The sequence below is a fragment of the Mesorhizobium marinum genome (assembly GCF_040813675.1).
Lineage (GTDB): Bacteria > Pseudomonadota > Alphaproteobacteria > Rhizobiales > Rhizobiaceae > Mesorhizobium_K > Mesorhizobium_K marinum.
Window position 1 is genome coordinate 750829 of the sequence record NZ_JBFOCI010000002.1, and the last position, 55484, is coordinate 806312.

General features: G+C 65.6%; 57 protein-coding genes and 2 pseudogenes (2 of these 59 only partly in view). 37 read left to right on the top strand and 22 right to left on the bottom strand.

The window, feature by feature from the left end:
• The 9 genes and pseudogenes from ABUE31_RS09210 to hemE form a co-directional block, all read right to left on the bottom strand.
• On the bottom strand, nt 1–62 hold the beginning of the coding sequence (locus tag ABUE31_RS09210; protein ID WP_367723231.1) for a ParA family protein. The gene continues 736 nt to the left of window position 1, outside the view; only the first 62 of its 798 coding nucleotides appear in the window; it begins with the start codon at nt 60–62; its stop codon lies beyond the left edge, outside the window.
• A 47-nt stretch (nt 63–109) separates the two neighbouring features.
• Complete coding sequence (gene rsmG / locus ABUE31_RS09215) at nt 110–745, bottom strand: 16S rRNA (guanine(527)-N(7))-methyltransferase RsmG (RefSeq protein WP_367723232.1); 636 nt, start codon at nt 743–745, stop codon at nt 110–112.
• The gene (gene mnmG, locus ABUE31_RS09220; protein WP_367723233.1) at nt 742–2613 is read right to left on the bottom strand and encodes a tRNA uridine-5-carboxymethylaminomethyl(34) synthesis enzyme MnmG; all 1872 of its coding nucleotides are present in this window, start codon (nt 2611–2613) and stop codon (nt 742–744) included. The genes rsmG and mnmG overlap by 4 nt, the downstream gene beginning before the upstream one ends.
• 161 nt (nt 2614–2774) lie before the next feature.
• Nucleotides 2775–4106, bottom strand: coding sequence for a tRNA uridine-5-carboxymethylaminomethyl(34) synthesis GTPase MnmE (gene mnmE / locus ABUE31_RS09225; protein WP_367723234.1), 1332 nt, complete (start codon nt 4104–4106; stop codon nt 2775–2777).
• A gap of 169 nt (nt 4107–4275) precedes the next feature.
• Nucleotides 4276–4431, bottom strand: a pseudogene (locus tag ABUE31_RS22815) (transcription termination factor Rho); the annotation flags it as partial.
• A gap of 76 nt (nt 4432–4507) precedes the next feature.
• Nucleotides 4508–4861, bottom strand: coding sequence for a hypothetical protein (locus ABUE31_RS09235; protein ID WP_367723235.1), 354 nt, complete (start codon nt 4859–4861; stop codon nt 4508–4510).
• Nucleotides 4862–4868: 7 nt separating this feature from the next.
• A pseudogene (rho, locus tag ABUE31_RS09240) lies at nt 4869–6011 on the bottom strand (transcription termination factor Rho); the annotation flags it as partial.
• Between the two features lie 277 nt (nt 6012–6288).
• Entirely contained in the window at nt 6289–6834 is a 546-nt protein-coding gene (gene hemJ / locus ABUE31_RS09245) for a protoporphyrinogen oxidase HemJ (RefSeq protein WP_367723237.1), read from the bottom strand.
• A complete protein-coding gene (hemE, locus tag ABUE31_RS09250; RefSeq protein WP_367723238.1) occupies nt 6831–7880 on the bottom strand; it encodes a uroporphyrinogen decarboxylase in 1050 nt (349 codons plus the stop codon). Before hemE ends, hemJ begins: the two co-directional genes overlap by 4 nt.
• Nucleotides 7881–8509: 629 nt before the next feature.
• On the opposite strand from hemE, the gene ABUE31_RS09255 reads away from it, so the two are divergent.
• From ABUE31_RS09255 to dnaQ, 5 genes are all read left to right on the top strand, one after another.
• Nucleotides 8510–9331, top strand: a complete 822-nt coding sequence (locus ABUE31_RS09255) for a pyruvate, water dikinase regulatory protein (RefSeq protein ID WP_367723239.1) — start codon at nt 8510–8512, stop codon at nt 9329–9331.
• Between the two features lie 32 nt (nt 9332–9363).
• Nucleotides 9364–9963 carry a Maf-like protein gene (locus tag ABUE31_RS09260; RefSeq protein ID WP_367723240.1) on the top strand — a complete coding sequence of 200 codons (600 nt, stop codon included), beginning with the start codon at nt 9364–9366 and terminating at the stop codon, nt 9961–9963.
• Nucleotides 9956–10816, top strand: coding sequence for a shikimate dehydrogenase (locus tag ABUE31_RS09265; protein ID WP_367723241.1), 861 nt, complete (start codon nt 9956–9958; stop codon nt 10814–10816). The genes ABUE31_RS09260 and ABUE31_RS09265 overlap by 8 nt, the downstream gene beginning before the upstream one ends.
• Entirely contained in the window at nt 10813–11412 is a 600-nt protein-coding gene (gene coaE / locus ABUE31_RS09270; RefSeq protein ID WP_367723242.1) for a dephospho-CoA kinase, read from the top strand. Before ABUE31_RS09265 ends, coaE begins: the two co-directional genes overlap by 4 nt.
• Before the next feature lie 93 nt (nt 11413–11505).
• Nucleotides 11506–12219: a DNA polymerase III subunit epsilon gene (gene dnaQ, locus ABUE31_RS09275; protein ID WP_367723243.1), complete on the top strand. Its 714-nt coding sequence runs from the start codon at nt 11506–11508 to the stop codon at nt 12217–12219.
• Nucleotides 12220–12248: 29 nt separating this feature from the next.
• Here the strand turns inward: dnaQ and ABUE31_RS09280 are convergent, their stop codons facing one another.
• The 3 genes from ABUE31_RS09280 to ABUE31_RS09290 form a co-directional block, all read right to left on the bottom strand.
• Complete coding sequence (locus tag ABUE31_RS09280) at nt 12249–13112, bottom strand: DMT family transporter (RefSeq protein WP_367723244.1); 864 nt, start codon at nt 13110–13112, stop codon at nt 12249–12251.
• 140 nt (nt 13113–13252) lie between these two features.
• The gene (secB, locus tag ABUE31_RS09285; protein ID WP_367723245.1) at nt 13253–13753 is read right to left on the bottom strand and encodes a protein-export chaperone SecB; all 501 of its coding nucleotides are present in this window, start codon (nt 13751–13753) and stop codon (nt 13253–13255) included.
• Nucleotides 13754–13912: 159 nt separating this feature from the next.
• A complete protein-coding gene (locus ABUE31_RS09290) occupies nt 13913–14410 on the bottom strand; it encodes an FxsA family protein (protein WP_367723246.1) in 498 nt (165 codons plus the stop codon).
• A gap of 180 nt (nt 14411–14590) precedes the next feature.
• Here ABUE31_RS09290 and ABUE31_RS09295 point away from each other — a divergent pair, with 180 nt between their 5' ends.
• The 5 genes from ABUE31_RS09295 to ABUE31_RS09315 all read left to right on the top strand — a co-directional run bounded on the left by ABUE31_RS09295 (nt 14591) and on the right by ABUE31_RS09315 (nt 17810).
• Nucleotides 14591–15298: a Tim44/TimA family putative adaptor protein gene (locus ABUE31_RS09295; RefSeq protein WP_367723247.1), complete on the top strand. Its 708-nt coding sequence runs from the start codon at nt 14591–14593 to the stop codon at nt 15296–15298.
• A 30-nt stretch (nt 15299–15328) separates the two neighbouring features.
• A complete protein-coding gene (gene mltA / locus ABUE31_RS09300) occupies nt 15329–16432 on the top strand; it encodes a murein transglycosylase A (RefSeq protein ID WP_367723248.1) in 1104 nt (367 codons plus the stop codon).
• Nucleotides 16429–16974, top strand: coding sequence for a Smr/MutS family protein (locus ABUE31_RS09305; RefSeq protein ID WP_367723249.1), 546 nt, complete (start codon nt 16429–16431; stop codon nt 16972–16974). The genes mltA and ABUE31_RS09305 overlap by 4 nt, the downstream gene beginning before the upstream one ends.
• Complete coding sequence (locus ABUE31_RS09310; RefSeq protein WP_367723250.1) at nt 16971–17354, top strand: helix-turn-helix domain-containing protein; 384 nt, start codon at nt 16971–16973, stop codon at nt 17352–17354. Before ABUE31_RS09305 ends, ABUE31_RS09310 begins: the two co-directional genes overlap by 4 nt.
• A 63-nt stretch (nt 17355–17417) precedes the next feature.
• A complete protein-coding gene (locus ABUE31_RS09315) occupies nt 17418–17810 on the top strand; it encodes a DoxX family protein (protein WP_367723251.1) in 393 nt (130 codons plus the stop codon).
• A 179-nt stretch (nt 17811–17989) separates the two neighbouring features.
• Here the strand turns inward: ABUE31_RS09315 and ABUE31_RS09320 are convergent, their stop codons facing one another.
• The 5 genes from ABUE31_RS09320 to hslV form a co-directional block, all read right to left on the bottom strand.
• A complete protein-coding gene (locus tag ABUE31_RS09320; RefSeq protein WP_367723252.1) occupies nt 17990–18988 on the bottom strand; it encodes a DUF1402 family protein in 999 nt (332 codons plus the stop codon).
• Nucleotides 18989–19094: 106 nt separating this feature from the next.
• On the bottom strand, nt 19095–20405 hold the full coding sequence (gene hslU, locus ABUE31_RS09325) for an ATP-dependent protease ATPase subunit HslU (RefSeq protein ID WP_367723253.1): 1311 nt from the start codon (nt 20403–20405) through the stop codon (nt 19095–19097).
• Between the two features lie 3 nt (nt 20406–20408).
• Complete coding sequence (locus tag ABUE31_RS09330; RefSeq protein WP_367723254.1) at nt 20409–21002, bottom strand: DUF2585 domain-containing protein; 594 nt, start codon at nt 21000–21002, stop codon at nt 20409–20411.
• A gap of 5 nt (nt 21003–21007) precedes the next feature.
• Nucleotides 21008–21508 (bottom strand): GNAT family N-acetyltransferase, encoded by a 501-nt coding sequence (locus ABUE31_RS09335; protein WP_367723255.1) that lies wholly within the window; start codon nt 21506–21508, stop codon nt 21008–21010.
• Nucleotides 21498–22049, bottom strand: a complete 552-nt coding sequence (hslV, locus tag ABUE31_RS09340; protein ID WP_367723256.1) for an ATP-dependent protease subunit HslV — start codon at nt 22047–22049, stop codon at nt 21498–21500. Before hslV ends, ABUE31_RS09335 begins: the two co-directional genes overlap by 11 nt.
• A 184-nt stretch (nt 22050–22233) precedes the next feature.
• On the opposite strand from hslV, the gene hisB reads away from it, so the two are divergent.
• The 13 genes from hisB to ABUE31_RS09405 all read left to right on the top strand — a co-directional run bounded on the left by hisB (nt 22234) and on the right by ABUE31_RS09405 (nt 31823).
• Nucleotides 22234–22833 carry an imidazoleglycerol-phosphate dehydratase HisB gene (hisB, locus tag ABUE31_RS09345; protein ID WP_367723257.1) on the top strand — a complete coding sequence of 200 codons (600 nt, stop codon included), beginning with the start codon at nt 22234–22236 and terminating at the stop codon, nt 22831–22833.
• A 2-nt stretch (nt 22834–22835) separates the two neighbouring features.
• Nucleotides 22836–23312, top strand: coding sequence for a DUF2628 domain-containing protein (locus ABUE31_RS09350; RefSeq protein WP_367723258.1), 477 nt, complete (start codon nt 22836–22838; stop codon nt 23310–23312).
• On the top strand, nt 23312–23962 hold the full coding sequence (hisH, locus tag ABUE31_RS09355) for an imidazole glycerol phosphate synthase subunit HisH (RefSeq protein WP_367723259.1): 651 nt from the start codon (nt 23312–23314) through the stop codon (nt 23960–23962). Before ABUE31_RS09350 ends, hisH begins: the two co-directional genes overlap by 1 nt.
• 3 nt (nt 23963–23965) lie before the next feature.
• The gene (locus ABUE31_RS09360; protein WP_437344095.1) at nt 23966–24265 is read left to right on the top strand and encodes a DUF1330 domain-containing protein; all 300 of its coding nucleotides are present in this window, start codon (nt 23966–23968) and stop codon (nt 24263–24265) included.
• 4 nt (nt 24266–24269) lie between these two features.
• Nucleotides 24270–25016 carry a 1-(5-phosphoribosyl)-5-[(5-phosphoribosylamino)methylideneamino]imidazole-4-carboxamide isomerase gene (hisA, locus tag ABUE31_RS09365; protein ID WP_367723261.1) on the top strand — a complete coding sequence of 249 codons (747 nt, stop codon included), beginning with the start codon at nt 24270–24272 and terminating at the stop codon, nt 25014–25016.
• Nucleotides 25013–25849 carry an arginase family protein gene (locus ABUE31_RS09370; protein WP_367723262.1) on the top strand — a complete coding sequence of 279 codons (837 nt, stop codon included), beginning with the start codon at nt 25013–25015 and terminating at the stop codon, nt 25847–25849. The genes hisA and ABUE31_RS09370 overlap by 4 nt, the downstream gene beginning before the upstream one ends.
• A complete protein-coding gene (gene hisF, locus ABUE31_RS09375; RefSeq protein ID WP_367723263.1) occupies nt 25850–26641 on the top strand; it encodes an imidazole glycerol phosphate synthase subunit HisF in 792 nt (263 codons plus the stop codon).
• A 9-nt stretch (nt 26642–26650) separates the two neighbouring features.
• Nucleotides 26651–26989: a phosphoribosyl-ATP diphosphatase gene (locus ABUE31_RS09380; protein ID WP_367723264.1), complete on the top strand. Its 339-nt coding sequence runs from the start codon at nt 26651–26653 to the stop codon at nt 26987–26989.
• A gap of 11 nt (nt 26990–27000) precedes the next feature.
• Complete coding sequence (coaA, locus tag ABUE31_RS09385) at nt 27001–27960, top strand: type I pantothenate kinase (RefSeq protein ID WP_367723265.1); 960 nt, start codon at nt 27001–27003, stop codon at nt 27958–27960.
• Between the two features lie 85 nt (nt 27961–28045).
• Nucleotides 28046–28228: a hypothetical protein gene (locus ABUE31_RS09390; RefSeq protein WP_367723266.1), complete on the top strand. Its 183-nt coding sequence runs from the start codon at nt 28046–28048 to the stop codon at nt 28226–28228.
• Between the two features lie 187 nt (nt 28229–28415).
• A complete protein-coding gene (locus ABUE31_RS09395) occupies nt 28416–29465 on the top strand; it encodes a glycosyltransferase family 2 protein (RefSeq protein ID WP_367723267.1) in 1050 nt (349 codons plus the stop codon).
• A complete protein-coding gene (locus ABUE31_RS09400) occupies nt 29465–30223 on the top strand; it encodes a class I SAM-dependent methyltransferase (RefSeq protein WP_367723268.1) in 759 nt (252 codons plus the stop codon). The genes ABUE31_RS09395 and ABUE31_RS09400 overlap by 1 nt, the downstream gene beginning before the upstream one ends.
• A 4-nt stretch (nt 30224–30227) precedes the next feature.
• Nucleotides 30228–31823, top strand: a complete 1596-nt coding sequence (locus tag ABUE31_RS09405) for a hypothetical protein (protein ID WP_367723269.1) — start codon at nt 30228–30230, stop codon at nt 31821–31823.
• Here the strand turns inward: ABUE31_RS09405 and ABUE31_RS09410 are convergent.
• The 4 genes from ABUE31_RS09410 to ABUE31_RS09425 all read right to left on the bottom strand — a co-directional run bounded on the left by ABUE31_RS09410 (nt 31748) and on the right by ABUE31_RS09425 (nt 35808).
• Nucleotides 31748–32998, bottom strand: a complete 1251-nt coding sequence (locus ABUE31_RS09410; RefSeq protein ID WP_367723270.1) for a glycosyltransferase family 87 protein — start codon at nt 32996–32998, stop codon at nt 31748–31750. The two genes, ABUE31_RS09405 and ABUE31_RS09410, sit on opposite strands and share 76 nt — an antisense overlap.
• Before the next feature lie 68 nt (nt 32999–33066).
• Nucleotides 33067–33678, bottom strand: coding sequence for an alpha-ketoglutarate-dependent dioxygenase AlkB family protein (locus ABUE31_RS09415; RefSeq protein ID WP_367723271.1), 612 nt, complete (start codon nt 33676–33678; stop codon nt 33067–33069).
• Nucleotides 33678–34115 (bottom strand): alternative ribosome rescue aminoacyl-tRNA hydrolase ArfB, encoded by a 438-nt coding sequence (gene arfB, locus ABUE31_RS09420; RefSeq protein ID WP_367723609.1) that lies wholly within the window; start codon nt 34113–34115, stop codon nt 33678–33680. Before arfB ends, ABUE31_RS09415 begins: the two co-directional genes overlap by 1 nt.
• 79 nt (nt 34116–34194) lie before the next feature.
• Nucleotides 34195–35808, bottom strand: a complete 1614-nt coding sequence (locus ABUE31_RS09425) for a phosphoenolpyruvate carboxykinase (protein ID WP_367723272.1) — start codon at nt 35806–35808, stop codon at nt 34195–34197.
• A gap of 361 nt (nt 35809–36169) precedes the next feature.
• Between ABUE31_RS09425 and ABUE31_RS09430 the strand changes: the two genes are divergently transcribed.
• The 14 genes from ABUE31_RS09430 (at nt 36170) to ABUE31_RS09495 (ending at nt 54759) form a co-directional block, all read left to right on the top strand.
• Nucleotides 36170–36871: a response regulator transcription factor gene (locus ABUE31_RS09430; RefSeq protein WP_367723273.1), complete on the top strand. Its 702-nt coding sequence runs from the start codon at nt 36170–36172 to the stop codon at nt 36869–36871.
• A 114-nt stretch (nt 36872–36985) separates the two neighbouring features.
• The gene (locus ABUE31_RS09435) at nt 36986–38764 is read left to right on the top strand and encodes a sensor histidine kinase (protein ID WP_367723274.1); all 1779 of its coding nucleotides are present in this window, start codon (nt 36986–36988) and stop codon (nt 38762–38764) included.
• 1 nt (nt 38765) lies between these two features.
• Entirely contained in the window at nt 38766–39209 is a 444-nt protein-coding gene (locus ABUE31_RS09440; protein WP_367723275.1) for an HPr kinase/phosphorylase, read from the top strand.
• 185 nt (nt 39210–39394) lie between these two features.
• Nucleotides 39395–39796 carry a PTS sugar transporter subunit IIA gene (locus ABUE31_RS09445; RefSeq protein WP_367723276.1) on the top strand — a complete coding sequence of 134 codons (402 nt, stop codon included), beginning with the start codon at nt 39395–39397 and terminating at the stop codon, nt 39794–39796.
• Nucleotides 39793–40089 (top strand): HPr family phosphocarrier protein, encoded by a 297-nt coding sequence (locus tag ABUE31_RS09450; RefSeq protein WP_367723277.1) that lies wholly within the window; start codon nt 39793–39795, stop codon nt 40087–40089. Before ABUE31_RS09445 ends, ABUE31_RS09450 begins: the two co-directional genes overlap by 4 nt.
• A 213-nt stretch (nt 40090–40302) precedes the next feature.
• The gene (gene ahcY, locus ABUE31_RS09455; RefSeq protein WP_367723278.1) at nt 40303–41697 is read left to right on the top strand and encodes an adenosylhomocysteinase; all 1395 of its coding nucleotides are present in this window, start codon (nt 40303–40305) and stop codon (nt 41695–41697) included.
• 199 nt (nt 41698–41896) lie between these two features.
• The gene (locus ABUE31_RS09460) at nt 41897–44443 is read left to right on the top strand and encodes a sensor histidine kinase (RefSeq protein WP_367723279.1); all 2547 of its coding nucleotides are present in this window, start codon (nt 41897–41899) and stop codon (nt 44441–44443) included.
• Entirely contained in the window at nt 44440–45963 is a 1524-nt protein-coding gene (tsaE, locus tag ABUE31_RS09465; RefSeq protein WP_367723280.1) for a tRNA (adenosine(37)-N6)-threonylcarbamoyltransferase complex ATPase subunit type 1 TsaE, read from the top strand. Before ABUE31_RS09460 ends, tsaE begins: the two co-directional genes overlap by 4 nt.
• Nucleotides 45960–46706: a nucleotidyltransferase family protein gene (locus ABUE31_RS09470; protein WP_367723281.1), complete on the top strand. Its 747-nt coding sequence runs from the start codon at nt 45960–45962 to the stop codon at nt 46704–46706. The genes tsaE and ABUE31_RS09470 overlap by 4 nt, the downstream gene beginning before the upstream one ends.
• A 10-nt stretch (nt 46707–46716) precedes the next feature.
• A complete protein-coding gene (gene addB / locus ABUE31_RS09475) occupies nt 46717–49836 on the top strand; it encodes a double-strand break repair protein AddB (protein ID WP_367723282.1) in 3120 nt (1039 codons plus the stop codon).
• On the top strand, nt 49833–53342 hold the full coding sequence (addA, locus tag ABUE31_RS09480) for a double-strand break repair helicase AddA (protein ID WP_367723283.1): 3510 nt from the start codon (nt 49833–49835) through the stop codon (nt 53340–53342). Before addB ends, addA begins: the two co-directional genes overlap by 4 nt.
• A gap of 74 nt (nt 53343–53416) precedes the next feature.
• Nucleotides 53417–53740 carry a thioredoxin gene (gene trxA / locus ABUE31_RS09485; RefSeq protein WP_367723284.1) on the top strand — a complete coding sequence of 108 codons (324 nt, stop codon included), beginning with the start codon at nt 53417–53419 and terminating at the stop codon, nt 53738–53740.
• 124 nt (nt 53741–53864) lie between these two features.
• Complete coding sequence (locus ABUE31_RS09490; protein ID WP_367723285.1) at nt 53865–54146, top strand: cupin domain-containing protein; 282 nt, start codon at nt 53865–53867, stop codon at nt 54144–54146.
• A 256-nt stretch (nt 54147–54402) separates the two neighbouring features.
• Nucleotides 54403–54759: a septal ring lytic transglycosylase RlpA family protein gene (locus ABUE31_RS09495; protein ID WP_367723286.1), complete on the top strand. Its 357-nt coding sequence runs from the start codon at nt 54403–54405 to the stop codon at nt 54757–54759.
• Here the strand turns inward: ABUE31_RS09495 and ABUE31_RS09500 are convergent.
• Nucleotides 54756–55484, bottom strand: the 3' portion of a protein-coding gene (locus tag ABUE31_RS09500; RefSeq protein WP_367723287.1) for a D-alanine--D-alanine ligase family protein. The gene runs 351 nt beyond the window's last position; the window shows 729 of its 1080 coding nt (coding positions 352–1080); its start codon lies beyond the right edge, outside the window; it ends in the stop codon at nt 54756–54758. The genes ABUE31_RS09495 and ABUE31_RS09500 overlap by 4 nt on opposite strands.

Sequence of the window (55484 nt, forward strand, 5' to 3'; positions counted from 1 at the left end):
GTAGTCTTGCCTACGCCGCCCTTCTGGTTGGCCAGCGTTATGATGCGAGGTCCGAGTCTCATCGTAACCCTTTGATGCATGAGGGTTTTTCAACGCTGGGGCAAACCGTCTAGCGTCGTTCGAGATTGCTGATCTCCAGAACTACGCTGTCGGGATCGACCCTGCTGGTATGTTCTACCAGATCGAACTTCCAGAGCGGAGTGCTTTCTTGGATTTCCCTGCGATAATCCCGGCCTTTGTGCAGAAGGCCCCTTGCGCCCTGGCATAACAATGGAGAGGCCAGGTCGAGCAGGGCGGGCAGTGGGGCAAGCGCTCTTGCGGTAACCACATCAGGCTGCTCCAACCTGTTGACTTCCAAGTCAATTCGACGCGCATGAATGCGCGCAGGCAGTGAGAAGCGCCCAACGGCCGTTTGCAGGAAGCCGGCCTTCTTGCGATTGCTTTCGACGAGGTCGATACTGCCAGAGCCGATACCCTTGAGCAAGAACGCCAGAACCAGGCCGGGGAACCCGCCGCCAGAACCGAGATCGAGCCATCGGCGGGCACCCGCCGCCAAAGGGAAAAGCTGCGCGCTGTCAAGGACATGGCGCCGCCAGACGTCATTCAGCGTTGAGGGCGCCGCTAGGTTTATGCGACAGGCCCACTCCAGGAACATTGTCTCGAAGGCAACGAGCTCTTCGTATGTTTCACGTGAAACGGAGCCCGCAATTTCGGCAAGCTGTTGATACTTTTGGTCTTTTGTCACGCCGCACCCTTGTGTGCGCCTTCATGCTGCCGGATATGGGCGACCATGATTGCCAAAGCGGCCGGGGTCATCCCATCGATCCGCTGCGCCTCCGCAAGCGTACGTGGCGCTCGGATCCCCAACTTGTGCTTGATCTCGTTTGAAAGGCCGGGAACGGTCGAGAAGTCCAGGCCGGCGGGTATTGCGCGCCGTTCTTCCCGGCGCATCTGCTCAGCGTCAGACTTCTGCCGATCCAGATAGACCGCATACTTTGCTTCTGTTTCGAGCCGTTCCGCCGTCTTTCCGTCGATCTCACACAATTTCGGCCAGAGGGTCGACAACGCTGCAATGTCCAGGTCTTTTACGGCCAGGAGTTCATATGCCGATCGCCGCACACCATCCTGATTAAGTTCGAATCCGCGCTTGCGCGCCTCGGCAGGCGTTATGGTCAACGACCTGGCCAGTAAACGCGCGGCCTCAAGATCGGATTCGAGCTTACGGTATCGAGTCCCACGCTCGGCTGACACGATACCCAGGCTCAAAGCCAATGGCGTCAGTCTTTCATCCGCATTGTCGGCCCTCAGCGACAGGCGGAACTCCGCCCGCGACGTGAACATGCGATAAGGTTCGGTAATTCCCCGGGTGACGAGATCGTCAACCATTACCCCGAGATAGGCTTCGGTTCGGCTGACGGTGATCGCACCCGAGTTGCCCGCGCGGGCGCCGGCATTCAAGCCGGCAAGCACACCTTGCGCTGCCGCTTCTTCGTAGCCTGTCGTTCCATTGATCTGACCCGCCAGGAAAAGTCCGCGGATACGTTTGGTTTCCAGCGTGCTTTCGAGTTCACGCGGATCGACATGGTCATACTCGATCGCATAGCCTGGCTGCAGCATGGCCGCGTGCCCGAGCCCGGGAACCGTCTTCAAGATTTCGAGTTGCACATCTTCCGGCAGGGAGGTCGAGATTCCATTGGGATAGACAGTCGGATCATCAAGGCCCTCGGGTTCCAGGAAGATCTGGTGTCCGTCTCTATCGCCGAACTTCACGATCTTGTCCTCGATCGACGGACAATAGCGCGGTCCAACGCCCTCGATCGAGCCGGAATACATGGCCGACCGGCTGAGATTGCGCCTGATGACGTCGTGCGTTGCCGAGGTCGTTCGCGTGATGCCGCATTGGATCTGAAGGTTGTCGATCCTGTCGGTCATGAGCGAGAAGGGGACGGGATTCTCGTCGGCGGCCTGCATCTCAAGCTGGGCCCAATCGATCGTTCGCCCATCAAGACGCGGCGGCGTCCCCGTCTTCAGGCGCCCGAGTTGAAACCCGGCACGGGATAGAGTCGCCGACAGCCCGGTCGACGCCTTCTCGTTGATACGGCCTGCGACGATCTTTCGTTCGCCGATGTGGATAAGTCCGCGAAGGAAGGTGCCCGTTGTAAGGACCACCGCGGCACAGCCGATCCGCCTGGCGTCGGCCAGGTTCACGGCAGCTATTCGTCCGTCCACAATATCTAGGTTCTCGACCTCGCCTTCCAGGACGTCGAGCCCATCCTGTTCTGCGACCATCTGCTGGATTGCCGCGGCATAGAGCTTGCGATCCGCTTGCGTGCGGGGGCCACGAACCGCCGGTCCCTTGCGGCGATTAAGCAGCCGGAACTGGATGCCTGCGGCATCGGCGGCACGGCCCATCAATCCGTCAAGGGCGTCGATCTCGCGAACGAGGTGACCCTTGCCGAGCCCGCCAATCGCCGGATTGCAGGACATGGCGCCAATACGGTCCGCCCTTAGTGTTACAAGCGCCGTGCGGGCGCCAGTACGGGCAGCGGCGCTGGCTGCCTCACAGCCTGCGTGACCACCCCCGATCACCACGACATCGTAGATTCCAGCCATTGACGCTTCCGATTTGTTGGCTGGACTGATGTGCGCAACGCCTTCAGGTGTCAAGCCTATGTGCCCATGAGGGTTTCACGTGAAACGCCGGTGCGCGCCAACCGGCGCCATGTTTCACGTGAATCACCAAGTCGCCCACGTTTTCGGCTCCTGATCCAGTCCTATTTGCCAATGCAGAACTGGGAGAAAATCACATCGAGGAGATCTTCGACATCGACGGCGCCGGAAATTCTCCCGACCGATGCAGCCGCCCGACGCAGGTCGTCGGAGCGCAATTCCAGGCCCTGCTTTTCACCCCGCAGCGCACCCGCAATGTGAGATGCTGCCTCTTGCAGGAGCTGGACATGCCGAAGTCTGGTCGGCAACACGTCGCCGGCGCCACCTGCGGCCTCGTTGGCCTTGACCTTCAAAAGGTCGAGAAGACCGGCGATTCCCTCTCCGGTGACCGTTGATACCCCTAGATCACAATCGCCCAAGGCAACCGGACCACTTGCATGCGATCCCAAATCGACCTTTGTCCAGATGTGGACAACATTGGGATTGACGACACTTGGCCTGTCAACTGCGTTTCCCGTCACGTCCAGCAGCATAAGCACCAGGTCTGCCACTTCAGCCCGTTGCCTGGCCCGTTCGATGCCGATCGCTTCAACCTTGCCCGCATTTTCCCGGATTCCGGCCGTGTCGGTGAGCCGCACCCTGACCCCACCAAGGTCGAGCGCAAGTTCGACGAGATCCCGGGTGGTTCCAGGCTCGTCCGAGACGATTGCCGCCTCACGCCGCGCCAAGGCGTTCAGCAGGCTTGACTTGCCGGCGTTCGGAGCTCCCATGATAACGACATCGAAGCCGTCGCGAATGATCTCGGCACGATGGTAGCCGGCAACATGCGTCTCGATTTCCGAGACCAGACTTCGCATATCCGCCCAGATCACATCCGCGACCGAACCGGGCACGTCGGATTCGTCTGCAAAGTCGAGTTCCGCCTCGATCATCGCCAGCGCATGGATCAGTCTTTGGCGCCATGCGCCGTATAGCTTGGATTGCGCACCGTCGGCGTTCAGCACGGCCATGCGGCGTTGTGCCTCCGTCTCGGCCGAGATCAGATCGGCCAGCGCCTCCGTCTCCGTCAGATCGAGCTTGCCGTTCAGAAATGCGCGACGGGTGAACTCGCCGGCTTCCGCGTGGCGAACACCTGGAAACGCTGTAAGCCTCTCCAACAGCGCGGCAACGGTCGCCTTGCCACCATGAATGTGGAACTCAGCGCAATCCTCGCCGGTAAAGCTGTGCGGCGCCGGAAAAAACAGTAACAGACCCGAATCGATCTTTGCGTCGCCGCCTGTGCGGAAGCTGGTGTATCGGGCTATCCGCGGCTCGGTAACCTTTCCGGCGATTGTTTCGAGGACAAATCGAGTCGAAGGCCCGGAGATGCGGATGACCGCAACGCCTGACGGGAGCCGCCCGCTGGAAAGCGCGACGATCGTGTCCGGAGCTGCCATTCGATCGCTATCCATGGTTTGGCAAACTGTTCACGGCACCGACACACCCAGGTCTCTCGCCAGAAGCGGCCGTCACCAAACGGAAAAAGGCCCGCAACCAAGGTTAACGGACCCTTTCCAAATTCGATCCGCTGCCGAATCGATGCTTTCTGGCTCGGCTGCTCCCGGCTCAGGTATTCATCGAATCGAAGAAGTCCGCGTTGGTCTTCGTCTGCTTCAGCTTGTCGATGAGGAACTCGATCGCGTCGGTCGTGCCCATTGGCGCGAGGATGCGGCGAAGCACGAAAATCTTCTGCAGGTCGGCCTTCGCTACCAGCAGGTCCTCCTTGCGGGTGCCGGACTTGAGAATGTCCATGGCCGGATAGATACGCTTGTCCGCCACCTTGCGGTCGAGCACGATTTCAGAGTTGCCGGTACCCTTGAACTCTTCGAAGATGACTTCGTCCATGCGGCTTCCGGTGTCGATGAGNCACCAGCAGGTCCTCCTTGCGAGTGCCGGACTTGAGAATGTCCATGGCCGGATAGATACGCTTGTCCGCCACCTTCCGGTCGAGCACGATTTCAGAGTTGCCGGTACCCTTGAACTCTTCGAAGATGACTTCGTCCATGCGGCTTCCGGTGTCGATGAGCGCCGTAGCGATAATGGTCAACGAGCCGCCTTCCTCGATGTTGCGCGCCGCACCGAAAAAGCGCTTCGGCCGCTGCAGGGCATTGGCGTCGACACCACCGGTGAGCACCTTGCCGGAGGACGGCACGACCGTGTTGTACGCGCGACCGAGNTACCAGCAGGTCCTCCTTGCGGGTGCCGGACTTGAGAATGTCCATGGCCGGATAGATACGCTTGTCCGCCACCTTGCGGTCGAGCACGATTTCAGAGTTGCCGGTACCCTTGAACTCTTCGAAGATGACTTCGTCCATGCGGCTTCCGGTGTCGATGAGCGCGGTGGCGATAATGGTCAACGAGCCGCCTTCCTCGATGTTGCGCGCCGCACCGAAAAAGCGCTTCGGCCGCTGCAGGGCATTGGCATCGACGCCGCCGGTGAGCACCTTGCCGGAGGACGGCACGACCGTGTTGTACGCGCGACCGAGACGGGTGATCGAATCGAGCAGAATGACCACGTCGCGGCCATGCTCGACCAGGCGCTTGGCCTTTTCGATGACCATCTCGGCAACCTGCACGTGACGCGCCGCCGGCTCGTCGAATGTCGAGGACACGACTTCGCCCTTCACCGAGCGCTGCATGTCGGTCACTTCTTCAGGACGTTCATCGATCAGCAGCACGATCAGGTAGCATTCCGGGTGGTTCGACGTGATCGAGTGAGCAATGTTCTGCAGCAGCACCGTCTTGCCGGTGCGCGGCTGCGCGACGATCAGCGAACGCTGGCCCTTGCCGATGGGAGCGACCAGATCGATGACCCGTGGCGAGATGTCCTTGCCGGTAGGATTGTCGACCTCCATGCGGAGACGTTCCGTAGGGTAAAGCGGCGTCAGATTGTCGAAGTGAATCTTGTGCCGGATCTTTTCCGGATCGTCGAAATTGATGGTGTTGACCTTGAGAAGGGCAAAATACCGCTCGCCTTCCTTGGGGCTGCGTATCGGTCCCTCGACCGTGTCACCCGTCTTCAGCGAGAAACGGCGGATCTGCGAGGGCGAGATGTAGATGTCATCCGGACCCGGCAGGTAGTTGGCATTGGCTGACCGAAGGAAGCCAAAGCCGTCCTGCAGCACCTCCACGACGCCATCGCCGATGATTTCGACGTCCTGGGCGGCGAGCTTCTTCAGGATTGCGAACATCAGCTCCTGCTTGCGCATCACGCTGGCGTTCTCGACCTCGAGCGATTCGGCGTAGGCGATCAGCTCCGGCGGCTTCTTGTTCTTGAACTCTGCGAGTTTCATTTCTTGCATAGGGATGGACTCTGGGTGTGCGGATAGGGGGAATATCGGATCGGCTACGCGATTGTCGTCTGGGGCGGCCGGGGCCAGTTCGGCGGGCAGGCGGCACAGGACGAAAAAGGAAGAATCGTCTTCTAGCGGTGCAGCCGGCAAAGAGCAAGACGGGAATCCGGACGCCGCTTCATCGGCCGGCCCACACCAATGCCGCCCTGGCTCGATACGAACTCGCGCATCGCGTTGCGGTTTGATTTACCGAGCCATTTTCACGCAACGGCATCCAGGCAAAACCTCAGAAAGGCTTCACGACTACCAGGATCACGATGGCGATCATCAGGACCGTGGGAACTTCGTTTACGATCCGCCAGTGCCGCGCGGGCTTTTCGTTGCGGTCCTCGGCGAAGCGGCGGACCGACGCCGACAGATAGCCATGCACGCCTGACATCGCCAGAACGAGCGCGATCTTGGCGTGCAACCACCCGCCTTGAAAGCCGAAACCCTGCCACGCCAGCCAGAGCCCGAACACCCAGGTGACCGTCATCGCCGGATTGATGATGGCTCGGAGGAGGCGCCGCTCCATGACCTTGAAGGTTTCCGATTGCTGCGATCCCGCGGGGGCGTCAGCATGATAGACAAAAAGACGCGGCAGATAGAGCATGCCCGCCATCCAGGCGATCACCGCGATGACATGGATCGCCTTCGCCCACATGTAGAAGTCGCCGGGAACGGCCAGGAAGAGAACGGCGGTCAACGCCGCAACGATCGCCAGACCGACCAATGCGCGAACGGCCGGCGACGATCCGTTCCGTCGTCCCGTTTGCGGCGCGTTCCCTGTCATGGCCCGACTGCCCCCCTGACTTCCGCGAGCATCTGCTCGACATGCGCGATCGGCGTCTCCGGTACAATGCCATGACCGAGATTGAAAACCAGCGGTCCCTGCCCGAGCGCCGAGAGAATGGACGAGACCCCCCGCGACAGGGCAGAGCCGCCGGCGACCAGGCGTTGCGGGTCGAGATTACCCTGCACGGCGCCCTCGCGCTGCAAGCGCCGGGCCTGCTCGAGCGGAACGGTCCAGTCCAAGCCAAGGGCGGTTGCGCCCGTTGCAGCCCGGAATCCGTCGTACCGACTTCCCGCGCCACGCGGAAACGCGATGACGGGCACGTCGGGATGGGCGCCACGAACCTGTCTCACGATGTCTGCGACCGGCTCAACGCAAAGTTCGGCAAAGCCCTGTTCATCCAGTACGCCCGACCAGGAATCAAAGATCTGCACCACATCCGCTCCGGCCTCGATCTGCCGGATGAGATACGCGGCCGACCAATCCGATAGAACCTTCAAAAGATGCTTCATCGCCTGAGGGTGGCGGTAGGCGAACAGGCGAGCGGGCGCCTGGTCCGGCGTGCCGCGGCCGGCAATCATATAGCTGGCGACCGTGAACGGCGCCCCGCAAAAGCCGATCAGCGTCGTCTCAGCCGGCAACTCGCGGCGCAGGCGGCGCACCGTCTCATAGACGGGCGCGAGATTCACGTGAAACAATTCCCCGTCGAGCCGCTCCACCTCGTCTGCAGCGATCGGCGTCATCAACGGCCCATGACCCTCCTCGAACCGGAGGTCGCGCCCGAGCGCATGCGGTACGACCAAGATGTCGGAAAACAGGATCGAAGCATCGAAGCCGAAGCGCCGGATCGGCTGCAACGTCACTTCGACCGCGAGATCAGGATTGTAACAGAGATCGAGGAAGCTGCCGGCGGCCTTGCGTACCGCCCGGTACTCCGGGAGATAGCGTCCGGCCTGCCGCATCATCCAGACCGGCGGAGGAAACACCGTCTTCCCTCGCAGCACGTCGAGTACGACGCGGTCACCTGCCTTATCTTCTAAAACCAAATTTAGGATTCTTTCTGTTTCTGATTCTTAGACTCTGTGGGAATCGGTGCTTGCCGCTTGTCCCCCGGCAGCCGTCGAATTTCCGGAAATCTCTTACAGGACAGCCGCTGGCGGGAAAAGGACAAGTCTGGGGACGAAGCGGATTCCGCGAACATTTGCCGCGACTTGGCCTGATCGCGATATCCCAACGATCGGTGAAGGATCAGGCAGGGCCGACTTATCCCCACTGTCGTCCCGCGCTGAACCGTGATCGGCCGCCCGCGGTGAATTGTGGACATCCGGCCATCTGATACAGTCGCGGCCGAANCTTGTCGCTTGTCCCCCGGCAGCTGTCGAATTTCCGGAAATCTCTTACAGGACAGCCGCTGGCGGGAAAAGGACAAGTCTGGGGACGAAGCGGATTCCGCGAACATTTGCCGCGACTTGGCTTGATCGCAATATCCTAACGATCGGTGAAGGATCAGGCAGGGCCGACTTATCCCCACTGTCGTCCCGCGCTGAACCGTGATCGGCCGCCCGCGGTGAATTGTGGACATCCGGCCATCTGATACAGTCGCGGCCGAACCGAAGGGCAGTCAGTCCCCACTTGTCCACAATCGCCCACAGCCAGCCAAGAATACCGGGAATACATGAACAGACCCCAGAGCTTTTTCCATCTGCATCTGATCTCCGACGCGACTGGCGAAACGCTGCTGGCAGCCGGCCGTGCGGCCTCGGCCCAGTACAAGAGCGCGCGGTCGATTGAGCACATCTATCCGCTCATCCGCACCGAAAAGCAGTTGATGAAGGTCTTCGAGGACATCGAGGATGAACCCGGAATTGTCCTCTACACCGTCGTCGACCAGACGCTGGCGACCCGGATCGACGAACGCTGCGCAGCGATGGGCCTGCCGGCGGTATCGGTGCTCGAGCCGGTCCTTGCCGTCTTTCAATCGTATCTTGGCGCCCCGGCCGGTCGGCGCGTCGGCGCGCAGCATGTTCTGGACGCCGACTATTTCCGCCGCATCGATGCCCTGAACTTCACGATGGAGCATGACGACGGCCAGCTGCAGGAAGAGGTCGACAAGGCCGATATCGTGCTGGTCGGGATATCGCGCACCTCCAAGACGCCGACTTCGATCTACCTCGCCAACCGTGGTATCAAGACCGCCAACATCCCGATCGTGCCAGGCGTCCCAGTGCCGGACAGCCTGGTCACCGCGAAGAATCCGCTCATCGTCGGGCTGATTGCCACCGCCGAGCGCATCTCGCAGGTGCGGCAGAACCGCCTACTGGGCGCGACTCCAGGCTTCGACGCCGAAGCCTATGCCGACCGCGCGGCGATTGCCGAGGAACTGACCTATGCCCGCCAGATATTCACACGCCATGGCTGGCCGATGATCGACGTCAGCCGAAGGTCGATCGAGGAGACGGCGGCCGCCATCGTTGCCCTGCGAGGCAAGAACCGCTAGCGCTCCGCACGACCTTTTGCCTGGAGATTGCCATGACCGAACGAATAGTCCTTGCTTCCGGCAGCCCGTTCCGCAAGGCAATGCTCGACGCGGCCGGCGTCGCGCCGGACGTGATTCCGGCCGAGATCGACGAACGTTCGGTGGAGAAGACGCTGGAAGGCACCGGCGCGTCGCCTGAGGAAGTCGCGCAGATCCTGGCAGAAGCCAAGGCCACCGAAGTGAGCGCGCGGTATCCCGGACGCCTCGTGCTCGGTTGCGACCAGACGCTGTCGCTCGGCGACGAACTGCTGCACAAGCCGCGCGACATGGAGGATGCACGGCGGCGCCTGCTGGCCCTGTCGGGCCGGACTCACCAGTTGAACAGCGCCGCGGTCCTCGCCCGCAACGGCGAAACGTTCTGGCATCATGTCGGCGTCGCCAGCCTGACCATGCGTAAGCTCGAGCCGGCCTTCATTGGCAGGCATCTGGCGCGAGTCGGTCCGGTGGTTCTGAACTCGGTCGGTGCCTACCAGATCGAGGGCGAGGGCATCCAGCTGTTCGACAAGATCGAAGGTGATCATTTCACCATTGTCGGCCTGCCGCTTCTGCCGCTGCTGAAAGAACTGAGGGACCTGGGCGCGATCGATGGCTGACATGAAGAAGGCGTTTGTCTGCGGCCACCCCATCGCACACTCCCGTTCGCCGAAGATCCATGGGTACTGGCTTCGCGCCTACGGCATCGCCGGGAGCTACGAGGCGATCGACGTGGCGCCGGCCGATGCGGCCGCCTTCTTCGCCGGACTTGCGCAAAAGGGATTTGCCGGCGGCAACGTGACCATTCCGCACAAGGAAGCAGCCTTTGCCGCAGCGGTGCGGCACGACGAGGCGGCAGAGGCGATCGGTGCGGTGAACACGCTGTGGTTCGAGGACGGCGCCCTGGTCGGCGGCAATACGGATGCGGCCGGCTTCGCCGCCAACCTGGACGAGCATGCGCCCGGCTGGGCGGGTAACGGCCCGGCCGTCGTACTGGGTGCCGGCGGCGCGTCGCGCGCCGTGATCCAGGCGCTCAGGGAGAGGGGCGTCCGGGACATAAGGGTGGCCAACCGGACTGTTTCGCGGGCCGTCGAGCTTGCCGACCGCTTCGGCGCAACCCTGTCCGCGCACGCCGTCGAAGCCGTTCCCGAACTGCTTTCCGATGCCGGCCTGCTGGTCAACACGACCGCCGTCGGCATGGCCGGCAAGGACGCGGACGGCCCGGTCGCCGATCTTGCGAGGCTGCCCCGGCATGCGATCGTTACAGATATCGTCTATGTCCCGCTGGAGACGCCGCTTCTCGCCGCCGCGAAGCGGCGCGGGCTGAAGACCGTCGACGGTTTGGGCATGCTCCTCCACCAGGCCGTCCCCGGATTTGAGCGCTGGTTCGGCAGGCGGCCGGAGGTGACCGACCAGTTGCGCGCGATGATCGTGGCCGACATGGAAAAGCCAGCGACCGGGAAGACACAATGATCCTTCTCGGCCTGACGGGTTCGATCGGCATGGGCAAATCGACCACGGCCAAGATGTTCGCCGATTTCGGCGTGCCGGTTCACGATTCCGACGAGGCGGTGCACAGGCTCTATCGCGGCAAGGCAGCGCCGCTGGTCGAGGCGGCATTTCCTGGGACGACGGTGGATGGCGTGGTCGACCGCGTCAAACTGGCCGAGCGCGTGCTCGGAGACGCCGAGGCGCTGAAGCGCCTGGAAGCCATCGTTCATCCGCTGGTACGGGCCGACGCAACGGCGTATCTGCGGCCGCATCACGCTGCTGGCGCGCCGCTTGCCGTCGTCGATATCCCGTTGCTCTACGAAACCGACGGGCGAGACCGGGTGGATCTGGTCGCCGTGGTCACCGCGCCGCCGCAGTTGCAGCGCGAACGGGTGCTGTCCCGTCCAGGCATGACTGAGGAAAAGTTCCAGGCGATCCTGGCCAAGCAGGTGCCGGACGCCGAAAAGCGCCAAATGGCCGACTTCGTGATCGACACGGGCCACGGCATGGAGGCGGCCCGCGCCCAGGTCGCCGACATCATCGAGCAGTTGGTGGGAAAGCGGCCTGAGAACCGGTGACAGGCGCCGGCACCGGCAGGGGAGAAGCAGTCGCCCGCCTTGCGGTCCCAAGCCAGGCACCCCATGGTTTCCCGCGAAGGAGTGACTGATTCGATGCGGGAAATCGTCTTCGATACCGAGACAACGGGGCTGGATTGGCGCGACGACCGCGTCATCGAGCTCGGTGGCATCGAACTGCTCAACCGCTTCCCGACCGGGCGCAGCTTCCACGCCTACATCAATCCGCAGGGGCGCGAGATCAATGTCGAGGCCCAGGCGGTGCACGGCATCTCCAAGGCCGACCTCGCCGACAAGCCCGTTTTCGCGGATATCGCCGGTGAATTCATCGAATTCATCGACGGGGCGCACCTGGTCGCCCACAATGCCAGCTTCGACATGGCCTTCATCAATGCCGAGTTTGCGCGGCTAGGGCATCCGCCGGTCGAGCAGGACCGGGTGATCGACACGCTGGCCATCGCCAAGCGCAAACACCCGATGGGGCCGAACTCGCTGGACGCGCTCTGCCGCCGCTACGGCATCGACAACAGCCACCGCACCAAGCACGGGGCGCTGCTCGATTCCGAATTGCTTGCGGAAGTCTATATCGAGCTGATCGGTGGCAAGCAGGCCGCGCTGGTACTCGACAGCATCGTCGTCGGCGCCACTGTTTCGGTTGAGGTCTCGACCGTCGAGGTCGGCGTACGGCAACGGCCCGCACCACTGCCGCCCCGGCTTACCGATGCCGAGCTTGCCGCGCACGCCGCGCTGGTCAAGGCGCTTGGCGAAAAGGCCATCTGGCTGAAAACGGATGCGGGACAGGCCGCCTAGCGTCGACCCGGAACGGCGTGCGTGCGGCCCTATCGCGCGAACTTGCGGGCGCCGAAGACGCACAGGATGACGCCCGCCGTGATCACCAGCATCGTCCAGGTGACGGGTTCCCCGAGCAGTGCCGCCGCTATGGCCAGTCCGAAGAAGGGCTGCAGCAGCTGCAACTGGCCGACCGCGGCGATGCCGCCCTGGGCGAGCCCGCGATACCAGAACACGAAGCCGACGAGCATGCTGAAGACCGAAACGTAGACGAGGCCGGTCCATGCTGGCGCGCCGATCCCGGCGAAGGAATCTGGCATAGTCCAGAAGGCCAGCGGCAGCATCACGGGCAGCGACAGCACCAGCGCCCATGAGATGACCTGCCATCCGCCGAGGGTGCGCGACAGCTTTGCGCCTTCCGCATAGCCGAGGCCGCAGACGACGATGGCGGCAAGCATCAGCGCATCGCCGACCGGCGAGGCGGCCAGCCCCTGCGTCATCGCGTATCCGCCTACCAGCGCACTGCCGAGCAGAGAAAACAGCCAGAAGGCGGGCTTCGGCCGCTCGCCACCGCGCAACACGCCGAATATGGCCGTCGACAGCGGCAACAGTCCGATGAAGACGATCGAATGCGCCGAGGTCACGTATTGCAGGGCCAGCGCGGTCAGCAACGGGAAGCCGACGACGACGCCGAGCGCGGTGATGAAGAGGGACGTCAGGTCGGTACGGGCCGGCCGCCGTTCCCGGAACAGGAACAGCAGGCCAAGACCGAGAAGGCCGGCGATCGCCGCCCGCGCGGCCGTCAGGAACAGGGGATCGAACTGCAGGACCGCCACGCGCGTCGCCGGCAGCGATGCGCTGAAGATGACGACCCCGACAAGGCCGTTGATCCATCCGCTTGTCGTCCTGTCCACGTCGTTTCCTTGGCTGTTGCCGGGCGCCGGACAGAGCAACGACGACTGTCGCGCCGCAAGGTCCAGCAGCCGGAAACGACCGGGACACAAAAAAGGCCCGGCGCTGGGGCCGGGCTTTTCGTGGAACCGAGCGGGTCGCGTCAGCTCACCTGCGCCTTGGCCTTCGCCTGGTCGTCGGCGAGCTTCTGCTGGAACATCTGCGCGAAATCGATGGGGTCGAGCATCAGCGGGGGGAAGCCGCCGTTGCGGGTCGCTTCGGCGACGATCTGCCGCGCGAAGGGGAACAGAAGCCGCGGGCATTCGATGAACAGCAGCGGCAGCATGTGCTCCTGCGGGAAGCCTTCGATGCGGAATACGCCGCCATAGACGAGTTCGACGTTGAACAGCACGTCGTTGTCGAACGATGCCTTCGCCGTCAGCGACAGGATGACATCGAACTCCTTGTCGGACAGCGGGTTCGCGTTGACGTTGACGTTGATCGCGATGCCGGGCGCCTTGTCGCGGCCACGCAGCGACTTGGGCGCTCCGGGGCTCTCGAAGGAAAGGTCTTTCACGTACTGGGCAAGCACGCTAAGCGCGGTCTTGGTGCCGCCGTTGCCGTTCGGCGCTGCGCCTGCAGGCGCGCCTTCTTCATTGGCCATCAGCCCAATCCTTCCTGTGGGACCGCGATCGGTTTCGGGCGGCCCTGTTTTGAAATCGGGCGTTGGCTAGCATGGCGATGTGGGCAAGACAAGTTTTCCGGACGGCCGGGCCAGGCATGGCGAAAGCCCTGCGCAAGGCCGCGGCCGGCGGGCGCCCCGTCAGTCGCGGTCGATCCGGCGCCAGGGCGACTCGGGTTGGGGATCGTTGCGGTACTCGTCCGCGTCGAGGTCGATGGTCCTGCCGCCGTCGCCCCGCCCGCCGGGGCGGGTTCGCGAGAAGCCGGCGAACCCCGCGGTTGAAACCACGACACGGCTCTTGAGAAAGCGCCAGGCCATCCGGCGCACCGGGGGCAGCAACAGCAGCAGGCCGAGGCCATCGGTCACGAAACCCGGCAGCAGAAGAAGCAAGCCGGCGGCGAGCATCATCACCCCGTTGGCGAGTTCCTGGCCGGGATCCCGGCCGGCGTCGACCTCGCTGCGGACCCGCGACAGCAGCCCGAAGCCCTGCGCGCGCAGCAGCAGGGCGCCCGCCAGCCCGCCGGCCACGACCAGGGCCAGCGTGGCGAGAACGCCAATCTCTCCGCCGACGATCACGAAACCCGCGATTTCGAGAAAGGGCAGTGCAAGCAGGAAGAGCGGAATGAACGGAAATCGCATGGAATTCGGGAAACTCTCGAAAGATGCGGCCTTCGTGCCGCCGCAGGCATGGCTGGCGCTTTCCGTGCTAGATAGGTATTCACGCCTGTGATTTGAATGATAAGGGCATGCGTTCTATATGCAGGGTCTGGTCCCTGTGCGGGCTGCTAGCCGGGATAACCGGGATTTTTGGCGGAAGACATGGAATTTTTCGACTTCGGCACGATCTTTTTCCTCGTCGCGGCGGTGGTGATCTTTTTTCAGCTCCGCAACGTGCTCGGGCGCCGCACCGGCAATGAAAGGCCGCCGTTCGATCCCTATACGGCCGGCCGCACCGCGAAGAATGCGCCCGCCAAGAACGAGAACGTGATTTCCCTGCCGCGCGGCAAGCGCGGCTCGGGCGAGGTCGCCGATGACGCCTATGCCTCGATCGATGCGTTCGAGAAGCCGGGCAGTGACCTGAACAAGGGGCTGCGCGCCATTCGCGACGCCGATCCGAGTTTCGAGCCGAAGACCTTCGTCGACGGCGCCAAGATGGCTTACGAAATGATCGTGATGGCCTATGCGGACGGCGACCGTAAGACGCTGAAAAACCTCCTGTCCCGGGAAGTGTTCGACGGCTTCGTCCAGGCGATCGCCGATCGCGAGTCGCGCTCGGAGAAGATCCAGTCTTCGTTCGTCGGCATCGATAAGGCGACCATCGTATCGGCCGAGATGAAGGGAACCGAGGCGCATGTCACGCTGCGCGTGGTCAGCGAGCTGATCTCGGCGACCCGCAACAAGTCGGGCGAGGTGATCGACGGCGATCCCGAGACGGTGGCCGAGGTCAAGGATGTCTGGACCTTCGCCCGCGACACCCGGTCGAAAGACCCGAACTGGAAGCTGGTCGCCACCGAAGAGGAAGACTAGCTCCGTCTCCCGGCGCGCGTGGAGGGATCCGTGCCGCTCTCGCCGCTGTTTCGTCCGCTCTCCTACGACGCCGTGCCCGGCTGGGCCGATGACGACCACTTGCCGGCCCTGGACGCGTTTCGCCGCTCCGCCTTGCGCGTCCTGGAAAAGCCTTATCGCAGCGGCGCCCTTGGCGTCTCGTTCGACGGCTTCGAGGCCGCCTACCGCGATTCACGTGAAACACAGTTCCGCGATGACGCCGGTGCGCGGGCGTTCTTCGAACGGCATTTCGCGCCGGCGCTGATCGTGCCGGAGCCCTCCGGGCACGGGTTCGTCACGGGTTTCTATGAGCCGATCGTGCAGGCTTCACCTGTCAGGACCGCCCGCTTCACCGTGCCGCTGTTGTCGAGGCCGGATGATCTCGACGACGTCGACGACGGCAATCGCCCGCCCGGCATGGACCCGAGCTTCGCTTTCGCGCGGCGGACGCCGGCGGGACTGGTCGAATATTTCGACAGGCGGGCGATCGAGCAGGGCGCGCTGGCCGGGCGGGGACTGGAGATCGCCTGGCTGGAAAGCCGCGTCGACGCGTTCTTCATCCATGTCCAGGGTGCGGCAAGGCTGGCGATGACCGACGGCTCGACCCGGCGGGTCACCTATGCCGCCAAGACGGGCCATCCCTTCACAGCCGTCGGCAGGGTACTGGCCGACCTCGGCGAAATCCCGTTGGCCGAAGTGACCATGCAGTCGATCCGCGCCTGGCTGGCGCGCAATCCGCGACGCGTGGACGAAATTCTCTGGAGGAACCGGTCCTACATCTTCTTCCGCGACGCAGCGGTGGCGGACACTGAACTCGGGCCGGTGGCGGCGGCGAAGGTACCGTTGACGGAGGGTCGCTCGATCGCTGTCGACCGCCTGCTGCACACGTTCGGCACGCCGATCTTCGTCGACGCGCCGTCCCTGACGGCGTTCGGGGGTCAGGGTTTCCGCCGGCTGATGATCGCCCAGGACACCGGATCGGCGATTGTCGGGCCGGCGCGGGGCGACCTCTTCGCTGGTTCCGGCGACGCCGCGGGCGAGATCGCCGGGGTGGTGCGCCACGCGGCGGACTTCTATGTGCTGCTGCCGCGTCCCCTGCTGGAGCAGCAGCGGTGAGCCGGAAGACGGATCGGCCGGGCAGCGCGCTGTCCGACGAGGATCGCGTCCTCTGGAACCTGGTCGCCCGGTCGACCAGGCCGCTGAAAGGGCGCAGCGCGCCGGCGCCCGAACCGGCCGCGTCAGCGGTACAGGACAAGGTGGCTCCCGCGACCGAAAGTCGGCCGCCTGCTGCGGCGGCGGCGCCGACGCTGGCCAAGTCGCTGCACCTGAGGCATGCGCTGGACCGTCCGACGCTCGACAAGCTTTCGCGCGGCAAGCTGCCGATCGAGGGCCGCGTCGACCTGCACGGCATGACGCAGAGCGAGGCGCATGCGCTCCTTCTGTCGTTCCTGAAGCGCGCCCATGACCGCGGCGTGCGCTATGTCCTCGTCATCACCGGCAAGGGATTCTCATCCGGCGGCGACGGCATCCTGAAGCGGCAGGTTCCGGCGTGGCTGGCGACGCCGCCGTTTCGGGCTTTGGTGTCGAGCCACGACGTGTCGGCGCGCCACCACGGCGGCGAGGGGGCTCTCTACCTCCGGATCCGGAGGAAATCGTGACGCCGCTCGGCCTCAAGCTTCGCGAACTGCGCCGCCGGAAGGGCGTCAGTCAGAAGCAGATGGCCACGGCGCTCGGCGTCAGCGCTGCCTATCTGTCGGCGCTCGAGCACGGACGCCGCGGCGTGCCGACCTGGGCCCTGCTGCAGAAGATCATCGGCTATTTCAACATCATCTGGGACGATGCGGAGGAGGTTCTGCGGCTTGCCGGGCAGTCGCGGCCGCGCGTCGTCATCGACACGTCGGGCCTGTCGCCGCAGGCAACCGAACTGGCCAACCGGCTTGCCGAACGGATCGGCAGCCTCGATGCAACCACACTCGCGGGGCTGATCGACGCCCTGGACGGCCCGGACAGCCGGGCGCCTGGTCGATACGACGACTGACGGCGATGTCGGGACAGGTGATCCCGGCGCGTCCTTGGGCGATACACGCTCAAGGAGTGCATCATGAATTCCAGAACCATGACCATTGCCGGCTGGCTGCTGTCCGCCCTTTTCGTGCTGTTCATGCTCGGCGCTTCGATCACGCCGAAGCTGCTGGGGATGCCTGTTGCCGAGGAAACCATGCGCCAGCTCGGCTGGCCGGACGGCTACGTGCTTGCCATCGGTGTTACCGAACTCGTGCTCGTCCTGCTCTATGTCTTTCCGAAGACGTCGGTGTTCGGCGCCGTCGTCATGACGGGGTTGCTCGGCGGCGCGATGGCGACGCAGGTTCGAGCCGGCACTCCGCTCGTCAGCAACCAGTTGTTCTCTGTCTATCTCGGACTGGTCATGTGGGGCGGCCTGTGGCTGCGAGATCCGGACCTGCGCGCGATCTTCCCGTGGCACCGCGAGCGTTGACGCTGGGGGCGGTTTGTGGAACCTAAGATGAAAACGACGTCAGGCGGGGGTTCCGATGAAGAAGACCTACAGCAAGCCCGAAGTGGCGAAGCGCGAGAAGCTCGGCCACGTGACCGCTATCATCATCGACTCGGCTTCGGTCCAGAACTGATTTCCGCGCAGCCGCCAGGCAGTGATGCCTAGAACAATGCCTGCAGCTCAGGCAGCTTCTCGTTGACCAGCCAGCCGTAATAGTTCTCTTCCGGGAAGCGGGGCGCCTCGCCCCGGCTGGCGCGCTCGGCGTTCTCGCGCTTCAGGGCGCGTGCGCGGACATCAGGATTGCCGATATTGTAGAGCGTGGCGGTGATGCCGGGATTCTGGGAGATGTCGAAACCGGCGATCTCCGCATAGGCGTCGATCGACTTCCTGAGCGCCGCCGCGACGTAGTCCAGCGTCAGGTCCGGGTCCATAATCGTCTCATAGACCTGGTTCGGATCGTTGGCGTCGAGGCGCGGCAGGCCCGAGACCCGGTTCACGAGATCGCTCATCTGCAAGGCGGTGAGCGGCGAGAGCTGGCCGAGCCCGAATGTCTGGCCGGCATAGAAGGGCTGGAAGAAGACGGCGGCGAAGCGGTTGTTCGGAAAGGCCGTCCCGTCGACCGTCTTGCCGCGGAAGGCCCTGTTCCAGACGCGCTCGCGACAGGACCAAAGCTCGTAGCTCGACGACGCCGTGCATTCAGCGAATTGCGGGCGGCGGACGAAGTCGGACACGTTCTCGCCGTCATAGGCGAAGGAAAGGTCGGCCTTCAGGTAAGCGACAGCCTTGACGTAGTAGGTTTGCAGCCTGTCGTAGGCGTCGACATTGTAGGTGTGCTCGCCGACGATCGCGCCGGCGATGTGGATCGGGTCGATGCCGTAGGCCCGGGCCGCCGCGACGATCTTCTTGCGTAGCGCGCTGTCGTTCTTCAACAAGGCGTAGACCTTGCGGTACTTGGCCTCGAAGGTCGTGCCGCCGGCCTTGGTGCGTTTGGTCGACCCGCCGGGAACCCCGGGCTGCTCGGCCGACCGGTTGCCGGGGGGCACCAGCGTGGCGGCATGCGCCAGCGAGATGCCGGCGAAAAACACAAGCGCGGCCAGAATGGCGCGCCCCGAAAATCTGCCCGAAGGCGATGCCTGTCCGAAGAACAACTGCCCGATCATCCACCAAACCCGCGAGAGTCGCCCCTCAAAGCCGGTGCGCAAATTATGGGATGCGCCGGCCTGAGTCGAGGGGAGGCGGCCAAGCGCATCGTTCCTTCAGTTGCCGCTAGAGGATGAAGCGCGAAAGGTCGGTGTTCTTGGCGAGGTCTCCGACATGCTTCTCGACATAGGCGGCGTCGACCTTGACGGTGGAGCCACTGCGGTCGGGCGCGTTGTAGGAGATATCGTCGAGCACGCGCTCCATCACCGTCTGCAGACGCCGCGCGCCGATGTTCTCGACGTTGGCGTTGAGGTCGACCGCGATCTGCGCGAGCTGGTCGATGGCGTCGTCGGTGAAGTCGAGCGCGACGCCCTCGGTCGCCATCAGTGCGATATACTGCTTGATCAGGCTCGCTTCCGTCTCAGTCAGGATGCGCACGAAATCGTCCTTTTCCAGCGCGCGCAACTCGACCCGGATGGGCAGGCGGCCCTGAAGTTCGGGCAGCAGGTCGGACGGCTTGGAGACGTGGAACGCCCCCGAGGCGATGAACAGGATGTGGTCGGTCTTGATCGGGCCGTACTTGGTCGCGACCGTCGTTCCCTCGACGAGCGGCAGCAGGTCGCGCTGCACGCCCTCGCGCGAAGGCCCGCCGGCGACGCCCGAGCGGGCGGCGATCTTGTCGATCTCGTCGAGGAAGACGATGCCGTCGTTCTCGGCCGATTCCATCGCCTGGCGCACCACTTCGTCCTGGTCGAGCAGCTTGTCGGACTCGTCGTTGACGAGGACGTCGTAGGACTCCTTGACGGTCGTCTTGCGCGTCTTGGTGCGCTGTCCGCCCATCGCCTTCTGCAGCATGTCGTTGATGTTCAGGACGCCGACGCTACCCCCGGGCATGCCGGGGATGTCGAAGCTCGGCATGCCGCCGGTTCCGGTGTCGGCCACCTCGATCTCGATTTCCTTGTCGTCGAGCGCCCCTTCGCGCAGCTTCTTGCGGAAGCTGTCGCGGGTCGCCGGCGAGGCGGTCTTGCCGACCAGCGCGTCGAGCACGCGCTCCTCGGCGTTGATGTGCGCGCGTGCCTTGACGTCCTCGCGCATCCTCTCGCGCACCAGCACGATGGCGATCTCGACGAGATCGCGGATGATCTGCTCGACGTCGCGGCCGACATAGCCGACCTCGGTGAACTTGGTGGCCTCGACCTTGACGAAGGGCGCCCCGGCCAGCTTGGCGAGGCGGCGCGATATCTCGGTCTTGCCGACGCCCGTCGGCCCGATCATCAGGATGTTCTTGGGCATGACCTCTTCGCGCATCTGGCCGTCGAGCTGCTGGCGGCGCCAGCGGTTGCGCAGGGCTATGGCGACGGCGCGCTTGGCGTCCTTCTGGCCGATGATGAAGCGATCGAGTTCGGAAACGGTTTCGCGGGGGGAGAAGGTGCTCATCTACTAAAGTCCACTTTGCCACTGCCTGATGAACTCGAACGGATGCAGCAGCATGATCACGTTGAGCGTCAGATTGTCCCGGATGATGTAGCCCGTGCCGAGCTCGAAGATGATCGCGAGGGCCACGACCACAGATATAGGGAGCCGCGCCGCCATCACAAACCCCAGCACCATGGCCAGCGTGTCCGAGACCGAGTTGACGATCGAATCGCCGAAATAGTCGAGCGAGATCGTGGCCTCGCGGTAGCGGTTGATGATGAAGTCGCTGTTCTCGACGAGTTCCCAAGCGACTTCCACGCCGGCCGCGAAGGCCAGCCGTATGAGCAGGGGCGCGCGCGGGAACAGGAACCGCGACAAGGCATAGAACAGGAAGCCGTGGATGATGTGGGACGGCGTGTACCAGTCGGAGATGTGCTGGGAGTTCTCCGAACTCTGCACCACGCCGTGCCACAGCTTGACGGTGCCGCATTCGCAGATCGGGATGCGGCCCATGGCATAGAGCGCAACGGCCTGGAATGCGATGATGCCGACGACGAGATAGAGTCCGATGCGTCCGGGATCGGCTTGTCTCGATCCGTTTCGGTGTGCCGCCGGCATGTTTCTTATCCCTCCGCGTCGAGCGCCATCATCAGCGCCGGGCCATAGATCGTGTCGCGGCGCTCGAAAGCACGAAATCCCGCCTTTTCATAGGCCCGGATGGCCCTGAGGTTCTCCGGATGAGGGTCGATGATCACGCGCGGCGCCCCCTCTTCGAGGAGCAGCTCAACGTACTGCCGCACGATGGCCGATCCATGTCCCTTGCCGACGAGGTCCGGCGGGCCGATCGAGATGTCGATGCCGAGCGTGCCGAAAGGCTGGTCCTGGTAGGGATGGTCGTCCTCGAGGTGCGGGTCGTAGCTCTGGAGATACGCGATCGGCCGCCCGTCGAGTTCGACGATCAGCGGCTCGGTCTCGATGCTGTCCATTGCTTCCCGGATGGCGGCGATCTCGGTCTCTGGATCGTCCCACCATTCGGCGAGGTGCGGTTCGGCGAGCCAAGCCGCCAGGAGCGGCAGGTCGTCCTCCGTCACCGCACGGAAGTCGTACCGCGCCTCAGGCGGCATCGAGCGTTTCGACGACGAAGTTGTTGTTGGTGTAGACGCAGATGTCGGAGGCGATCTGCATGGCCTTGCGGGCAATCTCCTCGGCGTCCTTGTCGGTGTCGATCAGCGCGCGCGCCGCGGCCAGCGCGTAGTTGCCGCCGGAGCCGATCGCCATGACGCCGTGTTCGGGCTGGAGCACGTCGCCGTTGCCGGTGATGGCGAGCGATACGTTCCTGTCGGCGACCAGCATCATCGCCTCGAGATGGCGCAGATAGCGGTCGGTCCGCCAGTCCTTCGCCAGTTCGACGCAGGCGCGGGTGAGTTGCTCGGGATACTGCTCCAGCTTCGCCTCGAGGCGCTCGAGCAGCGTGAATGCGTCCGCGGTGGCGCCGGCGAAGCCTGCGATGACGTTGCCGTTGGCGCCGATCCGGCGGACCTTTCGCGCATTGCCCTTCATCACGGTCTGGCCGAGGCTGACCTGGCCGTCGCCGGCTATCACGACCTTGCCGCCCTTGCGCACCGTTACGATGGTCGTGGCGTGCATGGTCAATTCGTTGGACATGGTTCTGCTCCGATTTCGCGCGGGTCCCGAAAATGTCGGCGGTCCGCGCGGTACGAGATTGTCGCCGCATATGTATGCAGGAGAGGGCGATTTGCAAATCGCCCCGGGCGGCCGGCATGGCAACTGGCAATCGCCCGACCATGCTGGTAGAAGGCGGACGCTTTCGACCAGCAGGACCTCCGCAATGGCATCCCGTTCCGCAGAAGTCGCCCGCAAGACCAGGGAGACCGAGATTTCGGTCTCGCTCGACGTGGATGGCGTCGGCAAGGCCGATATGGCCACCGGCGTCGGCTTCTTCGACCATATGCTCGACCAGCTCTCCCGGCATTCGCTGATCGACATGACGGTGAAGGCCAAGGGCGACCTGCATATCGACGACCACCACACGGTCGAGGATACCGGCATTGCGATCGGGCAGGCGCTGTCGAAGGCGCTCGGCGAGCGGCGCGGCATCATGCGCTATGCCTCGATCGACCTCGCCATGGACGAGACGCTGACGCGTGCGGCGATCGACGTGTCGGGCCGGCCGTTCCTGGTCTGGAACGTCGCCTTCTCCGCCCCCAAGATCGGCACCTTCGATACCGAACTGGTGCGCGAGTTCTTTCACGCTCTGGCGCAGAACGCCGGCGTCACGCTGCATGTCACCAACCATTACGGCGCCAACAACCACCATATCGCCGAAACCTGCTTCAAGGCGGTGGCGCGCGTGCTACGCGCGGCGCTGGAGCGCGATCCGCGCCAGCCCGATGCGGTGCCGTCCACCAAGGGCAGCCTGAAGGGATAGAAATGGCTATCCATGTCGTCATGGAACCGCCGGGCGCCGACACCACGCAGGCAGCCGAGCGCGCCGTCATCGTGCGCGATGGTTTTGCCTTCCTCGCCTTCCTGGTGCCGCCGCTCTGGCTGGCCTGGCACCGGCTGTGGACGGAGGCCATCCTGGCGCTGGCCGCAAGCATTGCTCTGGCGGCTCTGGGTGAAATGGCGGGTTATGGCCCACTCGGGGCGGCGCTTTCGCTGCTGGTCTCGCTGTTTGTCGGCCTCGAAGGTCCGGCGCTCCGCGTCAACGCGCTGAGGCGGCGCGGCTGGGTCGAATGGGGCGTTGTCGAGGCCGGCAACCGCGCCGAAGCCGAGATAAGGTATCTCGCCGGCGACGGCGCGGTGGTCGAAGCGGCGCCGGCACCACCCCGCGCCGTTGTCCCGTCCGTCGGCAGATTGCAGTCCGGTCCGGCGCTCGGCCTTTTCGACTATCCGGGAAGACACTGATGCGCGTTGCGATCATCGACTACGGTTCGGGCAACCTGCGCTCGGCCACCAAGGCGTTCGAGCGTGCGGCGCGCGAGGCAGGCCTTTCGGCGGAGATCGACCTGACTGCCGATGCCGAGCGCGTCCGCCCGGCAGACCGCATCATTCTGCCGGGCGTCGGCGCCTATGCCGATTGCGCGGCCGGCCTGCGCGCGGTCTCCGGCATGTGGGAGGCGATCGAGGAGGTCGCCATCGCCAGGGCGCGGCCCTTTCTCGGCATCTGCGTCGGCATGCAGCTGATGTCCGAACGCGGCCTAGAACGCGTCACCACGCCCGGCTTCGGCTGGATCGCGGGGGATGTCAGGGAGATCACGCCCGGCGATCCCCGGCTGAAGATCCCCCAGATCGGCTGGAACACGCTGCAGTTGCGACGCGAGCATCCGCTGTTCAGCGGGATCGCGACCGGCGACAACGGTCTCCACGCCTATTTCGTGCATTCCTATCATCTCGACGCACGCAACGCCGGCGACGTCGTGGCCACCACCGACTATGGCGGTCCGGTGACAGCGGCCGTGGCGAAGGACAACCTCGCCGGCACCCAGTTCCATCCCGAGAAGAGCCAGGCGCTCGGCCTCGCGCTGATCGCCAACTTCCTGAGGTGGAAGCCGTAACGGATGGAGGCCGGTGTGAAAAAGGGCTACTGGATGGCGATGGTCGACATCACCGACCCGGACAACTATCCGCGGTACATCGCGGCCAACAAGGCGGCGTTCGACAAGTACGGCGCGAAGTTCCTGGTGCGCGGCGGCGAGGGCCAGGTCTACGAGGGCCCGGCGGCCACGCGGCTGGTCGTCATCGAGTTCGACAGCTACCAAACCGCCCTCGACTGCTTCCATTCGCCGGAATACCAGGCTGCCCTGAAGTTGCGTCGGCAATTTTCGACCGCGCATTTCGCCATCGTCGAAGGAGCGTGAAGCGGTGATCCTATTCCCGGCCATCGACCTCAAGGACGGCAAGTGCGTACGCCTGAAGCTCGGCGACATGGACACTGCCACCGTCTACAACGAGGACCCGGCCGCACAGGCCATGGCCTTCGAGGACCAGGGCTTCTCCTGGCTGCACGTGGTCGACCTGAACGGCGCCTTCCAGGGCAAGAGCGTGAACAGCGCGGCGGTCGGCGCGATCCTCAAGGCGACGAAGAACCCGGTTCAGCTCGGCGGCGGCATCCGCAGCCTGGCGCAGATAGAGGACTGGCTCGACCGCGGGCTGTCGCGCGTGATCCTCGGCACCGTCGCCGTGCGTGAACCCGACCTCGTCAGGCAGGCGTGCCGCGCCTTCCCCGGAAAGATCGCGGTCGGCATCGATGCGCGGGGCGGCAAGGTCGCGGTCGAGGGCTGGGCGGAAGCGTCCAGCCTCGGCGTCATCGAGCTGGCGAAGAAGTTCGAGGACGCCGGCGTCGCGGCCATCATCTACACCGACATCGACCGCGACGGCGTGCTTTCCGGCATCAACTGGGAATCCACCATCGCGCTCGCGGAGGCCGTTCCCATTCCGGTGATCGCGTCGGGCGGGCTCGCCTCGCTCGCCGACATCAGGCGGATGACGCTGCCGGACGCCCGCAAGCTGGAGGGCGCAATTTCCGGACGCGCACTATATGATGGGAGGATCGATCCGGCCGAAGCGCTGGCGATCCTCGATGAGGCAAGAGCGGGATTGGTGCAGTGAAAATCTCCATGATCGTCGCGCCCTACGACAGTGGCCGCCGCCACGAGGGCTTCGGCAAGGGGCCGGATGCGTTGCTGGCCGGCGGCCTGGTCGAGACGCTGGCCTTGAGCGGGCACGACGTCGACGTCGTCGAGATCGACAAGATCAAGGGCCTCGACGATCGCGAAATCGCAACCGGCTTCGCCGTCTGCAAGGCGGTCGCGGAAAAGGTCTCCGAGAGCCGGGCCTCCGGCAGCTTTCCCATCGTGCTCGCGGGCAATTGCCTGACGACCTGCGGCGCGCTGGCGGGCGAGGCTGCCGATTCCCTGATCTGGTTCGACCAGCACGGCGACATCAACACGCCGGAAACCTCGCCCTTCGGGTTTCTCGACGGCATGGCCCTGGCCACCGCGCTCGGCCTATGCTGGCGGCCGATGGCGAACGCCATTCCCGGCTTCGAAGCGGTCGATCCGGCGAAATGCATGCTGGTTGACGCGCGCGACCTCGATCCCGACGAGAAGACGCTGCTGGCCAGCCTCCCCGTGATCCACGCGGAAGTGGACGAAGCCGCCGACAAGGTGTCGGCATTGAAGAAGGCCGGCGTCAGCCGCACGCATCTCCATATCGACCTCGATGTGCACGACCCCGACCGGCTGCAGGTCAATCGATACGCCGAGCCTGGCGGACCGGAGCCGGCGGCGCTGCGCGAGGCGGCGAGCTGCATGGCGCGGTCGGTGCCGATCGTCGGCCTGACGCTTTCGGCCTACGATCCGGCCTTCGACGCCAAGGGCGAGGTGCCGCCCGAGGTCGGCCGGCTGGTGGTCGACTTCGTCGCCGCCATGGAGCGCATCTGAATGCTCAAGGCCCGCGTCATTCCCTGCCTCGACGTCAAGGACGGTCGGGTCGTCAAGGGCGTCAACTTCGTGGACCTGGTCGACGCCGGAGATCCGGTCGAGTCTGCCGCCGCCTATGACGCGGCCGGCGCCGACGAACTGTGCTTCCTCGACATCACCGCATCGTCGGACAACCGCGAGACCATCTTCGACGTTGTCGCCCGGACCGCCGAGCGCTGCTTCATGCCGCTGACGGTGGGCGGCGGCGTGCGCAGCGTCGCCGATATCCGCAAGCTGCTGCTGGCGGGAGCCGACAAGGTGTCGATCAACACGGCGGCCGTGAAGTCGCCTGAATTCGTCGCGGAAGCGGCCGCCAAGTACGGCAACCAGTGCATCGTCGTGGCGATCGACGCCAAGAAGGTGTCGCGCGCGGAGGAAGCCCCGCGCTGGGAGATCTTCACGCATGGCGGCCGGCAGGCGACCGGCATCGACGCCGTGGCCTTCGCCGAGAAGGTGGTCGGGCTCGGCGCCGGCGAGATCCTGCTGACGTCGATGGACCGGGACGGCACCAAGGCGGGCTATGACATCGCGCTGACCCGCGCGGTTGCAGACGCGGTGCGCGCACCGGTCATCGCATCGGGCGGGGTCGGTACGCTGGACCACCTGGTCGAGGGCGTGCGCGACGGCCACGCGACAGCGGTCCTGGCCGCCTCGATCTTCCATTTCGGCACCTATTCGATCAGCGAGGCCAAGGCTCACATGGCGCGCGCCGGCGTGCCGATGCGGCTGGACTCTGCTGCTGCGGCGCAATAAACGGCGAGCATGGGCAGTTCTCCGAGCGCATTCTCGCTGGCCGACCTCGAAAAAATCGTCGCCGAGCGCGGTCGCGGCGGCGATCCCGGCTCGTGGACGGCGAAGCTGTTTGCCGGCGGCATGGACCGCGCCGCAAAGAAGCTCGGCGAAGAAGCGGTCGAGGCGGTGATCGCCGCGGTCGCCGGTGACCGCAACGCTCTCGTTTCCGAAAGTGCGGACCTCGTCTATCATTGGCTGGTGGTGCTGGCGCTTGCCGGCGTGCCGCTGTCCGAGGTGTTGGCCGAGCTTGAGCGGCGGACGGCGCAATCGGGGATAGCCGAGAAGGCGGCGCGGCCCGCGCCGCGCTGACGGGAGTGTCGATGGACCACCTGGTGGCGACGGAAAAATACTCGCCCTACCGGTTTTACTCGGCGCAGCGCTGGGGGCAGTTTGCCGAAGGCGCCGCGCTGACTCTGACCGAGGACGAGGTTCGCCGGCTTTCCTCCCTGAACGACCCGATCGACCTCAGCGAGGTCAGGCGCATCTACCTGTCGATCTCGCGGCTCTTGTCGGCGCATGTCGAGGCGAGCCAGTTGCTGTTTCGCCAGCGGCGCGACTTCTTCAAGCTGCCGCATGCGATCAAGACGCCCTTCATCATCGGCATCGCCGGATCGGTGGCGGTCGGCAAGTCGACGACGGCGCGCCTGCTGAAGGAACTGCTGGCGCGATGGCCCTCCAGCCCGAAGGTAGACCTGATCACGACCGATGGCTTCCTGTTTCCCAACGAGGTGCTGCGCCGGCAGAACCTGATGGAGCGAAAGGGTTTTCCCGACAGCTACGACGTCGGCGCGCTTCTGCGCTTCCTGTCGTCGATCAAGTCGGGCCAGGCCGACGCGCGCGCGCCGGTCTACTCGCACCTTACCTACGACGTGGTGCCCGGCGAACACGTGGTCATCGATCGTCCGGACATCCTGATCTTCGAAGGGCTCAACGTCCTGCAGACCCGCGATCTGCCGCAAGACGGCAAGTTCGTGCCCTTCCTTTCGGATTTCTTCGATTTCGCCATCTACATCGACGCCGACGAGGCGCTGATCCACGACTGGTATGTCGAGCGGTTCATGCGGCTGCGCGAGACCGCATTCCGCAACCCCAAATCCTTTTTCCACCGCTACTCGGAACTTTCCGAGGACGCGGCGCGCGCCATTGCCGAGGGGTTGTGGACCAACATCAACCTGAAGAATCTGCGCGAGAACATCCGCCCGACCCGACCGCGGGCCGACCTGATCCTGCGCAAGGGCGCGGACCACCGCGTCGAAGAAGTCGCCCTGCGCAAGCTTTAGGCCGCGTTCCGGCACAAGATTGTGATTTCCGCTTTCGGCCGGCGCCGCCTAACCTGCGTTCGGGCTTGAGCCGAAGGAGCCGACCATGAGGACAATGCTGGTACTGGCCTGCGCCATGGGCCTTTCCGTTTCCGTAGCGAGCGCGGACTGCGCAGCACATGCGAAAGTGACGACTGCCGTCGATACCGAGACCACGGTCGCGAGCGTGCTGCCGGCGCAGCCGGTCAAACAGTCTACCAAGGCCGAGGAACCCTCCGAAGCCGAATGACCTCGCCGCAAATGGCGAAATACCTCCAGTTGGGCGCCTTGGCGCCCGTTTTTTTGCTGCGAACGTTCCTTTGCGTGCCGAGAGTGTCGAAATTCCGCCAAATGCCCGCGAGCGGCGCTTAAAGTTAACTTAACCGCGTCGCACTACCGTCCCGGCGATGACCTGATGAAACGGGCAGCGGCGGACGATGAACGCACCCTTTCCGCATCCAGATACGCCAGCGGCCGAGCAGGCCGTACGCGAGCGCATCGGCACAGCGTTGCCGGGCGCGACTCCCGACCAGCCTGGCGACGTGTGTGTCGCGACGGTCGCCCTCATCGTTCCTGTTCACAACGAGGAAGCGGCGATCGCGCCGTTCCTGGAAGCGGTCTACCGCAACACCGAGGTCTTGACCGAACAAGGCATCGCCTTTGACTTCATCTTCGTCAACGATGGTTCGACGGACGCGACGCTCGACTGCCTGCTTCTGGCGCAGAAGGACGACCCGCGCATCCGCGTCGTCGACCTGTCGCGCAATTTCGGCAAGGAGGCGGCGATGACGGCCGGCCTCGACATGTGCGACGCCGACGCGGCGATCCCGATCGACGTCGACCTGCAGGATCCGCCCCACGTCATTCCGCAACTGATCGAGAAGTGGCGCGAGGGTTTTGAAGTCGTGCTGGCCAAACGTGCCGACCGTTCCTCGGACGGCTTCATGAAGCATCGCACGGCGTCGCTGTTCTATCGCATCCACAACGTCATCGCAGCCCAGAAGATCCCGCACGATGTCGGCGACTTCCGCCTGATCGACCGCCAGGTGATCGACGCGCTGCGCGCGCTTCCGGAGCGCCGCCGCTTCATGAAGGGCCTGTTCGCCTGGGTCGGATTCCGCACCGCGACCGTCGATTATGTGCGCGAGCCGCGGACGGCCGGCCGTTCCAAGTTCTCCGGATGGAAGCTGTGGAACTTCGCGCTTGAAGGCATCACCAGCTTCTCCAGCGCGCCGCTGGAGATCTGGACCTATGTCGGCGCGACGATTTCCCTGTTTTCCTTCGTCTATGGCCTGGCCATTGTCGCCAGGACGCTGGTCTTCGGCATCGACGTCCCGGGTTATGCGTCGCTTCTGGTCAGCATCCTGTTTCTCGGCGGGATCCAGCTGCTCGGCATCGGCATCATCGGACAGTATCTCGGCCGCGTCTACGCGGAGATCAAGCAGCGCCCGATCTACATCGTCAGGCGCACGTTCGGGGGCAATTGATGGAACTTGACGCGTATCGAAAAATGGCCGCCACCGAAGACGGCCACTGGTGGTTCTGCGGCCGGCGCTCCATCGGCGAGGCGGTCATTCGCGGTCTTGGCCTGCCAAAGGACGCCAGCATCCTGGAGATCGGCGCCGGCACCGGCGGAAACATCGCCATGCTCGAGAAATTCGGCGAGGTTCTCGCGGTCGAGATGAGCGATCTCGCGCGGCGGATCGCCTGGGAGAAGACGGGCCGCGAATTCCTGTACGGCTATCTGCCCCACAACATTCCGGTCAAGCCGGGCTCGGTCGACCTGATCTGCCTGTTCGACGTGCTCGAGCATGTCGCCGAGGACGAGACGTCGCTGGTTGCCATGCGCCGGCTGCTCAAGCCGAACGGCAAGATCGTGCTGACGGTGCCCGCGCACCAGTGGCTGTGGAGCACGCATGACGTGGACCTCCACCATCACCGGCGCTATTCGCGCACGCTCCTGAAGGAAAGGATCGAGCGCGCAGGCTACCGCATCGACAGGCTGACCTACACCAACGCCGCGCTGTTTCCGGTCGCGGCTCTGGCCCGGCTGGCAGACCGCCTGCGCAGCGCCGGCTCGGCTTCCGGGCTTGGCCAACCGCCGGCAGCCGTCAACGCCGCCATGAAGGCGCTTTTCTCGGCCGAAAGCCTGATCGTGCCGAATGCCTCGCTGCCGTTCGGCGTATCGCTGCTCGCCGTGTTCGGCCGGGACGAGGCGGCGCAGGACGACCGCCTGGCGGCGTGATCCCATGCGACAGACGGACGGCAGTCTGATCGACGGGCTGTTGTCGCTCGGGATGTCTGGCCGTGCAAACTTGAAAGCTCGTAGCGCGATGTTCGCGTCCTGGGCGGCTTCTCTCCTTGTCGCGATTGCGGCCGGCTGGATGGCCTACGCCGTCGTGCCGACAAACGTCGATGTGGCATGGCTTATGGTAGCCGGCGATCGGCTGCTCGACGGTGCGCGCCTTCATGTCGACGTGGTCGAGATCAACCCGCCTTTCTCGGTCTGGCTGTATATGCCTTTCGTCTTGGCCGAGCGCGCGACGGGTCTGCCGGCGGAATTCTGGTTGTCGGTAGGCCTCCCGACGATGGCGTTGCTGTCAGTTTCGATATGTATGCGCATGTTGGCGCGTTGCGAACCCGCCAATCGCGACTCGGCTTGGATGGCGCCTGCGGTTCTTGCGGCGCTGCTTTGCATTTTCATTGCGGATTTCGGTCAGAGGGAGCAGTTCGCCACCGTCGCGCTGATGCCATGGCTTGCGCTGCTCGCCGCACGCGACGGCAGTGAGAACTTTGAGGCAGGGACCCGCTTTGAGCGCGTCGTTGCTGGTTTGGGCGCCGCGCTGTTCGTCATAGTCAAGCCGCCACTCTCACTACCGGCACTCGCGCTTCCCGCGTTGGCTCTATGCGTCAGACGGCGTTCGCTTCATCCAGTGTTCACGTCTGAAACGATGCTTGGCGCGGCAACAACGCTGGCCTACCTGATCTGGCTCGCCACCTTTCACAAGAGTTTCTTCGTGGACCTCGTGCCACTGCTGAGCGATCTCTATCTGCCGGCCCGCAAGCCGGTGCTGGATATGCTGCTTAGCCTGCCGGTCATTATCTTCGCCATGCTGGCCGCAGCCACATTGCTCGTATCGCGGCCCGAGGGCCTTGGCAGGTTTCCGGGAGTGATCTTGCTGGCGGCGGTGGGATACGTGCCGGCCTTCGTGTTGATGGGAAAGGGCTGGACCTATCAGGCGCTGCCCTTCCTCTTGCTGGGAATGGTGGCCTTTCTGCTCCAACTGGGACAACGCAAGACCGCCACTACGCCGCTGGCCCTGGGTGGACTTGTGACAGGAACGGCAATCATCGCCCTGCTGGTATGGACCAACGAGCCGTCTGCACAGGCGGTCAGGCGTACCGAACTGGAAAACGTCGCGGCGCGTGTCATCCGGGTGGTCGAGCATCCGACCGTTGCAACTATTGCGACCCGCCTTCAAGCGGCTCACCCCCTCACCCGCATGGTCAATGGCGACTACCGGTCCCGCTATCCCGGTTTGTGGATGGTCGAGAACGCGGCCAAGCTGATCTCTGCCAGGGGGGCGGACGTGCAGCAAGCGGCCAGGCTCCGGATCCTGCAGGCGGATTTCATAAGTCGAGCCGTCGAGGACATAGAACGCGCCCGGCCCGATATCATATTCGACGCGGGTACGAAGGATTGGCCCGGCCAAGCCGTAGTTCGTTCGTATCCGGCAATTCAAGGGCTGCTTGGAGAATACAGGACGCTCTATCGCGGCAGCGAAGTCACGGTTCTTGTCCGCTCCGACCTGATGTCCGGATTGACCCAGGTCGGATCACCCTGACGGCGAGCAAGCGTGGGAGCCAGCAGGGCGGCGGCAACCGAAATCGGCACCAGGACGCCGATACCGATCCCCCGGTAGTTCAGCAAATGTGCGAACAGCGGGAAGAGCCATGCAATCGCGTATGCCGGCCAGAGGGGTCGCGCAGACGTTGCGAACAGATAGGCCAGCGCGACGCACGTCGGGATCATGTCGTAGGTGTAGCCGTAGGGTGTGGCGACGAGAGCCAGCGTGGCCGTGATCAACGCGCGTCGGCGCGGGTCGACGGGGGTGGAGGGCATCCAGAGCCAGGTCACGGCGGCGATGGCCGCGAAAGTGGCGACCGCCTGCGCCGCGTAGGAGACATCCAGGCCGGCGCCGAAGGAGCGCGCCATGATGAAGACGGTGAGCGCGTTGCGCTGGTAGGGTTGGGGATAAGGCGCTTCCATGATGGCGGTCATCAGCGCCCGCGTCTCGCTCATGAACGCCGGCCACACGCCGAAACCAAATGCCACGCCGGTCGCTAGTGCCAGGGCCGATGCGGTGACGGCGGCCGAACCGAAGGCGCGCCAGTTGCGGCTGGCGATCAGGCAGAACGGCACCAAGATGCCGAGGTGCGGCTTGGCGGTTAGCAGGCCGAACAGCACGCCTGCCAGGATCGGCCGCTTCGGAACGGCGAGAAGGCCGCCGATCAGCAGCGCCGCGGTGAGCGCGCCGTTCTGGCCGAACATCGCGTTGAACAGCACCGCCGGCGACGCCAGCGCCGCTGCATGCAGCAATGCCGGCAGGCGCAGCGGGCGGATCGCGAGGTGCAGTAGAAAGACGGTACCGAAGGTCCAGACCAGATAGGCCGGCAGCACGGGCAGCAGCGCGAGCGGCGCGCCGACCAGCAGCATGGACGGCGGGTAGCTCCATTCCTGGTCCGGCAGGTCGGGCGAAAACATCGCACGAAGCGTAGCGCGGTAGGCGTCGGGGTCGAACAGTGTCTCGACATGTCCGTCGAGCGCCATGCGCGCGCCGGCCCAGAGGTTGGAGAAATCCCGGTAAGGCAGCCGCCCCGAGATTTCGGACAAGCCGTCGGCCGACAGATTCCAGAGGTTCATGTGGTAGGTGGTGGCCGGAACGACGCCGAAGGCGAAGACCAGCAGCGCGGCCGCCAAGGTGAGGCGCGTCTTCGGCCTGAAATCGTCGGTCGTCATGCGCGCGCCCCATGCTCCGGCTGGCGCAAGCATAGGCGGGCGCCGTTAAGCAAGCGTTGCGCGAGCAGTCACGCCGTGACGCGCCTGAGCGTGAGGTTGATGCGTCCGCCGTTCTTCAGGAGCGTCGAGGTGCCGGGGTAGATGCGGTCGACGCCGTGGAAGGCGAGCCGTCCCTCACCGCCGAGCACCACCACGTCGCCGGAGCGCAGCCGGATGGACGACGTCGGATCTGTTCGTCTGATGCCGCCGACCCGGAACAGGCAGTCGTCGCCAAGCGAAACCGAGACGACGGGCGCGGAAAAGTCGTTCTCGTCGCGATCCTGGTGAAGGCCCATTTTTGCCGTGTCGGAATAGAAGTTCACGAGGCAGGCCTGCGGCGGCAGCGGATGCCCGGCCACCTCGCGCCAAAGGTCGAGCAGAACCTGCGGGATTGCCGGCCACGGCTCGCCGGTGAGGGGATGTGCCGCCTGGTAGCGATAGCCGCGCTCCTTGTCGGTGACCCAGCCGAGTTCGCCGCAATTGGTCATGCGCACGCTCATTTCCTTGCCGGTCCTCGGCAGGGCCGGCGTGTAGAGCGGCGCGGCCTCGACCACCTTGCGGATGTCCTCGACCAGCGCGGCCTGCGCGGCGCGATCGTAGTGGTCCGGAATATGCCGGATACCGGCCTGCAAGGCGGACATCAGTCGCTGTCCACGCGGCCGCGCAGCTTCTTGACGGTCGAGCGGCCGGCCTTGCTCTTCAGCCGCCGCTCAACCGAACCCTTGGTCGGCTTCGTCTTCTTGCGGGGCGGGGGTGGCGGTTCGGCGGCCCTGGCGACGAGTTCGGCGAGCCGCGCACGAGCGTCGGCGCGGTTCTGTTCCTGCGTGCGGAAACGCCCCGCTTCGATGACGATGACGCCGTCCTTGGTGGCGCGCTGGCCGGCGAGTTTCAGCACGCGCGAGCGCACGCGCTCCGAAAGGCCTTCGGCGGCTGCCGCGTTGAAGCGCAGTTGCACCGCCGTCGCCACCTTGTTGACGTTCTGCCCGCCTGGACCGGACGAGCGGATGAACGCTTCCTCGATGTCGCCGGGATGGATGACGGCTTCGCCGGAGATGAGAATGGATTCGTCAGCGCCCATGGCGACAGACATGGCGCGGTGGCGCAAAAAAGAAAAGGCCCGGCAAGCCGGGCCAGGTGGTGCCAAAGTCGCGCGTGTTCTATTCGGCGGCTTCCAGTGTGCGCGGGGCGGCGCCCAGGACGGTTCCGTCAACATGCTCCTCGAACTTCGAGAAGTTGTCGATGAACATGCCGACGAGCTTTCTGGCCTGGCGGTCGTAGGCGGCCTTGTCGGCCCATGTCGCGCGCGGGTCGAGGATGGACGCGTCGACGCCGGGCACCGCCACCGGCACTGCGAAGCCGAACCAGGGATCGGTGCGGAACTCGGCCATGTCGAGCGAACCGTCGAGCGCCGCCGACAGGAGCGCGCGCGTTGCCTTGATCGGCATGCGGCTTCCGACCCCGTAGGCGCCGCCGGTCCAGCCGGTGTTGACCAGCCAGCAGGCGACGTCGTGCTCGGCGATCAGCCGCTTGAGCAGAGCGCCGTATTCGGACGGATGGCGCGGCAGGAAGGGCGATCCGAAGCACGCCGAGAACTCGGGCGTCGGCTCGGTGACGCCGCGCTCGGTCCCGGCGACCTTGGCGGTGTAGCCCGACAGGAAATGGTACATCGCCTGCGCCGGCGTCAGCCGGGCGATCGGAGGCATCACGCCGAAGGCGTCGGCAGCCAGCATCACGATGTTCCTCGGCTGGCCGGCGCGGCCGGTCGGGGAGGCGTTCGGGATGAAGGGCAGCGGATAGGCCGAGCGCGTGTTCTCGGTCCGTGTCTGGTCGTCGAAGTCCGGCTTGCGGGTGACGGGCTCCAGAACGACGTTCTCAAGCACGGTCCCGAAGCGGGTGCTGGCGGCGTAAATCTCCGGCTCGGCTTCCGGCGAGAGCCTGACGCATTTGGCGTAGCAGCCGCCTTCGAAGTTGAAGATACCCTCCGGTCCCCAGCCGTGCTCGTCGTCGCCGATCAGCGTGCGTTCCGGGTCGGCCGACAGCGTCGTCTTGCCGGTGCCCGACAGGCCGAAGAAGACCGCGGCTTTGCCGTCCGGCCCGACATTTGCGGAGCAGTGCATCGGCATCACGCCGCGTTCCGGCAGCAGGTGGTTGAGGGCGGTGAACACCGCCTTCTTCATCTCGCCGGCATAGGCCGTGCCGCCGATCAGGACGATCATGCGCATCAGGTCGATGGCGATCACCGTTTCCGAGCGCGTGCCGTGGCGGGCGGGATCGGTGCGGAAGGACGGCAGGTCGATGATGGTCATGCGCGGCAGGAAGCCGTCGAGGTCGGCGACCTCCGGGCGGATCAGCAGGTTGCGGATGAACAGCGAATGCCAGGCATATTCGGTGACGACCCGGACCGGCAGGCTCTGCGCGGGATCGGCGCCGCCGACCAGGTCCTGGACGAACAGGTCGCGGCCGGCCGCATGCGCGATGAAGTCGGCGCGCAGCCGCTCGAAGGCTTCGGGCTCCATCGCCTGGTTGGCGTTCCACCAGACGACCGGCGCGGTGCTGCCGTCGCGCACGATGAACTTGTCGCGCGGCGAGCGGCCGGTGTGCTGGCCGGTGGCGGCGACCAGCGCCCCTTCGGCGCTGATTTCGGCCTCGCCACGCTGCAGCGCCTCGCGATAGAGGTCGGGAGCCTGCAGATTATAGTAGACCGAGCCCTCGGTCGTCAGGCCTGAAAAGCCGATCCCGCAGGCGCGATTCCACTGTCCGAGTTCTTGCATCGGAGGTCCCTTGTCGTTGTGGTGAGGTGTCGTTGATGTCGTTGCCCCGGATTCCGTCCGGGAGGCTCTCGGCGAGAACCCTGAAATCCTCGAAACAGAAAAGGTCAACGATATCAAATCTTTAATCGATTTAAAGTTTTTGAAAATCAGCTAAATCGTTTAGATGGGCAAGAAAATCCCGATGCTGCCCAAGGATCGGGCAATCGGCCGGCGTCCAAGCCGCAACCAATCGCCGCATCGCGCAGGAGCGCCATTCTGTGACATGAGTTGAAAACTGTGCCACAATTTGTACCCAATTTGTCCCGCATAGCCGCCTGCTTGCAGCAGGAAGGGACACCCGCTCATGAGGGAGCCGCTTGACATGGCAACGATCGCGCTGGTCGACGACGACCGTAACATCCTGACGTCCGTTTCGATTGCGCTGGAATCGGAAGGCTATCGGGTGGAGACCTATACGGACGGCGCGTCGGCGCTCGAGGGGCTGGCCGCGCGCCCGCCGAACCTCGCCATCCTCGACATCAAGATGCCGCGCATGGACGGCATGGAGCTTCTGCGCCGCATGCGCCAGAAATCCGACCTGCCGGTGATCTTCCTGACCTCGAAGGACGACGAGATCGACGAGCTGTTCGGCCTGAAGATGGGCGCCGACGACTTCATCAGGAAGCCGTTCTCGCAGCGCCTGCTGGTCGAGCGCGTCCGCGCCGTGCTGCGCCGTGCCTCGGCGCGCGAGGCAGGCGTCAAGGCGCCGGCCCAGCAGTCGAAATCGCTGGAGCGCGGATCGCTGGTGATGGACCAGGAACGCCACACCTGCACCTGGAAGGGCGAGCCGGTGACGCTGACCGTGACCGAGTTCCTCATCCTGCATTCGCTGGCGCAACGCCCCGGCGTCGTAAAAAGCCGTGATGCCCTGATGGATTCGGCCTATGATGAGCAGGTCTATGTCGACGACCGGACCATCGACAGCCACATCAAGCGCCTGCGCAAGAAGTTCAAGCAGGTCGACCAGGAATTCGAGATGATCGAGACGCTCTACGGCGTCGGCTATCGGTTCCGCGAGGCATAGGATCGGGGCGGCGCCAGCTACCGGGATCGGATGCCGGGCTCGCGAAAGGCCCGATCCGCGCTAGAATAGGCACGACGCACGTCCCCAGGAGGCCGGACCGGAACCATCGTGGTCATGGAAGCCGAGATCAAGAGCGCCCCGGCCGCCACGAGGCGGCAGGCGAAGTCGCTGCCATCCTGGCTCGGACGGCTGAGGATCAGGGCGCAGCGATTCCTCGGCCACTACGTCTTCTCCAGCCTGACCCGGCGCATTCTCTTCCTCAACCTCGCCGCGCTCTGCGTGCTGGTCGTCGGCATCCTCTACCTCAACCAGTTCCGCGACGGACTGATTGAGGCGCGCGTCGAAAGCCTGCGGACGCAGGGCGAGATCATTGCCGGCGCAATCGCCGCCTCGGCCACCGTCGAGACGGATTCCATCTCGATCGATCCCGAAAAGCTGCTCGCCATGCAGGCGGGCGAAAGCCTGGCGCCTGGATCAGACCAGCTCGACAGCCTCGACTTCCCGATCAATCCCGAGCGCGTCGCGCCGGTGCTGAGGCGACTGATCTCGCCGACCCGCACCCGCGCCCGCATCTATGACCGCGACGCCAACCTGCTGCTCGATTCGCGCCATCTCTATTCACGCGGCCAGATACTGCGCTACGACCTGCCGCCGGTCGACGAGGAGGAGCCGGACCTCTTCGAACGCGTGCAGAAGGTCGTCGCCGATTTCTTCTGGCGAAGCGACCTGCCGATCTACAAGGAACAGCCCGGCGGCAACGGCGCGGCCTTCCCGGAGGTGATCAATGCGCTGACCGGCGTGCCGTCGACCGTCGTGCGCATCTCCGAGCAGGGCGAGCAGATCGTCTCGGTGGCGGTGCCGGTGCAGCGGTTCCGCGCCGTGCTGGGCGTGCTGATGCTGTCGACGCAAGGCGGCGACATCGACAAGATCGTGGCGGCCGAGCGCAACTCGATCCTGCGCGTCTTCGGCGTGGCAGCGTTGGTCAACGTTCTCTTGTCGATCATGCTCGCCTCGACCATCGCCAATCCGCTGCGTCGGCTGGCTGCTGCGGCCGTGCGCGTTCGCCGCGGCGTCAAGAACCGCGAGGAGATACCCGACTTCTCCGACCGTCAGGACGAAATCGGCAATTTGTCGGTTGCGGTGCGCGACATGACCAACGCGCTCTACGCGCGCATCGAGGCGATCGAGAGCTTCGCGGCGGATGTCAGCCACGAACTGAAGAACCCCCTGACGTCGCTGCGCAGTGCAGTGGAAACCCTGCCGATCGCCAAGACCGAAGTGTCGCGCGCCCGCCTCCTCGAGATCATCCAGCATGACGTGAAGCGGCTCGACCGGCTGATCACCGACATCTCCGACGCCTCGCGCCTCGATGCCGAATTCGCTCGCGAGGACGCCACCAAGGTGGACATGAAGAAGTTCGTCGGCGATCTCGTGGCGGTGACCCGCGATACTCATGCGAACCGCAAGCAGATCGAGATCGACTACAGGGTGGAGCGGCTGCCGCAGGGCGCCAAGGGCTTCTTCGTGCTCGGCCACGACCTGCGGCTCGGGCAGGTGATCAGCAACCTGATCGAGAATGCGCGTTCCTTCGTGCCCGATGTCGGCGGACGCATCACCGTGACCCTGTCACGCGTCGGCAAGCGCGTCATGCTGACCATCGACGACAACGGTCCCGGCATCCGCCCCGACAGCATCGATCGCATCTTCGAACGCTTCTACACCGACCGTCCTTCCGGCGAGGCGTTTGGCCAGAACTCGGGCCTGGGCCTGTCGATCAGCCGCCAGATCGTCGAGGCGCATGGCGGCACGCTGACCGCGGAGAATATCGTCGGCGGCAAGCCTGGCGAGATCCGCGGCGCGCGCTTCACCGTCATGCTGCCCGCCGAGGCCTGAATTGACCGCCAACCTTCATGCCACCGCCGTGGTGCTCGGCGACCGCGGGGTGCTGATCGCCGGCGCGTCCGGCGCCGGCAAGACACAGCTTGCGCTCTGGCTCGTCTCCCATGCTGCCGCCAACGGCCTGTTCGCGCGCCTGGTTGCCGACGACCAACTGTTCCTGTCGGCCCATGGCGGGCGTCTCGTCTGTACGGCGCCGGTGGCGATCGCCGGGCTTGTCGAAGTTCGCGGGATCGGACCCAGCGCGACACACCATGAACCGAAGGTGGCGGTCGACCTGATCGTGCGGCTGGTCGGTCCTGCCGATGCGGAACGATTTCCGGAACCGGCGACGGAAACACTGCTCGGCTGCTCGGTTCCGCAGCTGACGCTGTCGAACCACGACCGCGATGCCGCAGGGGCAGCCGTTCTGGCGCACCTTTCACTGCCGCCGTTCGGATGACGCCTGTGGCGTAAACTGATGCTGCGCTGCGGCAAAATGGCTGGTTTGTGTGCAGATTTGGGCTTGTCAACGCGCCGGGCGTGGACAAGATAGCGCTCCCGCCAACCGGTCAGCCCGGAGGAGCGAGCCTTTGACGGCTCAAGAAGAATGCCGGTGAAACGGATGATGACGAAAGCTGGGAAAGCATGATCGGCCTTGTGCTTGTGACGCACGGTCGGCTGGCCGAAGAGTTCCGCAGCGCGGTGGAGCATGTGGTCGGTCCGCAGGAAAATTTCGAGACGGTCTCGATCGGCCCTGACGACGACATGGAGAAGCGGCGGAGCGATATCGTCGAGGCCGTGGCGCGCGTCGATCGTGGCGCCGGCGTCGTCGTGTTGACTGACATGTTCGGCGGCACGCCGTCCAACCTGGCCATTTCCGTGATGGAGGCCGGCCGCATCGAAGTGATCGCGGGCATGAACCTGCCGATGCTGATCAAGCTGTCGAGCGTGCGCAAGACCGGCGACCTGGCCACCGCAGTTGAGGATGCGCAGGCCGCCGGCCGCAAATACATCAATGTCGCCAGCCAACTGCTCGCGACCAAATGAGCGCGCCGGGCGACACTGACGGTGCGGTTGCCCGCGAATTCCTGATCATCAACCAGCGCGGTCTGCACGCACGCGCGTCGGCAAAGTTCGTGCAGCTGGCCGATTCCTTCGCTGCCGCCATCAGCGTCGAGAAGGATGGCATCACGGTCGGTGGCACGTCGATCATGGGCCTGATGATGCTCGCCGCGAGCCCGGGATGCTCGATCCGAGTCACGGCGACCGGCCCGGAAGCAGAGCAGGCCATCGCGGCGATCGAGGAATTGATCGCCACGCGGTTCGGCGAAGAAGTCTGAGCGGAGCCAGCGGCTCCCCAGCCGACCCTGGAAGGCGGCCCGCGGCTTCCTTCGGACATGCACGAATAAAGATTTCTTTATATCCCATTGTCGGTTTTGCGGCGATCTGCTAGTCACGCGGGCATATTTGCGCGCGGAAGCGTTCGCGCCGCCACGAAGCCGGCCGACGGAAATCCGTCCGTCTGCGCCTGCTGCAGAAACCGGAGCCAGAGAATGTCCAAGGACTACAAGATCGCCGACCTGTCGCTTGCCGGCTGGGGCCGCAAGGAGATCGAGATCGCCGAAACCGAGATGCCGGGCCTGATGGCCTGCCGCGAGGAGTTCGGCGAAGCGCAGCCGCTGAAGGGCGCGCGCATCTCCGGTTCGCTGCACATGACGATCCAGACGGCCGTGCTGATCGAGACGCTGAAGAGCCTTGGCGCCGAGATTCGCTGGGCCTCCTGCAACATCTTCTCGACGCAGGACCACGCTGCGGCGGCGATCGCCGAGGCCGGCATTCCCGTCTTCGCCGTCAAGGGCGAGACGCTGGAGGAATACTGGGAATACACCGACCAGATCTTCCAGTGGTCCGACGGCGGCGCCACCAACATGATCCTCGACGACGGCGGCGACGCCACCATGTACATCCTGATCGGCGCACGTGCCGAGGCAGGTGAAGACGTGCTGTCCAAGCCGGGCAGCGAAGAGGAAGAAATCCTGTTTGCGCAGATCAAGAAGCGCATGGCGGCGACGCCGGGCTTCTTCGCCAAACAGCGCGACGCCATCCGCGGGGTGACCGAAGAAACCACGACGGGCGTCAACCGCCTCTATCAGCTGCAGAAGAAGGGGCTGCTTCCCTTCCCGGCGATCAACGTCAACGATTCCGTGACCAAGTCGAAGTTCGACAACAAGTATGGCTGCAGGGAAAGCCTGGTCGACGGCATCCGCCGCGGCACCGACGTCATGATGGCCGGCAAGGTCGCCGTCGTCTGTGGCTACGGAGACGTGGGCAAAGGCTCCGCCGCATCGCTCCAGGGCGCCGGCGCCCGCGTGAAGGTCACGGAGGTCGATCCGATCTGCGCGCTTCAGGCGGCCATGGACGGCTACGAGGTCGTCACCCTCGAGGATGCCGCGCCCACGGCCGATATCGTCATCACCACCACCGGCAACAAGGATGTGATCACGCTCGACCACATGCGGACGATGAAGGACATGGTGATCGTCGGCAACATCGGCCACTTCGACAACGAAATCCAGGTTGCTGCCCTGCGCAACCTCAAATGGACCAACGTCAAGCCGCAGGTCGACATGATCTCGTTTCCCGATGGCAAGCGCATGATCCTGCTGTCGGAGGGCCGCCTGCTCAACCTCGGCAACGCGACTGGCCATCCGAGCTTCGTGATGTCGGCGTCGTTCACCAACCAGACGCTCGCCCAGATCGAACTGTGGAGCAAGCCCGGCCAGTACAAGAACGAGGTCTACGTCCTGCCCAAGCACCTCGACGAGAAGGTGGCCAAGCTGCATCTCGACAAGCTCGGCGCCAAGCTCACCGAACTGTCCAGCGAACAGGCCGCCTATATCGGCGTGTCGCAGCAGGGTCCGTTCAAGCCGGAACACTACCGCTATTAAAATCAGAGCATCTACCTACAACATATTGAAATCGGGCGATTGACTTTTCGCCCGATTTCTTTTTTGCGCCGCCGCCTTCTTCACGCCGATTCGCGCAAGGGTTATGGTTGGTGATTCGCGACGCCACCGGTTCCGGGGAAGGGTGGCCTCGCTCTCTTCAGGGCGATCCTGCAGTCACGCGGCGGAGAGGAAACAGGACATGCCGGGTGAAGTCCCGCGTCAGGCGGGAAAGGTCGATTCCGGCCGGAATGGCGATTCCGGCACCGCTGCGCCAGCTGCGGGTAGCGGCTTTCTCGCAGGCCGGGCTCGTCTTTTCCTGGCATCCGTGGGATGCGCCATCCTCGCCGGCGACGCCGCGCACGCCCAGGACGGCATCTCCGCTGGCGTCTTCTCCCTCGGCACCGCCGAAGTGATGCAGGTCTCGATGCTCGTTGGCGTGATGGGCGCGGCTCTCCTGTCGGCCATCGTGATGATCCGCGAGCGCGCCCGCACGGCCGCCGAAAACGTCGAACTGCGCACAAAGGTCGCCGACCTCAACGCGGCGATCCGCCGTTCGGAGGCGCTGCTGAACCTCCGCGACCAGCGGCTGGTCGTCTGGAACGACGACCGCAGGAAGCCGGAGCTGCTCGGGACGCTGCCCGCCGAAAGCGGCGCGCCCGACGAGCGCTCCTCCTTCATGGCCTTCGGGCGCTGGCTGCTGCCGCGCTCGGCCGCGGCCCTCGAGAACGCGGTCGCAGCGCTCAGGGAAAGGGGCGCGCCGTTCGACCTGGTGATCGAGGCGCAGAACGGGGCGCCCCTGGAGGTCCAGGGGCGCAAGACGCCCGCCCACACGATCGTCCGTTTCCTGTCGCTGTCCGAAAGCCAGCGCCTGCAGGCGCGCCTGAAACTCGACAACCAACGCCTTGCAGCCGCGCACGAAACCATGATCGGCCTGTTCGATGCGCTCGAAATGCCGTTCTGGGTCAGGTCGAAGGACGGCCAGCTGGCCTGGGTCAATCGCGCCTACGCGGCTGCGGTCGACGCCGCCGACGGCGATGCCGCGGTGCGCGACGGTCGGGAGCTTCTCGGCACACAGGCGCGCGAGGCGATCGACAGGCAGCACCGCACCAGCGCCGTCTTCGCTCAGCAGCTCTCGACGGTGATTGCCGGCGACAGGCGTGTCCTTTCGGTGACCGATTTTGCCGGCGCCGACGGCGCGGCCGGCATCGCTGTCGACAACAGCGAGATCGCGGCGGTGCGCGCGGAGCACGAACGCACCGTGCGCAGCCACGCCGACACGCTCGACCATCTGACGACGGCCGTGGCGATTTTCGACGAGCACGAGAAGCTGCGCTTCTTCAACCAGGCTTTCCAGAAGCTGTGGGAGCTCGATGGCGCGTTTCTGGAAAGCGAGCCGGACAATGCGCTGCTGATCGATCGTCTGCGCAGCGAGGGCAAGCTGGCCGAGCAGCCGGAGTGGCGGCGCTGGAAGGAAAACCTGCTGTCCGCCTACCGTTCGGTCGAACCGCGCGAGGACCTCTGGCACCTGCCCGACGGCCGCACCATCCGCGTCGTCGCCAACCCGCAGCCAAAGGGCGGCGTGACCTGGATATTCGAGAACCTGACCGAGAAGATCGACCTCGAGAGCCGCTACACGACTGCGCTGCGCGTGCAGGGGGAGACCCTCGACAACCTTGCCGAGGGCGTCGCCGTGTTCGGGCCCGACGGGCGCATCAGGCTGTCCAACCCCGCCTTCAACAGCCTGTGGGGGCTGTCCAGCGACGTGGTCGCCCAGAAGACGCACATCTCCGAGATCAGGGCTCGCTGCGAGCCGCTGGCGACCGACAGCCCCTGGGCGGGCTTCGTAGCCTCCGTGACCGGCTTCGACGAGGAACGGCGCGACCGGCGCGGACAGACCGAACTCTCTGACGGCCGCGTGTTGCGCTACGGCGTCAGCCATCTCCCCAACGGCCAGGTGATGATCACCTTCGTCGACGTGACCGACGGCGTGAACGTCGAGCGGGCGCTGAAGGAGAAGAACGAGGCTCTGGAGAAGTCCGACCAGCTCAAGAACGAGTTCGTGCAGCACGTCTCCTACGAGCTGCGATCCCCGCTGACCAACATCATCGGCTTTACCGAGCTGCTATCGCTGCCATCGACCGGCCCGCTGCAGCCGCGGCAGCGCGAGTATCTCGAACATATCGGGGCGTCGTCCTCGGTGCTGCTCACCATCGTCAATGACATCCTCGACCTCGCCACGGTCGACGCCGGCATCATGGAACTCGACATCTCCGAGCTGGACGTCGCCAGGACGATCCGGGCCGCGGCCGACCTGGTCGCCGACCGCCTGCAGGAGCACGAGATCGGCCTGAAGGTCGAAACCGCCTTCGCGCCACGTTCCATGCTCGGCGACGAGATCCGCATCCGCCAGATTCTGTACAACCTGCTGAGCAACGCGGTGAACTACGCGCCGGACGGCAGCACCATCCGGCTGGCCTGCCGGCAGCTCGAGATCGGCGTGGAGTTCAGCGTGCACGACGACGGCCCGGGCATGCCGGCGGAAATCCTCGATACCGTGTTCCGCCGTTTCGAGCCCCGCGCCAATGGCGGCCGACGCCGCGGTGCGGGCCTTGGCCTCTCCATCGTCAAGAGTTTCGTGGAACTGCACGGCGGCACGGTCAGCATCGACACAGCGCCGAGCGCGGGCACCACGGTGACATGCCTGTTCCCCACGACCCCCGCCGGCATGCGCGACGCCGCTGAATGAGCCCATCGGCCGGCGAGACCAGGGTGCTCGAGCGCCTCCTGCCCGACGAAGAAGCGACGGCGAGGCTGGGCGAGGATATCGCCATGGCCCTGCGTCCGGGCGACACGCTGGCGCTCGCCGGCGATCTCGGCGCCGGCAAGACGACGCTGGCGCGCGGCGTCATCCGGGCGATGGCCGGCGAACCCGCGCTCGACGTTCCCAGCCCCACATTCACGCTGGTCCAGTCCTACGAAACCCGGGTGCCCCTCCACCATTTCGACCTCTACAGACTGGCCGCGCCCTCCGAACTGGACGAACTCGGCCTCGACGAGATGCTGTCTGCCGGGGCGGCGCTGATCGAATGGCCGGACCGCGCGGGCGACCGACTGCCCCCGGATGCGGTCAAGCTGGAACTGACGCATGACGGCGAGGGTCGCCTGGCGCGAATCGCGGGGGCCGGGCCCGCTTTCGAGCGCATCGCCCGCTCGTTCGCCATTCGCGAATTCCTGGCCGGGCCTGGCTGGGGCGAGGCCGCGCGCCGCTACTTCACCGGCGATGCGTCGGCACGATCGTATGAGACGGTGACATTGCCCGGCGAGCAGCCGCGCGTCCTGATGAACGCGCCGCGCCTCGTGCTCGGCCCGCCGGTCCGCGACGGCAGGCCCTATGCCGATATCGCCCATACGGCGCAGACGGTGGCAGCCTTTGTCGCGATCGACCGCGCCCTGGCCAATGCGGGCGTCTCGGTTCCGGAAATCCTCGGGCAGGATCTCGACAATGGCTTCCTGTTGCTCAGCCATCTTGGAGCGGGAAGCTTCCTCGACCCCGAGGGGCGGCCTGTGGCCGAACGCTACACGGCGGCCGCCGAACTCCTGGCCGATATTCATAGCCGGCATTGGTCATCGCGGCTGGAGGCGGCGCCGGGGGTGGTCCATCAGCTGCCGGACTTCGATCGCGACGCGATGGCGATCGAAGTCGAGCTGCTGGTCGACTGGTATGTGCGCTACGCCACGGGACGGCCGGCCGGCGAGGCCATGCGTGCGGGGTACGCCTCGGCCTGGAGCGCCGTTTTCGATCGTCTCGAACATGCCGAAATGGGCCTCGTGCTGCGCGATTTCCATTCGCCCAACATTGTCTGGCGGGGCGATCGTGCCGGGCACGACCGGCTCGGCATCCTCGACTTCCAGGACGCCCTCATTGGCCCGTCGGCGTACGATGTCGCCTCGCTTGCATTGGACGCACGCGTCACGGTTCCGCCATCGATCGAAAAGGCGACGGTCGACGCCTATGTGGCGGCGCGAAAACGCCTCGGCGCATTTGACGAAACCGCATTCGCTGAGGCCTATGCCATTATGGCGGCGCAGCGGAACTCGAAAATCCTGGGAATATTCGTGCGGCTGAACGAACGCGACGGCAAGCCTGCCTATCTGCAGCACCTGCCGCGCATCGCGAACTACCTCGAAAGGGCGCTGGCGCATCCGGCGCTGGCGGAACTCGCGGGATTCTACCGCCGCAACGGGCTGATCGGGGACGTCGCATGACCAACGGTCCGAAGAGAGCCATGGTTCTGGCGGCGGGCCTGGGCAAGCGCATGCGGCCGATCACCGACACCATTCCGAAGCCGCTGGTCAGGGTCGCCGGGCGCGCGCTGCTCGACTGGGGCCTCGACAGCCTGGCGGACGCCGGCGTCGAAACGGCGGTCGTCAACGTCCACTATCTGCCCGGCCAGATCGTCTCCCATGTCGCCACGCGCACCGCCCCCCGGGTGGTGATATCGGACGAGAGCGGCGGCCTGCTCGATTCGGCGGGCGGCATCGTCAGGGCGCTGCCCGCGCTCGGCACGGAGCCCTTCTATATCGTCAATGCGGATACGTTCTGGATCGACGCCGAGGGTTCGCCTGGCGACGCGCCGAACCTCGCGCGACTTGCCCTTGCCTGGGATGCCGCGCGCATGGACATCCTGCTCATGCTTGCGGGTCTCGACCAGGCGACGGGGCACAGCGGAAGCACTGATTTCCGGATGGACGCCGCCGGCGCGCTGCGCCGCGCAAAGGGCGACCCGGCCGGCCTGATCTATGCGGGCGCGGCGATCGTCAACCCTGTGATCTTTGCCGACGCGTCCCCCGGGCCGCTTTCGCTCAACCGCTATTTCGACGAGGCGATCACCGCCGGCAGGCTGTTCGGCGTCCGGATGGGCGGCAGCTGGATCACGGTGGGGACGCCCGACGCCATCGCGCTTGCCGAGGCGGCTGTCGAGCGCGCTCTGGCGGTCGGCGCACCATGAAGCCGGCGCCATGAGCGGGGGCGCCCCGCGCGTCTTCACCATCGCGCCCGGCGCGGCATTCCTCCCGACGCTGGTGGAAGCGCTTGCCGCTGGCGACATCGTTCCGGGCTTTCGCCACGACCGCGATCCGTTGAAACTTGCCGGCGCGACGATCTACGTGCCGACGCGGCGCGCGGCGCGCGAACTGCGATCGATCTTCGTGGAGAAGGCCGGCGCCGGTTCGGCGATCCTGCCGACCGTGCGGCCGCTCGGCGAGTTCGACGAGGACGAGGCTGCCTTTGGCGAGACGGCGAGCGGCTCCCTCGACCTGGCGCCGCCGATCGCCGCGGTCGATCGCCTGCTGCATCTCGCCCCGCTGGTGCGGCTGTGGAAGAGCCGCCTGCCGGCCGAGGTTGCCGCGCGCTTCGAGGAAGAGGTCACCGTGCCGGCCTCGGCCGCCGACGCCATCTGGCTGGCGCGCGACCTGGCGGCGCTGATGGACGAGATCGAGACCGAGGGGTCCGACTGGACCAGGCTCGGCGGGCTCGCCCCGGACAGCATGGCGGGATGGTGGCAGGTGACGCTCGACTTCCTCGCCATCGTCACGCGGGCCTGGCCGGACTTCCTGGCCGAAAAGGGCTGGTCGAACCCGGCGGCGCACCGCAACGCGCTTATCCGGCTCGAGGCCGCGCGCCTTAAGGCAAATCCGCCGGCCGGACCCGTCGTCGCGGCGGGCTCGACCGGCTCGATCCCGGCCACCGCCGAATTGCTGGCCGCCATCGCACGACTGCCCAACGGCGCGGTCGTGCTGCCCGGGCTCGACAGGGCGATGGACGAAGAATCCTGGTCGGTTCTGATGCGGCCCGACCGCAAACCCGCGGTGCTCGGGCACCCGCAATACGGCCTGGCCAAGCTGCTCGGCCGGATCGGCGTGACGCGCGGCGATGTCGAGGAGGTCGGCGAACAGGCTCCTGCGCTGCGCCTGCGCGAGCGGCTGGTGTCGGAAGCGCTGCGCCCCGCCGAGACGACCGACGGCTGGGTCGCGATGCGCGAAAAGTTCGACGCGCCTGATGTCGAGGCGGCGCTTGCCGGAATCCAGCTGGTCGAGGCGCCGCGCGAGCGCGACGAGGCGCTTGCGGTGGCGATCGCGCTGAAGCAGGCCGTCGATGCGGGCGGCACGGCGGCGCTGGTCACCGGCGACCGCGACCTGGCCCGTCGTGTCTCCGCCGAACTGCTGCGCTTCGGCGTTCAGGCGGACGATTCGGGCGGCAGGCCCCTGATGAACACACCTTCGGCGGCGCTGCTGCGCCTGATGCTGGAGGCGGTGTTCCGCCCCGGCGATCCGGTGCCGGTCGTCTCGCTCTTGAAGCATCCGCTGCTGTCGCTCGGCCTGCCGCGCGCCACCGTGCGCCACGCCGCCGAGACGGTCGAACTCGTGGCGTTGCGCGGCGGCACCGGGCGGCCCGACGTTGCCAGCCTGGACGAACTGTTCGAGCAGCGGCTGGCGGCGCTGCAGGGCGAAGGCCGAAAACCGTTCTGGGCAAGGCGCATCGGCCGCTACCGCAGCGAGATGGCGCAAAAGCTGCTCGCGAAACTGGCCGCCGCGCTGCGTGAGCTGGCCGCCTTTCGGAAAAGGCGCGACGTTACGCTGGCCGAGATCGTGCGGGCAACGGTGGTTGCGCTGGAAGCGCTTGGCCGCGACGAGAATGGCGGCCTGACGACGCTGTACGGCGGCGACGCCGGCGAAAAACTTGCCGAATCCCTGCGCGCCCTGGTCGCGACCTCGGCCGGGTTCGACTTCGCGCCGGCGGAATGGCCGCGCGTCATGGATGCGCTGATCGGCGCGGAGACGGTAAAACCTTCGGCCGGCGCCGAACGGCGGCTGTCGATCTGGGGCGCGCTGGAGGCGCGCCTGATGAGCGTCGACACGCTGGTGATCGGCGGGCTGAACGAAGGAAGCTGGCCGCGCCGCGCCGAGGCGGACCGCTTCATGTCGCGCATGATGAAGTCGGGGCTGGAGCTGGAGCCGCCGGAGCGGCGCATCGGCCAGGCCGCGCATGATTTCGCCATGGCGCTCGGCACCGGCCGGGTCGTGCTGACGCGCTCCGCGCGCGCCGGCGAGGCGCCGGCCGTCGCCTCGCGCTGGCTGCAGCGCCTCGCCACCTTCGCCGGCAAGGACGCGACCGCCGGCATGCGTGCGCGGGGGGCGGAACTGCTTTCCTGGGCGGCGGCGGTCGATGCCGGCCCGCGCGCCGACTTCGCCCGGCGACCCGAGCCGAAGCCGCCGCTGAAGCTGCGGCCGAAGCGGTTTTCGGTAACCCAGATCGAGACGCTGCGCCGCGATCCCTACGCCATCTATGCGCGCGAGGTGCTGAAGCTCGCCGCGCTGGATCCGCTGCTGCGCGATCCCGAGGCGGCCGAGCGCGGCACGCTGTTCCACGAAATCCTGCACGGTTTTTCCAGCAGCGGCGTCGATCCGGCCGATCCGGCGGCGCTCGGCGTCCTGCTGGAGACGGGCCGCGCCTGCTTCAGCGCCGCTGCCCTGCCGCCGGATGTCGAGGCGGTATGGTGGCCGCGCTTCCGGGCGCTTGCCGGCGGCGTCATCGGCTGGGATGCGCCGCGCGCCGTCACGCGGCGCGCGTCGGAGCTGCGCGCCGACGAAACCAAGGTGGGCAGGACCGGCGTGACGCTGCGCGGCGTCGCCGACCGCATCGACCTGCACAAGGGCGCCGGCGCCGACATCCTGGACTTCAAGACCGGCTCCTCGCCGAGCAAGGGCCAGGCGCACACGCTTCTCGCCCCGCAGCTCGCGCTGGAAGGCGCGCTCCTCAAGCGCGCCGCCTTCGGTGACGTCGGCAAGCGGCAACCGAGCGAACTCGCCTATGTTCGCCTCAAGGCGAACGGGCTGGTGATCGAGGAATCGATCCTGAAGCACAGCCAGAGCGTCAAGACCGCCGACGAATTGTCGGAAGAAGCCTGGACGCGGCTGGAGAAGCTGCTGGAACACTACAACGACCCGAATACCGGCTACCTGTCGCGCGCCGTGCCGTTTCGCGAGGGCGAGCTCGACGGCGAGTACGACCATCTGGCGCGCGTGCTCGAATGGTCGTCGGGCGGCGACGGCCCGGACGCCGAGGGCGCAGGCGAATGACGCGGCAAAGGCACATTCCCGACGAGACGAAGCGCCTGCAGGCGGTCGCCTCGGACCCGGCGAGCTCGGTCTGGGTGTCGGCCAATGCGGGATCCGGCAAGACGCATGTGCTGGCGCAGCGCGTCATCCGGCTGCTGCTGGAGGGCACGGACCCGTCGAAGATACTTTGCCTGACCTATACGCGCGCGGCGGCGGCCAACATGTCGAACCGCGTCTTCTCGACGCTGTCGGGCTGGACCACGCTGCCGGACGAGGCGCTGGCCGCGAGAATCGTCGAGCTGGAGGGTCGCGAGCCCGACCGCAAAAAACTCGACGCGGCGCGCAAACTGTTCGCCGAGGCGCTGGAGACGCCGGGCGGGCTGAAGATCCAGACCATTCACGCCTTCTGCGAGGCGGTGCTGCACCAGTTCCCGCTGGAAGCCAACATCACCGCGCATTTCGAGATGCTCGACCCGCAGATGGAGGCGCTGCTGTTCGGCGAGGCGCGGCGCGAGATGCTGACCGGCGCGGTCGCCAACGACGAGGGGCTGGCGGAAGCCTTCGCCACGGTTTTGGAGCGCGCCGGCGAGTTCGGCCTAGACCTGCTGCTGCAGGAGATCGTGCGCCGGCGTGACGCGCTGCGCGACTTCATCGACCGTCTCGGGGGCGACACCGGGCGCTACGAGGCGCTGTTCGAGGAGTTCGGCTTCGAGCCCGGCGAGACGGCGGCGAAAATCGCCGGCAGCGCATGGCCGCTGCCGGGGTTTCCCGCCGACGTGTTCGCCCACCTGCACGACGCGGCCCTGGTGACGAACGCGAAAAGCGTCCTCAAGAACATCCTGCCGTCGATGGAGCTGGCGTTTCGCGAGCCGGATCCTGTACGCCGGCTCAGACTTTTGGCCGACGGCCTGCTGAAGGCGGACGGCGATCCCTACGACCCGGTCAAGGCCTTCACCAAGGCGCTGCACAACGCGATCCCCGACCTTGCCGACCGCTACGTGGCGGCGACAACCGCCGTGCTCGAAACGCGCAACCGGCTGGCGCTGTTCGAGATGCTGGAGTCGACGCGCGCCGCGCTCACCATCGCCGACTGGCTGATCGCCCGCTACGAGCAGCTGAAGGCGGGCCGTGGTTTCCTCGACTTCAACGACCTGATCATGCGCACGGTGCGGCTGCTGGCGCGCGAAGATGCCGGCGCCTGGGTGCAGTACAAGCTCGACCAGGGCATCGACCACATCCTGCTCGACGAGGCCCAGGACACCAGCCCGGAGCAGTGGACCGTGGTGCGTCGCCTGGCGGAAGAGTTTTTTGCCGGCATGAGCGCGCGCGACAATGTCGGCCGCACGGTGTTTGCCGTGGGCGACGAGAAGCAGTCGATCTATTCGTTCCAGGGCGCCTCGCCGGAATCCTTCGCCGACAGCGGCACGGCCTTCGCCGGCCGCGTCCGCGAGGCAAGGGCGAGCTTCGAAAAGGTGCGCCTGACCTATTCCTTCCGCTCGACCAACGACGTGCTGCACGCGGTCGACCGCGTCTTCGCCAGCGACGATGCGCGGCGCGGCATCACCCACGATCCCGGACCGGTGCGCCACGACGCCATCCGCGACAGCGACCCCGGCTATGTCGAGCTGTGGCCGTCGGTCGGCGCCACCGCCGTCGACGAGCCCGACGACTGGACGCTGCCGGTCGATCATGCCCAGGCGCCGGCCGTGCAGGTGGCCGAACAGGTCGCCAGGACGATCCGCTACTGGCTGGACAGCGGCGAGGTCATCGAGGGCAAGGGACGCCGGCTGCGTCCCGGCGACGTCATGGTGCTGGTGCGCAAGCGCGACCGCTTCGTGCATGCGCTGTCGCGCAGCCTGAAGAACAAGAACGTGCCGGTGGCGGGCGCCGACCGGCTGAGCCTGCCCGGGCATATCGCGGTGCAGGACCTGGCGGCGCTCGGCCGCTTCCTGCTGCAGCCCGACGACGACCTGTCGCTCGCGGCCGTCCTGCGCAGCCCGATCTTCTCGGCGACCGAGGACATGCTGTTCGAACTTGCCGCCGAGCGACCGCCGCACCAGTCGCTCGCCGAGTCCCTGCGCGCCAGGGCGCAGACCGAACTGCTGCTGTCGGGCATCGTGAAGACGCTGGACGGCTGGGCGACGGAAGCCGCCTACAAGCCGGTCTTCGAGTTCTATTCGGCGATCCTCGGCCGCGACGGCATCCGCAGCCGCATGATCGCCCGGCTCGGCCACGAGGCCGGCGACATCCTGGACGAGTTCCTGAGCTTTTGCCTAGCCGAGGAGCGCGCCGGGCTGCCGGGGATCGAGGCCTTCCTCGCCATGCTCGACAGCACCGGCCCCGAGGTCAAGCGCGAGATGGACCAGGGCCGCGACGAGGTGCGCATAATGACCGTGCACGCCGCCAAGGGCCTCGAGGCGCCGGTGGTCTTCCTGGTCGACGGCGGCGCGCCGCCGGTCAGCGAGCAGCATCTGCCGCGGCTGATCCCCTTCGGGCTGAAGCAGGGCGGCCAGGGCTATCTCTGGCGCGCCACGAAAGACATCGCCAACACGGTTTCGCGCGAGGCGGAAAGCAAGGTCAAGGCGCTTGCCGACGACGAATACCGCCGCCTGCTCTATGTCGGCATGACGCGCGCCGAGGACCGGCTCATCATGTGCGGCTATCACGGCAAGCTCGCGCGCAGCCCGACGACGTGGCATTCGATCGCCGAGCGCGCGCTGGTGGGCATCGAGCAGACCGAGCAGCGCGTCCACGAGGCGACCGGGGAGCCGGTCTACCGCTATCGCAGCCGCGTGCTGCCGGCGGTGGAGGCCGAGGAGGAGGACGCCGGCCCCGCCGCGAGCGAGGCCGCGGCGCTGCCTCCCGTGCTGTTCAAGGGACTGGCGCGCGAGGACGACCTGCCGAGGCCGCTGTCGCCGTCGGGCGCCTATCTTCTGATCGAGGACAGCCGGGAGTCCGTCCAGTCCAGCCGGTCGCCCGTGCTGGACGGGGAGGAAAAGCCCGGCTTCGCGGCGACGCGCGGCTCGGCGATCCACAAGCTGCTGCAGGTGCTGCCCGACATGCCGCGGGAAGCGCGGCAGGCCGCGGCCGGGCGCTTCCTTGGCCGGATTGCGGCGGATTGGGACGACAAGGAGCGGGCGGACGCCTGGGCGCAGGTCGAAGCGGTGCTCGACGATGCCGATTTCGCGCCGCTCTTCGCGCCGGCCTCGCGGGCGGAAGTGGCGATCATGGGCGAAATCACGGTGCGCGGGAAACCGCGCCAGGTGTCGGGCATGGTCGACCGGCTGGTCGTCACCGGCGCCGACGTGCTGGTGGCCGACTACAAGACCAACCGCCCGCCGCCCGCCACGCTCGCCGAAGTGCCGCCGGCCTATGTGCTGCAGCTTGCGCTCTACCGCGAACTCCTTCGGCCGCTCTATCCGGGCAAGACGGTGCGAACCGCCCTGCTTTTCACCGAGACGCCCGAGCTCATGGAACTGCCGGATGCTGCGCTGGACGACGTGCTTGCCCGACTCACGCGGGCGTGACACAAACGCTGCTTGAAGGCAGGCACCACTGCCACCACATATTGTGCGACGCGAAACACCCGAAAGGTCTCCCAATGGCAACCGTCAAGGTCGACAAGAACAACTTCCGCGCGGACGTACTGGAGGCTGCCGAGCCTGTGGTCGTCGATTTCTGGGCCGAATGGTGTGGTCCCTGCAAGATGATCGGCCCGTCGCTCGAGGAGATTTCCTCGGAACTCGCCGGCAAGGTTAAGATCACGAAGCTCAACATCGACGAGAACCCGGAACTCGCCGCGCAGTTCGGCGTGCGTTCGATCCCGACGCTGATGATCTTCAAGGGCGGCGAAGTGGCCGACATCAAGGTCGGCGCGTTGCCGAAGACCGCGCTGTCGCACTGGATCGGCGGCAACATCGCCTGAGCCACGCCAAAGGCGAAATCGAAAAGCCCGGCCCTGCGCCGGGCTTTTTTCTTGGGGATTGGCGCACCTCCGCGCCAGGTCCTATGCTCGGCCTTCAACCGACAAGGAAATATGGGGTCACGCCATGACGGGTACGGCAAAAGCGAAGACGTTGATCGAAAACGAGCGGGTCATCGTCACCGAATACCGCTTCGGGCCGGGTGACAACACCGGATGGCACCGTCACGGGCACGATTATCTCGTGGTTCCCATGATGGACGGCCGCCTGAAGATCGTGACCAAAGACGGCGAGACCCATGCCGACATGAAAACGGGCGCGACCTATTTTCGCAGGGAGGGCGTCGAGCACGACGTCGTCAACGCCTCAGACGGCGACTACGTCTTCATTGAGATCGAGCTGAAATAGCCTGCGGGTGCCGTTGCGTCAGGGGCGCGAAAACGGAAATGGAATCAAAGGTTCGGCGATGAATCAGCGGCGCGCTCCCGCTGAATAGCCGGCCTGCGTCCGCTCCGGTTTGAAGCATCGTCGCGGCATGACAGAGTATTTCGTCGCGTTTAGAAACGTGTGACGAGGTCACGGAACGGACAGGTCTCCGCCGCATTTCCTGCCTTATTCGCCGCGTACCCGGCGACGCAGGATTACTGGAAGAGAGACTTAGACCATGAAAAAGGTTTCGACCGCAGCCGGCGCGGTGGCGCTGGCGGGCGTCCTCCTTGTCGCGGCTTCGGCAGTTCCCGCCTCGGCGCAGTGCGGCAGCGCATCCTGGTATGCGCTCTACTCGCAGACAGCCTCAGGCGAACAGATGAACCCGGCCGAACTGACCGCCGCGCATCGCACGCTGCCCTTCGGCACCAAGCTCAAGGTGACCAATCAGAAGAACGGAAAATCCGTCGTTGTGCGCATCAACGACCGCGGCCCTTTCATCAAGGGCCGTGTGATCGACCTCTCCAAGGCGGCCGCCAAGCGCCTGGGCATGGTCAGTTCCGGGGTCGCCAACATCTGCATGGCGAAGGCCTAGGCTGAAGGTCGGATCCGGCCGGTCCGCCGGAACCGGTTGGCCGCAGTCTCCGCCATCGCCTCCGCCAGGCCGAGCCCCCATTGGCCCCGGCAGTAGGCGCGGAAGTCGAAGCAGGGCAGGCCGGGGCAGACCTCGAACTCGATCAGGTGGACCGTGTCGTCCGCCTCGACCCGGAAATCCATCGAGAACACGTCACGCAGGCCAAGCGTCGCCATGAGCGTCGCCGCTGCAGCGCGGATCCTCTGCGCAGCCCCCGGCTGGCTGTTCCCCAGAGCGACAAGCGCAGGCTCGGCATAGCGGCCGGACGCGATCGCCTCCTGGCCGGTTTCGCCGTAGAGCTCCATCGAATCCTCCATCGTCTGGAAGTCGCCGCCCGAGTCGACGAAGAAGACCCCAAGCGAATCGGATCCTGCGCCGGGATCCACGGCCAGGAAGCTGGCGCGCACATTGCATCCCGGCAAATAGGGCTGGACGATCGCATCGTCGCGGTAGGCCGCGAAGATGCGGCGGCTGAGCACGAGGGCGTGGCCCAGGTCGGCGCATCGCGAATCCGGCCAGATGCCGATCTTTGCGCCGAGCCGGTTCGGCTTGACGAACCAGCCTCCCCCTGGTGACGCCGGCGGCTCGACCAGCCAGTCGCCATTCCTGGCGAGCCCCGCCGGTGGTGTCGGCAGTCCGAGCGCGCGCAGGACGGCGCCGGACCGGAACTTGTCCTGGCAGAGCGC

Excerpts from the sequence above, each read along its gene's own strand:
- ABUE31_RS09430 (WP_367723273.1), top strand. The coding sequence starts at position 36,170 with ATGGCAACGATCGCGCTGGTCGACGACGACCGTAACATCCTGACGTCC.
- ABUE31_RS09330 (WP_367723254.1), bottom strand. The coding sequence starts at position 21,002 with ATGCCGGCGGCACACCGAAACGGATCGAGACAAGCCGATCCCGGACGC.
- addB (WP_367723282.1), top strand. The coding sequence starts at position 46,717 with ATGAGCGGGGGCGCCCCGCGCGTCTTCACCATCGCGCCCGGCGCGGCA.
- ABUE31_RS09405 (WP_367723269.1), top strand. The coding sequence starts at position 30,228 with ATGCGACAGACGGACGGCAGTCTGATCGACGGGCTGTTGTCGCTCGGG.
- ABUE31_RS09445 (WP_367723276.1), top strand. The coding sequence starts at position 39,395 with ATGATCGGCCTTGTGCTTGTGACGCACGGTCGGCTGGCCGAAGAGTTC.
- hslU (WP_367723253.1), bottom strand. The coding sequence starts at position 20,405 with ATGAGCACCTTCTCCCCCCGCGAAACCGTTTCCGAACTCGATCGCTTC.
- trxA (WP_367723284.1), top strand. The coding sequence starts at position 53,417 with ATGGCAACCGTCAAGGTCGACAAGAACAACTTCCGCGCGGACGTACTG.
- addA (WP_367723283.1), top strand. The coding sequence starts at position 49,833 with ATGACGCGGCAAAGGCACATTCCCGACGAGACGAAGCGCCTGCAGGCG.
- dnaQ (WP_367723243.1), top strand. The coding sequence starts at position 11,506 with ATGCGGGAAATCGTCTTCGATACCGAGACAACGGGGCTGGATTGGCGC.
- ABUE31_RS09290 (WP_367723246.1), bottom strand. The coding sequence starts at position 14,410 with ATGCGATTTCCGTTCATTCCGCTCTTCCTGCTTGCACTGCCCTTTCTC.
- ABUE31_RS09295 (WP_367723247.1), top strand. The coding sequence starts at position 14,591 with ATGGAATTTTTCGACTTCGGCACGATCTTTTTCCTCGTCGCGGCGGTG.
- tsaE (WP_367723280.1), top strand. The coding sequence starts at position 44,440 with ATGAGCCCATCGGCCGGCGAGACCAGGGTGCTCGAGCGCCTCCTGCCC.
- ABUE31_RS09425 (WP_367723272.1), bottom strand. The coding sequence starts at position 35,808 with ATGCAAGAACTCGGACAGTGGAATCGCGCCTGCGGGATCGGCTTTTCA.
- ABUE31_RS09395 (WP_367723267.1), top strand. The coding sequence starts at position 28,416 with ATGAACGCACCCTTTCCGCATCCAGATACGCCAGCGGCCGAGCAGGCC.
- coaE (WP_367723242.1), top strand. The coding sequence starts at position 10,813 with ATGATCCTTCTCGGCCTGACGGGTTCGATCGGCATGGGCAAATCGACC.
- ABUE31_RS09360 (WP_437344095.1), top strand. The coding sequence starts at position 23,966 with ATGGAGGCCGGTGTGAAAAAGGGCTACTGGATGGCGATGGTCGACATC.
- ABUE31_RS09265 (WP_367723241.1), top strand. The coding sequence starts at position 9,956 with ATGGCTGACATGAAGAAGGCGTTTGTCTGCGGCCACCCCATCGCACAC.
- ABUE31_RS09350 (WP_367723258.1), top strand. The coding sequence starts at position 22,836 with ATGGCTATCCATGTCGTCATGGAACCGCCGGGCGCCGACACCACGCAG.
- arfB (WP_367723609.1), bottom strand. The coding sequence starts at position 34,115 with ATGGGCGCTGACGAATCCATTCTCATCTCCGGCGAAGCCGTCATCCAT.
- ABUE31_RS09390 (WP_367723266.1), top strand. The coding sequence starts at position 28,046 with ATGAGGACAATGCTGGTACTGGCCTGCGCCATGGGCCTTTCCGTTTCC.
- ABUE31_RS09400 (WP_367723268.1), top strand. The coding sequence starts at position 29,465 with ATGGAACTTGACGCGTATCGAAAAATGGCCGCCACCGAAGACGGCCAC.
- hslV (WP_367723256.1), bottom strand. The coding sequence starts at position 22,049 with ATGTCCAACGAATTGACCATGCACGCCACGACCATCGTAACGGTGCGC.
- ABUE31_RS09470 (WP_367723281.1), top strand. The coding sequence starts at position 45,960 with ATGACCAACGGTCCGAAGAGAGCCATGGTTCTGGCGGCGGGCCTGGGC.
- coaA (WP_367723265.1), top strand. The coding sequence starts at position 27,001 with ATGGACCACCTGGTGGCGACGGAAAAATACTCGCCCTACCGGTTTTAC.
- ABUE31_RS09255 (WP_367723239.1), top strand. The coding sequence starts at position 8,510 with ATGAACAGACCCCAGAGCTTTTTCCATCTGCATCTGATCTCCGACGCG.
- hisB (WP_367723257.1), top strand. The coding sequence starts at position 22,234 with ATGGCATCCCGTTCCGCAGAAGTCGCCCGCAAGACCAGGGAGACCGAG.
- mnmE (WP_367723234.1), bottom strand. The coding sequence starts at position 4,106 with ATGGCAGCTCCGGACACGATCGTCGCGCTTTCCAGCGGGCGGCTCCCG.
- hisH (WP_367723259.1), top strand. The coding sequence starts at position 23,312 with ATGCGCGTTGCGATCATCGACTACGGTTCGGGCAACCTGCGCTCGGCC.
- ahcY (WP_367723278.1), top strand. The coding sequence starts at position 40,303 with ATGTCCAAGGACTACAAGATCGCCGACCTGTCGCTTGCCGGCTGGGGC.
- ABUE31_RS09380 (WP_367723264.1), top strand. The coding sequence starts at position 26,651 with ATGGGCAGTTCTCCGAGCGCATTCTCGCTGGCCGACCTCGAAAAAATC.
- ABUE31_RS09435 (WP_367723274.1), top strand. The coding sequence starts at position 36,986 with ATGGAAGCCGAGATCAAGAGCGCCCCGGCCGCCACGAGGCGGCAGGCG.
- hemJ (WP_367723237.1), bottom strand. The coding sequence starts at position 6,834 with ATGACAGGGAACGCGCCGCAAACGGGACGACGGAACGGATCGTCGCCG.
- ABUE31_RS09460 (WP_367723279.1), top strand. The coding sequence starts at position 41,897 with ATGCCGGGTGAAGTCCCGCGTCAGGCGGGAAAGGTCGATTCCGGCCGG.
- ABUE31_RS09490 (WP_367723285.1), top strand. The coding sequence starts at position 53,865 with ATGACGGGTACGGCAAAAGCGAAGACGTTGATCGAAAACGAGCGGGTC.
- ABUE31_RS09415 (WP_367723271.1), bottom strand. The coding sequence starts at position 33,678 with ATGTCCGCCTTGCAGGCCGGTATCCGGCATATTCCGGACCACTACGAT.
- ABUE31_RS09335 (WP_367723255.1), bottom strand. The coding sequence starts at position 21,508 with ATGCCGCCTGAGGCGCGGTACGACTTCCGTGCGGTGACGGAGGACGAC.
- mnmG (WP_367723233.1), bottom strand. The coding sequence starts at position 2,613 with ATGGCTGGAATCTACGATGTCGTGGTGATCGGGGGTGGTCACGCAGGC.
- ABUE31_RS09315 (WP_367723251.1), top strand. The coding sequence starts at position 17,418 with ATGAATTCCAGAACCATGACCATTGCCGGCTGGCTGCTGTCCGCCCTT.
- ABUE31_RS09260 (WP_367723240.1), top strand. The coding sequence starts at position 9,364 with ATGACCGAACGAATAGTCCTTGCTTCCGGCAGCCCGTTCCGCAAGGCA.
- ABUE31_RS09495 (WP_367723286.1), top strand. The coding sequence starts at position 54,403 with ATGAAAAAGGTTTCGACCGCAGCCGGCGCGGTGGCGCTGGCGGGCGTC.
- ABUE31_RS09320 (WP_367723252.1), bottom strand. The coding sequence starts at position 18,988 with ATGATCGGGCAGTTGTTCTTCGGACAGGCATCGCCTTCGGGCAGATTT.
- secB (WP_367723245.1), bottom strand. The coding sequence starts at position 13,753 with ATGGCCAATGAAGAAGGCGCGCCTGCAGGCGCAGCGCCGAACGGCAAC.
- hisF (WP_367723263.1), top strand. The coding sequence starts at position 25,850 with ATGCTCAAGGCCCGCGTCATTCCCTGCCTCGACGTCAAGGACGGTCGG.
- ABUE31_RS09410 (WP_367723270.1), bottom strand. The coding sequence starts at position 32,998 with ATGACGACCGACGATTTCAGGCCGAAGACGCGCCTCACCTTGGCGGCC.
- ABUE31_RS09450 (WP_367723277.1), top strand. The coding sequence starts at position 39,793 with ATGAGCGCGCCGGGCGACACTGACGGTGCGGTTGCCCGCGAATTCCTG.